The organism is Desulfitobacterium sp. (assembly GCF_982384815.1).
Genome location: NZ_CEVWNY010000015.1, coordinates 1 through 40,461, shown reverse-complemented (window position 1 = coordinate 40,461; position 40,461 = coordinate 1). Strand labels below are relative to the sequence as shown.

General features: G+C 46.8%; 43 protein-coding genes. 41 read left to right on the top strand and 2 right to left on the bottom strand.

Annotated features, from left to right (window positions below; genetic code table 11):
• Together AC1U9U_RS04470 and AC1U9U_RS04465 are read left to right on the top strand one after the other, a co-directional pair.
• The coding region (locus tag AC1U9U_RS04470; protein WP_479959349.1) for a serpin family protein at nt 1-540 on the top strand (540 nt) is incomplete at its 5' end.
• A 105-nt stretch (nt 541-645) separates the two neighbouring features.
• Nucleotides 646-1,653 (top strand): 4Fe-4S binding protein, encoded by a 1,008-nt coding sequence (locus AC1U9U_RS04465; protein ID WP_479959348.1) that lies wholly within the window; start codon nt 646-648, stop codon nt 1,651-1,653.
• 117 nt (nt 1,654-1,770) lie between these two features.
• Here AC1U9U_RS04465 and AC1U9U_RS04460 read toward each other — a convergent pair whose 3' ends face one another.
• Nucleotides 1,771-1,914 carry a hypothetical protein gene (locus AC1U9U_RS04460; protein WP_479959347.1) on the bottom strand — a complete coding sequence of 48 codons (144 nt, stop codon included), beginning with the start codon at nt 1,912-1,914 and terminating at the stop codon, nt 1,771-1,773.
• A gap of 302 nt (nt 1,915-2,216) precedes the next feature.
• Here AC1U9U_RS04460 and AC1U9U_RS04455 point away from each other — a divergent pair, with 302 nt between their 5' ends.
• The 25 genes from AC1U9U_RS04455 (at nt 2,217) to AC1U9U_RS04335 (ending at nt 29,303) form a co-directional block, all read left to right on the top strand.
• Complete coding sequence (locus AC1U9U_RS04455; protein WP_479959346.1) at nt 2,217-3,104, top strand: respiratory nitrate reductase subunit gamma; 888 nt, start codon at nt 2,217-2,219, stop codon at nt 3,102-3,104.
• Nucleotides 3,105-3,269: 165 nt separating this feature from the next.
• On the top strand, nt 3,270-4,883 hold the full coding sequence (gene dsrK, locus AC1U9U_RS04450; protein ID WP_479959345.1) for a sulfate reduction electron transfer complex DsrMKJOP subunit DsrK: 1,614 nt from the start codon (nt 3,270-3,272) through the stop codon (nt 4,881-4,883).
• 54 nt (nt 4,884-4,937) lie between these two features.
• Nucleotides 4,938-6,638, top strand: coding sequence for an FAD-dependent oxidoreductase (locus tag AC1U9U_RS04445; RefSeq protein ID WP_479959344.1), 1,701 nt, complete (start codon nt 4,938-4,940; stop codon nt 6,636-6,638).
• Nucleotides 6,639-6,845: 207 nt separating this feature from the next.
• Nucleotides 6,846-7,034 (top strand): ATP-binding protein, encoded by a 189-nt coding sequence (locus AC1U9U_RS04440; protein ID WP_479959343.1) that lies wholly within the window; start codon nt 6,846-6,848, stop codon nt 7,032-7,034.
• Between the two features lie 36 nt (nt 7,035-7,070).
• Entirely contained in the window at nt 7,071-8,258 is a 1,188-nt protein-coding gene (gene dsrA / locus AC1U9U_RS04435; protein ID WP_479959342.1) for a dissimilatory-type sulfite reductase subunit alpha, read from the top strand.
• A 17-nt stretch (nt 8,259-8,275) separates the two neighbouring features.
• A complete protein-coding gene (gene dsrB, locus AC1U9U_RS04430; RefSeq protein ID WP_479959341.1) occupies nt 8,276-9,334 on the top strand; it encodes a dissimilatory-type sulfite reductase subunit beta in 1,059 nt (352 codons plus the stop codon).
• Nucleotides 9,335-9,382: 48 nt separating this feature from the next.
• Nucleotides 9,383-9,604 (top strand): hypothetical protein, encoded by a 222-nt coding sequence (locus AC1U9U_RS04425; protein WP_479959340.1) that lies wholly within the window; start codon nt 9,383-9,385, stop codon nt 9,602-9,604.
• A 96-nt stretch (nt 9,605-9,700) separates the two neighbouring features.
• The gene (locus tag AC1U9U_RS04420; protein ID WP_479959339.1) at nt 9,701-10,243 is read left to right on the top strand and encodes an RsbRD N-terminal domain-containing protein; all 543 of its coding nucleotides are present in this window, start codon (nt 9,701-9,703) and stop codon (nt 10,241-10,243) included.
• A gap of 1 nt (nt 10,244) precedes the next feature.
• Nucleotides 10,245-11,249: a sulfate reduction electron transfer complex DsrMKJOP subunit DsrM gene (gene dsrM / locus AC1U9U_RS04415; protein WP_479959338.1), complete on the top strand. Its 1,005-nt coding sequence runs from the start codon at nt 10,245-10,247 to the stop codon at nt 11,247-11,249.
• Between the two features lie 9 nt (nt 11,250-11,258).
• Nucleotides 11,259-12,902, top strand: a complete 1,644-nt coding sequence (gene dsrK, locus AC1U9U_RS04410) for a sulfate reduction electron transfer complex DsrMKJOP subunit DsrK (protein WP_479959337.1) — start codon at nt 11,259-11,261, stop codon at nt 12,900-12,902.
• Nucleotides 12,895-13,338 carry a sulfate reduction electron transfer complex DsrMKJOP subunit DsrJ gene (gene dsrJ, locus AC1U9U_RS04405; protein ID WP_479959336.1) on the top strand — a complete coding sequence of 148 codons (444 nt, stop codon included), beginning with the start codon at nt 12,895-12,897 and terminating at the stop codon, nt 13,336-13,338. Before dsrK (AC1U9U_RS04410) ends, dsrJ begins: the two co-directional genes overlap by 8 nt.
• Complete coding sequence (dsrO, locus tag AC1U9U_RS04400) at nt 13,335-14,129, top strand: sulfate reduction electron transfer complex DsrMKJOP subunit DsrO (RefSeq protein WP_479959335.1); 795 nt, start codon at nt 13,335-13,337, stop codon at nt 14,127-14,129. Before dsrJ ends, dsrO begins: the two co-directional genes overlap by 4 nt.
• A complete protein-coding gene (dsrP, locus tag AC1U9U_RS04395) occupies nt 14,122-15,273 on the top strand; it encodes a sulfate reduction electron transfer complex DsrMKJOP subunit DsrP (protein ID WP_479959334.1) in 1,152 nt (383 codons plus the stop codon). The genes dsrO and dsrP overlap by 8 nt, the downstream gene beginning before the upstream one ends.
• Before the next feature lie 100 nt (nt 15,274-15,373).
• Complete coding sequence (locus AC1U9U_RS04390; protein WP_479959333.1) at nt 15,374-15,691, top strand: TusE/DsrC/DsvC family sulfur relay protein; 318 nt, start codon at nt 15,374-15,376, stop codon at nt 15,689-15,691.
• 64 nt (nt 15,692-15,755) lie between these two features.
• Complete coding sequence (locus tag AC1U9U_RS04385; protein ID WP_479959332.1) at nt 15,756-17,210, top strand: cobyrinic acid a,c-diamide synthase CobB; 1,455 nt, start codon at nt 15,756-15,758, stop codon at nt 17,208-17,210.
• 213 nt (nt 17,211-17,423) lie between these two features.
• Complete coding sequence (locus tag AC1U9U_RS04380) at nt 17,424-18,776, top strand: YeiH family protein (RefSeq protein ID WP_479959331.1); 1,353 nt, start codon at nt 17,424-17,426, stop codon at nt 18,774-18,776.
• Nucleotides 18,777-18,939: 163 nt separating this feature from the next.
• Nucleotides 18,940-19,308, top strand: a complete 369-nt coding sequence (locus tag AC1U9U_RS04375; protein ID WP_479959330.1) for a hypothetical protein — start codon at nt 18,940-18,942, stop codon at nt 19,306-19,308.
• A gap of 18 nt (nt 19,309-19,326) precedes the next feature.
• On the top strand, nt 19,327-20,298 hold the full coding sequence (locus AC1U9U_RS04370) for a LysR family transcriptional regulator (RefSeq protein ID WP_479959329.1): 972 nt from the start codon (nt 19,327-19,329) through the stop codon (nt 20,296-20,298).
• A gap of 11 nt (nt 20,299-20,309) precedes the next feature.
• The gene (locus AC1U9U_RS04365) at nt 20,310-21,155 is read left to right on the top strand and encodes a nitrilase-related carbon-nitrogen hydrolase (RefSeq protein ID WP_479959328.1); all 846 of its coding nucleotides are present in this window, start codon (nt 20,310-20,312) and stop codon (nt 21,153-21,155) included.
• A gap of 374 nt (nt 21,156-21,529) precedes the next feature.
• Nucleotides 21,530-21,994, top strand: a complete 465-nt coding sequence (nrdR, locus tag AC1U9U_RS04360) for a transcriptional regulator NrdR (protein ID WP_479959327.1) — start codon at nt 21,530-21,532, stop codon at nt 21,992-21,994.
• A 329-nt stretch (nt 21,995-22,323) separates the two neighbouring features.
• Nucleotides 22,324-24,714, top strand: coding sequence for a vitamin B12-dependent ribonucleotide reductase (locus AC1U9U_RS04355; protein WP_479959326.1), 2,391 nt, complete (start codon nt 22,324-22,326; stop codon nt 24,712-24,714).
• A 257-nt stretch (nt 24,715-24,971) separates the two neighbouring features.
• Nucleotides 24,972-25,652, top strand: a complete 681-nt coding sequence (locus tag AC1U9U_RS04350) for a cobalamin B12-binding domain-containing protein (RefSeq protein WP_479959325.1) — start codon at nt 24,972-24,974, stop codon at nt 25,650-25,652.
• Nucleotides 25,636-26,658 carry a uroporphyrinogen decarboxylase family protein gene (locus AC1U9U_RS04345; RefSeq protein ID WP_479959324.1) on the top strand — a complete coding sequence of 341 codons (1,023 nt, stop codon included), beginning with the start codon at nt 25,636-25,638 and terminating at the stop codon, nt 26,656-26,658. The genes AC1U9U_RS04350 and AC1U9U_RS04345 overlap by 17 nt, the downstream gene beginning before the upstream one ends.
• Nucleotides 26,648-27,934, top strand: a complete 1,287-nt coding sequence (locus tag AC1U9U_RS04340) for an ATP-binding protein (RefSeq protein WP_479959323.1) — start codon at nt 26,648-26,650, stop codon at nt 27,932-27,934. The genes AC1U9U_RS04345 and AC1U9U_RS04340 overlap by 11 nt, the downstream gene beginning before the upstream one ends.
• Entirely contained in the window at nt 27,924-29,303 is a 1,380-nt protein-coding gene (locus tag AC1U9U_RS04335; protein ID WP_479959322.1) for a sigma-54-dependent transcriptional regulator, read from the top strand. The genes AC1U9U_RS04340 and AC1U9U_RS04335 overlap by 11 nt, the downstream gene beginning before the upstream one ends.
• Nucleotides 29,304-29,308: 5 nt before the next feature.
• Here the strand turns inward: AC1U9U_RS04335 and AC1U9U_RS04330 are convergent, their stop codons facing one another.
• Nucleotides 29,309-29,860: a hypothetical protein gene (locus tag AC1U9U_RS04330; protein ID WP_479959321.1), complete on the bottom strand. Its 552-nt coding sequence runs from the start codon at nt 29,858-29,860 to the stop codon at nt 29,309-29,311.
• Between the two features lie 553 nt (nt 29,861-30,413).
• Between AC1U9U_RS04330 and AC1U9U_RS04325 the strand changes: the two genes are divergently transcribed.
• The 14 genes from AC1U9U_RS04325 to AC1U9U_RS04260 all read left to right on the top strand — a co-directional run.
• Nucleotides 30,414-30,962 (top strand): hypothetical protein, encoded by a 549-nt coding sequence (locus AC1U9U_RS04325; protein WP_479959320.1) that lies wholly within the window; start codon nt 30,414-30,416, stop codon nt 30,960-30,962.
• 30 nt (nt 30,963-30,992) lie between these two features.
• Complete coding sequence (locus AC1U9U_RS04320) at nt 30,993-31,919, top strand: 4Fe-4S binding protein (protein ID WP_479959319.1); 927 nt, start codon at nt 30,993-30,995, stop codon at nt 31,917-31,919.
• A gap of 464 nt (nt 31,920-32,383) precedes the next feature.
• Complete coding sequence (locus AC1U9U_RS04315; RefSeq protein WP_479959318.1) at nt 32,384-33,586, top strand: ABC transporter permease; 1,203 nt, start codon at nt 32,384-32,386, stop codon at nt 33,584-33,586.
• A gap of 12 nt (nt 33,587-33,598) precedes the next feature.
• The gene (locus AC1U9U_RS04310; RefSeq protein WP_479959317.1) at nt 33,599-34,279 is read left to right on the top strand and encodes an ABC transporter ATP-binding protein; all 681 of its coding nucleotides are present in this window, start codon (nt 33,599-33,601) and stop codon (nt 34,277-34,279) included.
• Between the two features lie 48 nt (nt 34,280-34,327).
• A complete protein-coding gene (locus AC1U9U_RS04305) occupies nt 34,328-34,768 on the top strand; it encodes a DUF4418 family protein (protein ID WP_479959316.1) in 441 nt (146 codons plus the stop codon).
• Between the two features lie 18 nt (nt 34,769-34,786).
• Nucleotides 34,787-35,098 carry a c-type cytochrome gene (locus AC1U9U_RS04300; protein ID WP_479959315.1) on the top strand — a complete coding sequence of 104 codons (312 nt, stop codon included), beginning with the start codon at nt 34,787-34,789 and terminating at the stop codon, nt 35,096-35,098.
• A 2-nt stretch (nt 35,099-35,100) separates the two neighbouring features.
• A complete protein-coding gene (locus AC1U9U_RS04295) occupies nt 35,101-35,331 on the top strand; it encodes a hypothetical protein (protein WP_479959314.1) in 231 nt (76 codons plus the stop codon).
• Nucleotides 35,318-35,761 (top strand): QcrA and Rieske domain-containing protein, encoded by a 444-nt coding sequence (locus tag AC1U9U_RS04290; protein ID WP_479959313.1) that lies wholly within the window; start codon nt 35,318-35,320, stop codon nt 35,759-35,761. Before AC1U9U_RS04295 ends, AC1U9U_RS04290 begins: the two co-directional genes overlap by 14 nt.
• Nucleotides 35,761-36,399, top strand: coding sequence for a cytochrome b N-terminal domain-containing protein (locus AC1U9U_RS04285; protein ID WP_479959312.1), 639 nt, complete (start codon nt 35,761-35,763; stop codon nt 36,397-36,399). Before AC1U9U_RS04290 ends, AC1U9U_RS04285 begins: the two co-directional genes overlap by 1 nt.
• Nucleotides 36,400-36,414: 15 nt before the next feature.
• Nucleotides 36,415-36,810: a cytochrome b family protein gene (locus AC1U9U_RS04280; protein WP_479959311.1), complete on the top strand. Its 396-nt coding sequence runs from the start codon at nt 36,415-36,417 to the stop codon at nt 36,808-36,810.
• 36 nt (nt 36,811-36,846) lie between these two features.
• A complete protein-coding gene (locus AC1U9U_RS04275; protein ID WP_479959310.1) occupies nt 36,847-37,386 on the top strand; it encodes a cytochrome C in 540 nt (179 codons plus the stop codon).
• A gap of 17 nt (nt 37,387-37,403) precedes the next feature.
• Complete coding sequence (nosZ, locus tag AC1U9U_RS04270) at nt 37,404-39,296, top strand: Sec-dependent nitrous-oxide reductase (protein ID WP_479959309.1); 1,893 nt, start codon at nt 37,404-37,406, stop codon at nt 39,294-39,296.
• 96 nt (nt 39,297-39,392) lie between these two features.
• Nucleotides 39,393-40,019: a hypothetical protein gene (locus AC1U9U_RS04265; RefSeq protein WP_479959308.1), complete on the top strand. Its 627-nt coding sequence runs from the start codon at nt 39,393-39,395 to the stop codon at nt 40,017-40,019.
• On the top strand, nt 39,982-40,461 hold a 480-nt coding region (locus AC1U9U_RS04260), incomplete at its 3' end, for a right-handed parallel beta-helix repeat-containing protein (RefSeq protein WP_479959307.1). The genes AC1U9U_RS04265 and AC1U9U_RS04260, both read left to right, overlap by 38 nt.

Genomic DNA, 40,461 nt, shown 5'->3' with positions numbered 1-40,461 from the left:
GATTATATTCAGGATAAGGGGGCCACTGGAGTAATTTTGCCTTATGTGGATGAACGATTTGCTTTCGTAGGGATATTACCTGAGGAAGGCCAATCTCCCCGGGATTTTATTAGCAAGATTACAGCTCCGGAACTGATTGAGTTAATCAACACTAAAAAGGTGCGGAATGTAGAGCTTTCCCTGCCGAAGTTTGAAAGCAGTTATGAGGATGAACTGCAAAATGAACTGACTGCTTTGGGAATGGGGATAGCTTTTGATCCGAATCAAGCGGATTTTTCCCTTATGAGTAAGGAGCATACCAAGGATCTTTTCATCGGGGAAGTAAAGCATAAGACCTATATCAAAGTGGATGAAAAGGGGACGGAAGCTGCTGCGGTGACAGGGGTAGGAGTGGTGCCAACCAGCGCACCAATAGACTTAGCTCAGCTTGTATTCGATAGGCCCTTTGTCTATGCCATCGTCGATTGGAAGACCAATAGCCCTATATTTATGGGAATCATGGAAGATCCCACAGTGAAGCAAACAGAACTACGGAGCTAAAAAGCACTTTGAGTAGTGATCGCAATCACACTCCTCTGTTGTCCTGAAGAGTATAATGGATAAGTAAAGATATCTATTAGTACTCTAAGAATAAGGATGGACATTATGCTTAAAAAAGACAGAGCTCCCCTCGAGCGGAGAACGGTACAGTTACTATTTGTGTTAATTATCCTTTATATTGGCATTCAATTTATTCGCTTTGTCAATTCCTATGGGGATCCTAATGCAATGACATTGGTCCCTCGGCCGGCTGGTGTGGAGGCTTTTCTGCCTATCAGTGCATTAGTTGCTTTGAAGGCTTGGCTGGTCACCGGCGTATTTGATAAGATTCACCCTGCAGGACTTGTGATCTTCTTATTGGCGATGGGTCTTTCTCTAGTATTCAAGCGGAGCTTCTGCTCATGGATTTGTCCCATTGGCACCTTATCCGAGGGATTAGCCATCCTCGGCAGAAAGGTTTTCGGCAAGAACTTTGTTCTTCCTCGTTGGCTGGATTATCCTTTACGCTCTCTGAAATACATTCTGCTTGGATTTTTCCTTGTCTTTATCTTCATCTTAATGGATGGACCCAGTGCCTACGGTTTTCTCCAGACTCCTTATAATATGATTGCCGATGTTAAGATGCTGGATTTCTTTAAAAACCTTACCATAGCGGGGGCAACTGTTATAGCGGTTCTTGCGCTGCTCTCCGTAGTTATCCAGAACTTCTGGTGTCGCTATCTTTGTCCCTATGGGGCACTGACGAGTCTGCTCAGCATCTTTAGCCCCTGGAAGATCCGTAGAAATGCCGATACCTGCATCTCTTGCCAAAAGTGCACAGCCGCCTGCCCTAATCAACTTAAGGTAGCTGAGGCTAAAAATGTGTGGTCACCGGAATGTTCCGGGTGTTTAAACTGTGTGAAGAGTTGTCCGGTCCAAGGGACTTTGGAGTTTAGCACCCCGCCCGCCGGTGGCAAGCAACTTACCTTCGATCCCCTAAGAGCGGCGATTGCGATCGTCCTGGTATGGTTTATGGTCGTAGCCTTGGCAAAGTTCACAGGACATTGGGAAACCAGTATCCCCACCGAAATGTATAAAGTGCTGATTCCTCAGGCGGGGGGGTTTATTCATTAGGATACATTTAACAATACAGCTAGGAGCTGACCCGGGGAACTTATGTTCATCCGGGTCAGCTCCTTAATTTTGTTCCCTTGTGTCAACACCCCCGTCCCCCTGACACGCCCTTCTTGTTTAGCCCTTGCCCTGCATCACTTGATCCTTAGATAATCCATGACCGTCCCGGGAATCCATGCTGGGGGCTTTATCCGGCTTATGGTTTTGCGAAGGTTTTGTATTCGGGTTAGCCTGCCGATCGGGGAATTTCTTTTCTACCATAGGTATATCATCCTTTCCTTAACTTTTCGGGAATCATAAAGCTGCCGGTGCATAAGGGAAGCAATGTTTTAGCCTTAGACGATGAAAAAGTCTTATGGTTAGTTCCGGATTTTCAACCGACTATGCCTTAGTTTACCCAAGGGTAAAGGATTCATGAGTGAATTTAGGATCTGATTTCCGGGTAATAAGTGATATATTTCTTTTTTTTATCGTGGCGATTAGAAAAGGGAATTTTACAATTGTCCTTAACTTCCTTAAACTAATAGTGAGAAATTGAACAAATAAAAAGGAGGTTGGGGCATTTGATTCTCAGTGTCATAGCTTATTTATCTATCGGACTCTTTATTGGATTATCCGCTTACAAAGCCTATCAATTTGCAAAACTGCCCTTCCATGGGCGCATGGAGCTTTACCCTGTTCCCAAAGAAAAGGGGCATGAACACGGTGGCTCTTATTATGAAGAGGTTGAGTGGTGGAATAAGGAGCGGCAGGTTTCTCATGGGGCGGAGTTAGTGGATATGCTCAAAGAAATGCTCTTTATTAAGAAGCTTTTTGACAACCAAAAACCCTTTTGGTGGTTGTCTTATTCGCTGCATCTAGGGATTTATCTATTAATGGCATGGACGATTTTCCTCGTGGTCGGAGCCCTGACAATTCTTAATGGTGGTGAGGTTAGTGCTGCCGGCGGAGCATGGGGCGGCTTAGTGTATTATGTTACTGCTATCACCGGTTTATTAGGACTGATTCTAGTCGCTTTTGGTTCGGCGATGCTTCTGCTGAAACGTATTTTTGATAATAATCTCAGAAAATACACCACACCCCAGGAATATTTCAACCTTATTTTACTCTATAGTGCAGTGGTTACCGGGATCTTCGTCTGGATTGGCGACCTGGGCTTCTCTACAGCACGGGAAGTGACCGCAAATCTGATCAGCTTCACACCTTTCCAAGCCGGTACTCTTTTTGTAGTCCATTTATTCATTCTATTGATCATGTTTACTTATATTCCTATAAGTAAGATGAGTCACTATGTGGGTAAATATTTTACTTTCCATAAGGTTCTTTGGGAAAATGATCCTAATCTCAAGGGAAGTGAAATCGAGAAAAAGGTCAAAGAAGCAACTGCATATCGTCCCACAAAGTCCTGGTCGGCACCGCATATTACCGGAGCCAATACCGTGAAGAAGTAGGCTACCGATCTATTTAGTCTAGCCTGGAAAAGATCCTTCGCTTATGCTCAGGAAAAATCCCGTACTTGAACGTAGTGAAGTATCTTGACCCAAATCAAAAACAAAAGATTCTTCGGCAATGCCACAGAATGACATGAGTTGGCAGTGGAAATGGAGTGAACGCAAATGATCGATCATAAGAATTTAAGCCCCAAAGATATGGGGCGTTCAGATGAACAGCTGATAAAAATAGATAAATTACTGACTCTTAAGTTTCCCTATAACCAGGAGGGTATGGAACCGGACTTTATGGAAGTTAAGCCGGCCTGGCGGGAGAAGTATTGTGCTTCCTTGGATGGCTATGTGGGAATTGACTCCTTAATCCGGCCCAAAACACAGGAAGAAGAAGATGAGTTTGTCCGCAAGTTTTTGGACGGTTTAGAAAAAATCTTTTCGGATGCCAATAATGGGGTCCTTCAACCCCTGCAGCTCACCTTCGACTATTGCGCTAAATGCAATACCTGCTCTGATGCCTGCCATATCTTCAAGGGTGCAGGGGATAATGAGCTCTACCGTCCTATTTTCCGTTCCGAGGTCCTGCGGAAGATCTATAAAAAGTATTTTACAAGCAGTGGCAAGCTCTTCGGTGGCTTTGTCGGCGCGGATATTGATGTGAATTGGGATACTATCGCCCGCTTAGGAGAGCTGGCCTATCGGTGCAACCTTTGCCGGCGCTGCGCCCAAACCTGCCCCTTAGGACTGGATAACTCCATTCTGGCCAAGGAGATCCGCAAGATCTTCAGTCAGGAGATGGGGATTGCCCCTACACCAATTCACACCAAAGGTACACAGAACCAACTGAAGTCAGGCTCCTCGACCGGTATGACGAAGCCCGTCTTTTTAGATACTTTAGAATTTCTAGAAGAGGATACGGAAGAACGTTATGGGATTAAAATTAAATTTCCCGTGGATAAAAAAGGTGCGGATATTCTATTGCTGCATAATGCGGGAGAGTTTATGGCTTGGCCCCAGAACCCGGTAGCCTTTGCCATTTTGTTTGAGGAGGCAGGCCTGAACTGGACCTTAAGCAGTGAGATGATGGGCTATGACAGTGTGAATTATGGAATCTGGTATGACGATACCCAAGCGAAGAAAATAGCCGCGGAGCAGGTAAAGGCTGCCAAGAGTTTAGGTGTTCGGCGCGTGGTTATGGGTGAATGCGGTCATGCGCATAAAGCTTCGGCAATTGTCTCCGACCGCATGGCCCTTGGGGATGACCGGGTTCCCGTGGAAAGCAACTTACCTCTGCTCTGGGATTTAGTAAAGAGCGGACGGTTGAAGTTTGACCCCAGTAAAAATAATTTCCCGGTTACCCTTCATGATCCCTGCAACATTGTGCGGCAAATGGGGATTGTCCAGCCGCAACGGAACATCTTAAAGGTTATTGCCCCAATGTTTAGGGAGATGACTCCCCATGGTGTGGATAATTATTGTTGCGGCGGCGGCAGCGGCTTTGCCATTATGAACTCTATGAACTTCGGTGAGTTCCGCAATAAGATTAGTGCCCGAACGAAGTTTGATCAGATTCTCGGTGCCTTCCAGGATACTATCGAAGATCTCTCCACCGTCAAATATGTGTGCGCCCCTTGTTCCAACTGTAAAGGTACCTTACGGGGAATCTTTGAGTATTACGATGCCACCCATAGGTATAACATCCACTATGACGGTTTGGTGGAGCTGATGGTCAATGCTTTAGTCAGCATGAAACAACCCTACTTGACCTTTGATGGAGAAGAGTAATGGAAGATTAAATGACGGTGAAGAAATGACGGTGAAAGTAAGGAGAAATGCCTTATGCAGGTAGTAATTATCGGCGGAGTAGCCACCGGTCCCAAAGTTGCTGCACGCTTGAGCAGGGTGTGGCCGGATGCGGAGATCACTGTAATTGAACAGGGAAAGCTTGTTTCCTATGGCTCCTGCGGCTTGCCCCTTTATCTCGGGAATGGTGTTCCCAAGCTTGAGGAGCTGATGAAGACCAACGCCGGTCTTATCCGGGACCCGGAGTTTTTCTGGGACCAGAAACGGGCGAGATTTTTGATCGAAACACAAGTCCTGAAAATTAATCGCGAAGAAAAGACTGTTCTGGTGCGAAACCTAAAAACCCAAGAAGAGGAAGTACTTCCCTATGACCATTTAGTCCTGGCTACGGGAGCCAAACCCTTGGTTCCGCCCTTACCCGGGGTTGGGCTGGGGCAGATCTTTACCCTGCACAGCCCCTATGATGCCCAGGGCTTAAAAGAAGTGCTTCAAGCCAAAAAGCTGAAGAATATCACTATCATTGGCGCGGGCTTAATCGGCGTAGAGGTAGCGGATGCCTTAGCCGGCCTACGGCTTAAGGTCACTCTTTGCGAGGCAAAGGATAGTGTATTGCCCCAGCTCCTCGATCCGGATATGGCGAAACTTGTGGAGAGCCAAATGCGTGCCCGCGGTGTGGATATCCGTTTGTCCTGCCGGGTCAAGGCCTTTGAGGGAGATGGAGAGGGCAATGTTTGCCGGGTTATTACCAATCGGGGAATTCTCGGGACTGAGGCTGTAGTTATTGCGGCAGGTGTGCGACCTACGGTGGAATTGGCTAAGGACGCCGGGTTGGCGATTGGGGTAACAGGTGCCATAAAGGTAGATGGGCATTTAAGAACCAGTGATCCCTTTATCTATGCGGGAGGAGACTGTGCGGAGCAGATGCATGTTCTTACAGGTAAGCCCGTGTATATCCCCTTGGCTTCTACAGCCAATAAACAGGGTAGAGTGATTGCGGACAATATTGCCGGAAAGGCTGTAGAATTTAAAGCGGTCATGGGGACCTCGGTTCTGCAAGCCTTTGACCTAAACATTGGCCGCACCGGTCTTGGCGAGGAGCAAGCAAGAGAATTAGGGTACAACGTAATTACCAGTCTAAGCAGCGGCTTAGATGCTACCCATTATTACCTTATGCATGGCAGTATCACCCTGAAATTGATTGCGGATAAGGATAGCGGGTTATTGTTGGGCGCCCAGGTCTGCGGTAATGGGGAGGGTATTAAGCGCTTGGATGTAGTCGCTACTGCTTTAAAATTCGGCGCCAAAGTCGAGGACTTAATCAGCCTGGATTTAGGGTATGCACCCCCCTTCGCTACGGCCATCGACGTATTGATTCATGCCGCCACGACTCTTGAGAATAAGCGTCGGGGGCTGGTAACGGGCGTTACACCGGCACAGGTTAGCGAACGGCTTGCCAAAGAGAGTAAAATCTGGTTTCTCGATGTCCGTGAACGTGATGAAGTAAAGGCTAACCCCCTGCCCCTGGACCAGGTCATAGTCATTCCCCTGGGAGAGCTGCGTGACCGCTGCTGTAACATCATCCCCCGGTCTGCGCCCTTAGTCATCGTGTGTGAACTGGGTATACGCAGCTATGAGGCCGCTTGTATCCTGCAAAGTGAGGGATTTAAGGTCTCTTATTTGGAAGGCGGCATGTCTATCCTTAAAGCCTATATAAGCGATCCTGCTAATCACCATTAGGAATATGCATACTTTCACAATTTGATTTAGTAATACCAGCGATAATTTATCTGTATTTTACAGAAGCAAGTAATGCTAGGTACAATGTGAATAGGGTTATTGTGTTAGAAGGCACAAGAACAATGCGGTATTACTCCTATTGCTCCATAGGCTCAGGCATTCATGGCTAGCTTTCACGGGAAAACACAAAAGGGGAGGTGACACTAGATGTTCATCATAACCATTGATCCTAATCTATGTTCAGGCTGCGACGCATGTGCAGATTCTTGTCCGGCTCATCTACTGAAATTCAATGGGGAAATAACAGAAGTAGTCGGTGACGAATCGGAGTGCATGGGCTGTGAAAGCTGCGTTACAGTATGCCCAACAGGTGCTGCATCCATTATGGAGATGTAGACAATAACTACAAATTCTTGAATTGGAGGTAAGGTCATGGCTGAGAAGAAGACGCCACAACTGGATGAGTTAGAAAAAGGGAAATGGCCCAGCTTTGTGACGGAAATGAAGAAAGCTGCCGTGAAAAATGAGGCCTCGAAGGAACTCCTTCATCTCTTAGAAAGATCCTATGAGGAAAAGAGAGGGCATTGGAAACACGGTGGTATCGTTGGGGTAAAAGGATATGGCGGCGGCGTAATCGGTCGTTACACCGATTTGCCGGAAGAGTTTCCACACCTGTCATCCTTCCATACGGTACGGGTTAATTCTCCCAGCGGTTGGTTCTATAACACAGAATCCCTTCGCAAAATCTGCGATATCTGGGAAAGACGGGGAAGCGGGCTTATGAACTTCCACGGAGCGACCGGAGATGCAATTTTGCTGGGAACCGTCACTGATCAACTTCAACCGATCTTCGATGAATTAAGCGAAGAAGGGTTTGACTTAGGCGGCTCCGGTTCGGACTTAAGATCCCCCAGCTGCTGTGTGGGACCGGGACGTTGCGAACATGCTTGTTATGATACTTTAGAAGCTTGCTACAACATAACCAATGAATATCAAGATGAGTTACACCGCCCCATGTGGCCTTATAAATTCAAGATTAAGTTCTCCGGTTGTGCTAATGACTGCACCGCTTCCATCGCCCGCTCCGACTGTGCGGTGATTGGAACCTGGCGGGATACTCTTAGCATCGACCAAGAAGCAGTTAAGGAATATGCTGCCAAGGGAATGGACATCCAAGGTATAGTATGTGACCGCTGCCCCACTCAAGCACTAAAATTCAACTCCGAGACCCAAGAACTGAGTGTGATAGCTGAAGAATGCTCGCGCTGCATGCACTGCATCAACAGAATGCCTAAGGCTATTGCCCCCGGAAAAGAAAAAGGAGCTACCATTCTTCTGGGCGGAAAATCTACCATCGTGCAATCTGCCTTCATGGGCTGGGTCATTGTTCCTTTCATGAAAATGGAAGGGGATTTTGAAGAATTTAAAGATCTCATTGGCCGCATCTGGGAATGGTGGGATGAAAACGGTAAAACTCGTGAGAGAATCGGGGAAACCGTCTATCGTCTCGGCATGGGCAAGTTCCTCAGTGAAGTTGGCTTACCTCCGGTGCCCCAGATGATCTATCGTCCTCGTGCTAACCCCTACGTCTTCTGGCCTGAAGAAGAAATAAATAAGTAAACAAGAGGTGGATAATAATGGCTAAGTTAGATCAGGGACCTCCCTATTTTAAGGATATGCTGCCGCCCATCATTCTTGAGAATTACGGGAAATGGCGTTATCACGAAAACCCGAAACCAGGCGTGCTGAAGCATGTTTCCGAATCCGGAGCTGAATTATACAGTATTCGTGTGGGCTCACCCCGCCTAGTAAGTCTTGACTTTATTCGTGATATCTGCGCACTGGCCGATGAATATTGTGACGGATTTCTTCGTTTCACAGCCCGTCATAATGTCGAGTTCTTAGTATCCGATCCTGCTAAGGTTGAGCCCCTTATTGCCGTTCTCGGTGAAAAAGGACTCCCCGTAGGTGGAACAGGTGCTTCGATCAGTAATATCGTGCATACTCAAGGCTGGGTTCACTGCCATACACCGGCTACAGACGCTTCCGGTGTGGTTAAAGCAGTAATGGATGATCTTTATGAATACTTCGTATCCATGAAATTACCGGCTCAACTGAAGATAAGTTTGGCCTGCTGTCTCAATATGTGCGGCGCAGCCCATTGTAGTGACCTGGCTATCGTCGGCGTTCACAGAACACCTCCGCGCATCGACCATGACAAGATCCGCAAAGGAACAGAGATTCCCAGCTTAGTAGCTTGTTGCCCCACCGGCGCCATTCGTCCCAATCCCAAGGAAAAGAGCGTCGTAGTCAACGATGCAAAATGTATGTATTGCGGAAACTGCTATACCATGGCACCCGGTATGGAGATCATCGATCCCAAAAACGACGGAATCGCTATTCTCGTCGGTGGAAAAGTGGCTAATGCCCGGACCAATCCTATGTTCTCCCGGATGGTCATTCCCTTCCTTCCGAACAATCCCCCGCGTTGGCCGGAAGTCACCGAAGCCGTTCGCAATATCGTCGATACCTATGCCGGCCATGCACGCAAAGGTGAAAAAATGGGCGAATGGATCGAGAGAATCGGTTGGGAAAGATTCTTCAGCTTAACCGGTATTGAATTCACCGATAAAGTCATTGATGACTTTATCTTCTCCAGAGAAACCTTCCGCACCTCTGCCGCCTTTAAATATTAAATCAATTGATCTCAGCATGATCTGAGAGAATGTTAGGGGGAAATGGATATGCAAAAAGGAGCTGCCGACCCCGTTATTAAAGAGAAAGTCTTAGCTTTTCTAGATACGGTTGAAAAGGCAAAAAGCAAGGAAATTGCTGCCCAAATCGGTGAGAAAAAGTCCGATGTGGATTTGGCGGTAAAGGAACTTGCTATGGAAGACAAGGTTGAATATCTCTATATCACCACTACCTTCGTCGCCCTTAAAGGAAAAGTCAAACCACCCGATTAATCGAATACTGCTTCCAAGAGGTATTAGTCTCGTTGCAGGAGTGCTGCTCCTGCAACGAGAGGACTCCTTTTAATAACTATCAAGGAGTTGGCATACATGGACAAGGCAGACAAGGCACTTAGCACTCTCCTGATGGAAAAGAAGCCTGTCTTAATCCAAAAGTGGTGTCGCCTGATTATGGACACCTATCCAAAGGATACTTCTAAATTTCTACGGGAACAAAATGATGAGTTTACAAACCCGGTAGGACATACCATTACCCAAAGTGTTGAAAAGATCTATACAGCATTGATTCAAGATAATGAAGATATTGAAGTGGATTTATTTTTAAGGGATATGATCAAAGTAAGAGCGGTTCAGAGCTTTACTCCTTCACAGGCTATAGGTTTCGTTTTCCTCCTAAAAAAGGTAATTCGCGAAGAGCTGGCTGAGGAAGCCTCGATCTCCAAAGCACTACTAGAGTTTGAGACGAAAATAGACCAGTTAGCCCTTGCTTCTTTTGATATATATTCCGAATGTCGCGACAAACTAGCCGATCTAAAAACCATGGAACTAAAGAATATGACCTTCCGGCTTCTCAAGCAAGCTAATTTGGTTACAGAAAATCATGAAAAGGATGCCACAGAAAAGAGGGTGTAACGTGAAAGCCTTATTTTCTTTAATAGCTGTCATTGTCCTCATCCTGATTCCTTTGGTGGGAGTTGGATTGGCCAATTTACAAGTTTTATTCGGTATTATTCTTCCCTATGCAGCGATTGCCTTATTTTTGGCGGGATTCATCTATCGGGTCATGGGCTGGGCGCGGACCCCGGTACCTTTTAGAATTCCAACCACTATTGGTCAGGGGAAATCCTTCTCCTGGATTAAGCAGAATAAAATTGAGAACCCCACCACCGATTTCGGGGTCATCGTCAGAATGGCCTTGGAGGTGCTTTTCTTCCGCTCCCTGTTCCGCAACGCCAAGACCGAGCTTCAAAATGGTGAGAAGGGTCCTAAGCTGGCTTATGGCTCGAACAAATGGCTCTGGCTCTTCGGACTCATGTTTCACTGGTCTTTCCTCATCATCCTGATTCGTCACTTGCGCTTGTTTTTGGAGCCGGTTCCGGTGGCAATCAGTTCCTTAGATCAACTGGATAGCTTCTTCCAAATAGGTTTACCCGCTCTCTATATCACTGATATTTTGATTGTCCTTGCTCTAACCTTTCTCTTTTTGCGGAGAGTCGTGGTTCCTCAAGTGAAGTACATCAGTTTAGCTGCAGATTACTTCCCCCTCTTCATTCTCATGGGTATCGCCGGCACAGGAATGCTGATGCGTTATGTGTACAGAGTAGATATTGCAGCGATCAAGGAATTTGCCATTGGCTTACTGACCTTTACCCCCCATATTCCCAACGGAATCGGTTCCATTTTCTATATTCATCTTTTTCTCGTCAGCTGTTTATTTGTCTACTTCCCCTTAAGCAAGCTGATGCATATGGGTGGAATCTTCATGAATCCTACCCGCAACATGAAGAGCAATAACCGCATGGTAAGACATATCAACCCTTGGGACTATCCCGTTGAGGTCCATACCTACGAGGAGTACGAAGATGATTTCCGGGCGAAAATGATTAAGGCGGGTATACCGGTGGAGAAGAAGGAGTGAGGTTGAACTATGGCAAAATATAAGCTCCCCAAAACCGAGGAACTGTCGAAGATAGATTATACGCCAAGCTCCACAGACTGGTTGGATACCACCGTGCAAACACCCTTTGAACCGGGTACCTTTTGCTGGGGTGCCAAAGGAAAAAATCTTGAGACAGTAGGCTTCCCTAATGCTCGAGACTGGTCTCCTGTCGATGAGGATTGGAAGTTGCCCGAGAATTGGCAGTCTACGGTTATCGAGGGAATTGGCGAGAGATTAACAAAGTATCGTTCTTTCAAGGTTATGATGGATATCTGTGTACGTTGTGGGGCCTGTGCGGATAAATGCCATTTCTACATTGGGTCCGGGGATCCTAAGAACATGCCCGTGCTGCGGGCGGAGCTCTTAAGATCCGTTTATAGAAGGTACTTCACGAAGTCCGGTAAGTTCCTGGGGCGCCTGGCCGGGGCCAGAGATCTTACCCCGGAGGTCATCAAGGAATGGTGGTATTATTTCTACCAATGTACAGAATGCCGCCGCTGCTCTGTCTTCTGTCCCTACGGAATTGACCAGGCAGAGATCACCATTATCGGACGGGAATTACTAAATTTATTAGGCCTTAACATCGATTGGATTGCCGGCCCTGTGGCCAACTGTTATATGAAGGGGAATCACTTAGGCCTGGAACCCCATGCCATCACCGGCAATATTGAAATGATGTGTGACGATATCGAAGACATCACGGGGATTCGGGTGGAACCCACCTTTAACCGCAAAGGTGCGGAGATCCTTTTTGTAACTCCCTCAGGGGACCTGATGGGGGACCCGGGAATCTATACCTGCATGGGCTACCTTATGCTCTTCCATGAACTGGGTTTAGATTACACCTGGAGTACCTATGCCTCAGAAGGAGGAAACTTCGGCTTCTTCACCTCCAATGAGATGGCTAAACGTCTTAACTCTAAAATCTATGCGGAAGCCAAACGGCTGGGGGTTAAGTATATCATCGGCGGTGAATGCGGCCATATGTGGAGGGTCCTTAACCAGTATATGGATACCTGGAATGGTCCGGCGGATTTCCTGGAAGTTCCCGTCTCACCCATAACAGGGACCCGCTTTGAACAGGCAGCCTCTACGAAGATGATTCATATTACCGAGTTTACCGCGGACTTGATTAAACATGGCAAGCTCAAACTCGATCCGACCCGTAATGACCATCTTAAGGTTACTTATCACGACTCCTGTAATACTTCCAGGGGAATGGGTTTACTGGAAGAGCCACGCTATATTATCAAAAATGTTTGTAATAATTTTTACGAAATGCCTGAGAACACTATCCGTGAAAAAACCTTCTGCTGTGGCAGCGGGTCCGGGCTTAACGCTTCGGAAAACATGGAAGAGCGTATGAGAGGCGGTTTCCCCCGGGCCAATGCCGTAAAATATGTCCACGATAAATACGGGGTTAATATGTTGGCCAATATCTGCGCCGTAGACAGGGCAGCTTTCCCGGCTCTCATGGACTACTGGGTCCCGGGCGTAGGGGTCACCGGAGTCCATGAGCTGGTCGCCAATGCCCTGGTCATGGAAGGTGAAAAGGAAAGAACCACGGATCTGCGTGGCAATGATTTACCCAGTCATGATTTACCCGTAAAGGGGGTAACTGCAGATGAGTAAAGGGGGAAAAACAATCGGTGGCCTTTTAATCTTTTTGGCAATCGCCATCATGCCCTTCCTTTATAACATGGGTAAGGCAGATGCCAAACCACAGATTGATACAGATACCCCGGTGATTCGACAATTAGGGGCAACCGAGTGTATTGAAGACACGGAATTCATGAGAGAAAACCATATGAAGCTCTTATTAGAATGGCGGGATGCCGTTGTCCGCCAGGGAAAAACCACTTACACCAATAAAAATGGACAACAGTTTGAAATGAGCCTCCAAGCCACCTGCCTGAACTGTCATAATGATACGCCCGAAACGGTCTACTACACGGCCGAGACTGCCCAAATGGGGGAGAACCAGTTCTGTTACGCCTGCCACGATTATGCGGGGGTGGAGCCTGATTGTTGGGCTTGCCACGCCGGACCAAGGGAGGCAAAGAAATGAGCATCAATCGCAGAGACTTTCTAAAGAAGGCCGGAGTGATTACCGCCTTAGGGTTAGGTGGAGCCATTACCCTGGACGCCTTTGAAATCTTGGAGCCCCTCAAAGCGGCGGATTTTACAAGCGAAAGCAAGTTGGCCGCCCAGCGCTGGGCTATGGTCATCGATATGAGCAAGTTAACCCAGGCCGATATTGATGAAGTGATTAATGCCTGCCACGATCTCCACAATGTCCCGGATATGGGCAATCCCAAGGATGAGATCAAGTGGATCTGGACCGACACCTATGAACATGTCTTCCCCGGTCATGAAAACAATTATCTGGATGAGAAGACAAAGACGATACCGTTCTTCGTTCTCTGTAATCACTGTGATAATCCACCCTGTGTCAGAGTTTGTCCTACCCAAGCCACTTACCGACGTGAAGATGGCATCGTAGGGATGGATATGCACCGCTGCATCGGTTGTCGTTTCTGTATGGCGGCCTGTCCCTATGGGGCACGGAGCTTTAATTACAAAGATCCTAAACCCTATCTTAAGAAGATCAATCCGGAATATCCTCATCGCACCCAAGGGGTTGTGGAGAAGTGCACCTTCTGCATGGACCGCCTGGACCAAGGTCTTGCTCCGGCCTGTGTGGAGAAAGCCAAAGGAGCCATTGTCTACGGCGATCTGGAGGACCCGGGCTCCGAGGTTAGAAAATTATTAAGCACCCATTATTCAATCCGCCGTAAGCCTGAATTAGGCTCACAACCCAGTGTCTATTATCTGATCGGGGGTGAGGAAAATGCTTGAGAAATCCTTATCCGGCAGTAAACGATACTGGCTATGGGTCGGCGCCTTACTGGTAGTTATCTTCGTAGGATTTCTGGCCTATTTAAGACAATACAATGAAGGCTTGGGCGTCACCGGCATGAGCCGGGATGTTAGCTGGGGTCTCTACATTTCCCAGTTCACCTTCTTGGTGGGAGTCGCAGCCTCCGCAGTTATGGTGGCCATCCCTTATTACCTTCACAACTATAAGAAGTTTGGCAAAATTGTCATTCTCGGTGAATTCCTGGCCGTTCCCTCAGTTATTATGTGTATCCTGTTCATCTTTGTGGATGTGGGACGCCCCGACCGAATTCTCAACGTCTTGTTACATCCCACACCTCATTCCGTCATGTTCTGGGATATGTGTGTCTTATGTGGATACCTGCTCCTTAACCTGGTGATTGGTTGGACTGCTTTAGGAGCGGAACGCAAAGGATTTCCGCCCCCGGCGTGGGTGAAGCCCTTGATTTATCTCTCCATTCCCTGGGCGGTCAGCATTCACACCGTAACAGCTTTTCTTTACTCCGGTATGCCCGGACGACATCTCTGGCTCACCGCCATCATGGCGGCCCGCTTCCTCGCCTCAGCCTTTGCCGCGGGACCTGCCTTGCTGATTCTGCTCTGCATGATCGTCCGTAAGGTGAGCACCTTTGATCCAGGCAAAGAGGCCATTCAATCCTTGGCCAAAATCGTCACCTATGCCATGATTGCCAATGTATTCTTCTACATCCTGGAGTTCTTCACCGCTTTCTATAGCAATATCCCCGGTCACATGCATCCCTTGCAATACCTCTTTGTAGGTTTGCATGGACAGGGTCAATTGGTGCCCTTTATGTGGGTAGCCGTCATTCTAGCCTTTGTCGGCATCATCTTACTGGTGGTTCCCAAAACCAGGCGGAATGAAAAAATCTTACCCTTCGCTCTGGTCTCTGTCTTCATAGCGGCTTGGATTGACAAAGGGTTAGGTTTGGTCTTGGGTGGTTTTGTTCCCACACCTTTAGAACATGTTGTGGAATATACCCCAACGGCCAACGAGCTAGCGGTTACCTTTATGGTCTACGCTATCGGTGCCCTGCTTATTACAATCCTTTACAAAGTCGTCATTGGGGTCAGAGAAGAGATATAAAGTAATTCTTAGCTTCAGATGGAGTTACCTAAGAGGAATTCTTAATCCATCAAAAGAGGAATTCTTAATCCATCAAATAATTTACAAGGAGGAATTTACAATGGCAGATTTAGTTGTCAACGGCGTATCCTACGAACTGGACGAAGATGGTTTTCTGGAAGATGCCGCATTATGGAATGAGGATGTAGCTAAAGCTTTAGCTCCTAACGAGGACGTAGAAGAGCTTACCGAAGAACATTGGAAAGTGATTAACTACCTCCGCGACTATTATGATCAATACGGTGTGGCTCCCATGGTTCGTAAACTCCTGAAGGATACCGGCTATGACCAAAAAACCATCTATGATCTGTTCCCAACCGGCCCTGGAAAAGGTGCCTGCAAAATCGCCGGACTTCCCAAACCAACCGGTTGCGTGTAATTCAAGGTTTTAACGCCCGAGTCGCCCAAGGGGCCCCGATAGTGCAAGAAAGGTGTGGAGAGAAATGCAAGTTGATATTTCCCGCGTCGTTATCGGAGCCCCCCAAGGGCGCTGCGGCAAGACTACTTTCACTTTGGGTCTGCTAAGGGCCCTAACCCAACGAGGGATCGAGGTCCAGCCCTATAAGAAGGGCCCGGATTTTATCGACCCCAGCTGGCATACTGCCGCCGCCGGGAGGGTAGCACGGAACTTGGATGCCTTTATGATGAGTAGGGAGGATATATGTAGTTCCGTTGCCAAGCATTCATCCGGCAGTAAGATTAGTGTCATTGAGGGGGCGATGGGTCTTTATGATGGCTTGGACCTCAATGGCAGTACCTCCACGGCGGAAATAGCCAAGATCACTAAATCCCCACTGTTGCTGGTACTGGATGCTACGAGAATTACACGCAGCGCGGCCGCCATAGTTATGGGGTGTCAGCATTTTGATCCGGAAATCCGGATTGCCGGTGTGATTCTTAATAAGGTCGCCCGCCCACGCCATGAGAAGATTGCCCGGGAGGCCATCGAAACCTTTTGCCGGATTCCCGTGGTGGGAGCAATACCCAAGGACTCCCTGATCTCCATACCGGATCGTCACTTAGGTCTGGTTATGAATGGTGAGATGGAGGAGACGGAGAAGTTGCTGGACCGTCTGGGCAAGGTAATTAGTGAAAGTGTAGATTTGTCCAAGGTCTTGGAGATAGCCCAATCCGCCCCGCCCCTTGAAGTCGATCCGCGTACAGAGTGCTTGCGTATAGCTGGGTATAACCCTAAAGCAAAAAGAGCTTATAGTCCACGGATTGGCGTAATCCGGGACGCAGCCTTCAGTTTCTACTACCCGGAGAATTTAGAAAGCCTCGAGTCCATGGGGGCTGAACTGGTTTATTTTAGTGCTCTTACCCAAGGAGCTTTGCCAAGGAATTTGGATGCACTCTATATTGGCGGGGGATTTCCGGAAGTCTTCGCTGAAGCACTGACCCAAAATGTTTCACTAAGGGAAGATATCCGGAAAGCCGGTGAAGATGGGATGCCCATCTACGCGGAGTGCGGTGGTTTGATGTATCTGGGACGCCAAATACTTACCGGCGAAGGTAAGTATGAGATGGTGGGATTACTTCCCTTCGATACCCAAATGGAAAAAAAACCTCAAGGTCATGGTTATACCCTTTTACAAGGTTTAAATAATAACCCTTGGTTTAATCAGTGTGTTGTCCGAGGACATGAGTTCCATAACTCTCGGATTATCAATTTGGACACCACAAGGGTACAATTTGGATTTAAGGTCGAACGCGGTCATGGAATTGATGGAGAGAATGAAGGAATCTGCTATAAAAATGTTTTTGCAGCTTATAATCATATCCATGCTGCGGGATTTCCAAATTGGGCCGAACGCATGCTAACTTTGGCACTCCAGCGGAAGTTAATTGACCTCTCCTCAACCGAGAACAAGTCAGCTAAAGTTTACGGAGCGAGTTAGCTTCCAATGCCCAGAGTTTAGCGTCACCAGACTGATCAGGGGAGGTGGTAGGTTTAACGTTGTTAAATCCCTAAAGTAGGTTGCGCAATTCCGGTTATCCAAGTATTGCAAGGTTGTGGCAATTTTGTGGCAATTATCAATCATAAGTAGGCAGATTTTACTGGTTATTGTGTGAAAAAGCGCAAATAAACGAGAAACAAGGAGGTTAATACTATGAGTACTCAAGCGCCGGTGAATAAACCGACAGCCCCCCAAGGGGGCTGGCGAGGTCTTTTCCAAAAGGAAGATTATTGGGCTGTGTGGCTCGGGTTAGGTTTAACTATTGCAGCGATTATTCTATGGTCAACTGGAAGTACATTCATGAAATGGATTGCTATTAGTATTCCTTCGTATGACAATATCTCCGTGCCCTTAGAATACGTTAGCAGTCATGTTGGCGGAATTGTTGGATTATATCTTGTACTGGCAATAATGTTTGGTTTTGCTTTGAAGATTCTTGGACATAAGATAAAGGATTTTGTGATTGGCTTTACCATCATTTATGCGTTGGTTGTATTTGTCGCAGTTTGGGGTTCTTGGAATACCATGAAGAGCTTAAATCTGGAAGCTCCCATCCTGGCCCTGATTCTTGGTCTCGTAATCGGTAACGTTGTTAAAATGCCGCAATGGATGGATAGTGCACTGCGGACAGAATTCTTTGTTAAGACCGGTATCGTTCTTATGGGTGCCACCCTTCCTTTCACCCTCATTTTGCAAGCAGGCCCCGTTGCCTTTGCCCAGGCAACTGTGATTGCCGTTACTACTTTTCTAACCATTTACTGGGCGGGTACTAGAATTTTTGGTTTGGATAAACGTTTTGCCACCACTCTGGCAGCCGGTGGATCAATCTGTGGTGTATCTGCCTCAATTGCCATCGGTGGTTCCGTCAAAGCTGAAAAGCAACATGTTTCCGTAGCGATTTCCCTGGTTGTAGTTTGGGCTACAGTCATGGTCTTAATCCTGCCTTTTGCTATTAAAGCTCTAGGCATTCCTTCCGGCCCCGCAGGAGCTTGGATTGGAACTTCTGAATTCGCAGATGCCGCCGGTATGGCTGCAGCTGCCTCCATCGATGAGCAAGCCATTAAGACCTTTACCTTAATGAAGGTTGTCGGCCGGGATATGTTCGTTGGTATTTGGTGCTTCATCATGGCTCTCGTCTCTGTTACCTTGTGGGAAAAACGTGAGGGCAACGCTAAGCCTAGTGCCGGAGAAATCTGGTATCGCTTCCCGAAATTCGTTCTTGGCTTTTTTGCAGCCTCCATCATCATCACTTTATTAGTCTCCAACGTTGATGCTGAAACTGCAAAAGTTATTGACAAGCAAGTTATCAGTCCGATTAAAACTATCAGAGGTTGGGCGTTCAACTTGACCTTCATCTGTATCGGTTTAACTACACGCTTTAAGGAGCTTACTTCCGTGGGGTGGAAGCCCTTAGCGGCCTTTACCACCGGTGTTCTCGTCAACGTTCCCCTTGGATACCTGCTATCCGTCGTGGTTCTGGGTAACTACTGGTCCTCCGTTATGTAATAACAATTTAACCTGCGAAGAGCCTTCCATCCGGGGGGCTTTTTGCGGCATCTTTATAATTTTTTGAAAAAGATTTTTAAATGAATGAATTTCTTGTCCAAAATTTCATAAGAATAGATTATAATAGGTATGTACTCGAAATTACAAAAGGGAGATGAACGTAATGCACCCCGACAATGTAACCTGCGTTCAACGAGCACGTTTTTTCTTCTTTTTCTTTGAATTAAAAGAATGGCGGCCCGGTGAAAAACCTCCTCTTCAGAATATCCTTAATGCAAAGGAAGTAACACCTGAGGCAATCCGTAATCTTAATCGATTCTTAACCCATCGCCTTGAACGGATTGCCGCAATGATGGAAATTCTACGGTCAGCCCATGATGACTGGGCCGTCACCGGGTGGAAGGATCATATTCTCATGGAGACGGAATCATTTGATTTTAATGATGCAACAGGACTTTTGGCGGAACACGGCTTTCGTGATAATGAATATATCCTAAAGGTGGATTATACTCGATTGTGGGGAGTTCTTTAGGTTAAAGGAGGTATATTTATGTTTGAGCAACAGTTTATCGTTTTTAAAGAGGTTGCCGACACGAAGAACATCACACTTGCGGCTAAGAGGCTTCATATGAGTCAACCGAGTATTAGTTTGCAGATCCAAAATTTAGAGAGTCAGTATGATGCTCGTTTTTTTAACCGAACCAATAAGGGAGTCAGTCTCACAAGAGCAGGAGAAGTTTTTTACAGTCATGTTTGTGAGATACTGAACATTTTAGATAAAGCCCAACATTCTGTGAGCGAGTTGGATGAAGACCGGCGTGGCGAAATCCATCTGGGTGCCACCCTAACCATCGGCGAATATGTGCTTCCGCACATCCTTGCCTATTTATCCACCCAGGGCTCCGATGTTGATTTTAAAGTAAAGATCGCCAATACGGAAGTGATTGATCAGGATGTACTGGAAGGGAAAATTCATATCGGCCTTATTGAGGGTCCCGAACCCAAGCATAAGGGAGTTGTGTTAGATAAATTCTGGCAAGATGAACTGGTGGTCGTGGTGCCTTATTTCCATCCTTGGGCCACGCGGGATAGTATTGCCTTAGCCGATTTACCTCAGGAACGCTTCGTTACACGGGAAGTAGGCTCAGGAACCCGTAAGGTTATGGAGATGGCCTTAGAGGAAAGAGGTCTTGATCCTGGCAAATTAAATATCTCCATGGAGTTAGGAAGCACCCAAGCCATTAAGCAAGTGGTCTGTGCAGGACTTGGGATCACAATTATCTCTGCCCTGACGGTGCGCCGGGAATGTGACCAAGGACTTCTCAAGGCTTTGCGGATTCAGGATGGGCCGGTTTTTCGACCCTTAAATATTCTGACCCTTGCCCAATCTCCCCAAACAATGCAGGAGCGCTCCTTTATTACTTTCTTGCATAATACGAAGCTTCTTAAGGAAATATTAACTCAGAATTACTGTTCCAAACTGGTTGCCTTTCAGGGTAAACACAAGGCAATTTCCGGATAAGCGAGGTTGGAATGCAAGAGGATAAACGAATCGGATTAGTTCAAATGGAAGCCCGGGTGGGTGAAACACGTTCAAATTTGAACACCATTATAAAGTATGCAGGAGAGGCATCTCAGCGAGGAGTGGAGATTCTTTGTTTTCCCGAAAGTGCACTACATGGATATTCACCAAGGAATGCCCGGGAAATCGGAGACTCCTTAGATAGTCCGGCGCTTAAGAAACTCCAAGAATGTGCAAATGATTACAAGCTTATTATGCTTGTTGGCTTAGTAGAACAGATTGGAAAGGGTCGGAATCCGTATTTATCTCATCTTATTATTTTTCCTGATCAGAAGCCCGCAGTTTACCGAAAAGTCCATCTCGGTCGCAGCGAGAAGGAGTTTTTTAGCCCGGGGTCCGAGTTTCCTGTATTTATGGGAAAGGGAGTACGTTTTGCGGTAGGAATCTGCTGGGATTGGCACTTTCCGGAAATGGCTTCCATTTATTCGTTAAAGGGCGCAGAGGTCCTCTTTGCACCTCATGCTTCCCCTGTAGTCTCCGGGGATCGAAAAGAGATTTGGCTTCGCTACCTTGGAGCGCGAGCCTATGATAATTCCGTTTACTTGGGGGCCTGTAATCTGGTTGGCCCTAACGGCAAGGGTAAGGAATTCAGTGGCGGTGCCTTGGTCCTCGGGCCGAAGGGGGAAATTCTTGGCGAAGCTCTCGCGGAACGGGAAGGGCTTTTGGTGCAGGCCCTATCCGCGGAGAAAATCAACCGCCTGCGCACCGTAGAACGTGAGTCAATGCGCGACAGCTTCTTCCTTGCCGACCGGCGAAAGGAATTATATAAAGAGTTGATAGAATTAGAAATTAAGTAGAAAATAAGCGGGGCAAAAACCCAATGTCATTAAGTTAAGAAAGATGTAATTAAGTTCTTTGTGGAGTAGAGTACGAAAACGTACCCTGCTTTTTTTTGCAGAAAATCAAACAAGACAAAGACAGGCCTGCCAAGGGGCGTGTCAAGGGTGTTAAGGGCAAGGGGTTATTGTCACATTTAGCCTTTGATGTGCCCACGGTGGAAGCCAAGTTTGTTTGTCGAATGATTTTATGGACAAGTCCATAGGAAAGCGTGAGAAAGGGGATAAGGGACCTAAAAAGGGGGCAAAGGGGTAAATAAGGATGTACAGACTTTTGACATCCCATATCTAGTGTTGCTATCATAGATTAGACACTATATGTAGGGGGTGTGGAGTTGCATTGCCCATTTTGTGGGAATAACGAGACTAAGGTCCTGGAATCCCGGCAAGTGGAAGAAGGGACGGCTGTGCGCCGGCGCAGGGAATGTGAGCGTTGCTCGAGACGCTTTACGACCTTTGAAAAATATGAGGACATGCCACTGATTGTTGTTAAGAAAGATGGGCGACGGGAAGAATTTTCCCGCGGAAAACTAAAGGCGGGGATTTTGCGGGCCTGTGAGAAGCGGCCGGTCTCCATAGATCAAATTGAGGATATGGTCTATGAAATTGAGAAAACCTTACGCAATAGCCACGAGCGGGAAGTCCCCAGCAAAGCAATCGGGGAGGCAGTGATGAACTCCATAGTCCATTTGGATGAAGTAGCCTACATACGCTTTGCCTCAGTCTACCGTGAATTCAAGGATGTTCAGCGGTTTTTAGAGGAACTACACGAGTTGGTGGAAAAAAAGGGAAAGATATAACTAAAGTTTAGGCAGTAAAGATACTTCGGCTACCCTCAGTATGACAAAGACCTAAACTACTTGTCATCCTGAGCATTTGCGAAGGATCTTTTTTAAGGCAACTAAGGATATCGCTTGAGAATGAGAAGTGCCTTCGAGGGATAGCCAAATCTTCTATAGAGAAAGGTTTTCTTTATAGTTCCTAAGACTGGGAAAATTGGGTCTGAGGACCTATCCTAAAATTAGCGAATTTCCGCCAAAATATAAGATGAAATACTAAAGGGATTGTTCATAAATGCTTAAGAGACTGCTCTTAAGTGTAAAGTTTTGTGAGAAAGTTGGGGATTTAATTGAGTTTCGAAGAATCAGCACCAAAAACTTGGGCCAAAGCCAATCTTACGCCCAATGCCCGGGTCATCTTAGAGAAGCGCTATTTGAAGCAGGAAAACGGCAAAGTCTGTGAGAGCCCGGAAGATATGCTCTACCGGGTGGCAGCCGTGATTGCCCAAGTGGAAGAGAAATTCGGCAAAGGGAAAAAAGAAGTCAAAGAGCTGACCAAAGCCTTCTACGAGATGATGGCCAAGTTGGAATTCATGCCCAATTCCCCGACTTTGATGAATGCAGGACGTGACCTGGGTCAACTAAGTGCCTGTTTTGTATTGCCTGTAGATGATAGTATGGAAGATATTTTTGATGCGATTAAAAACGCGGCGATTATTCATAAATCCGGTGGAGGAACCGGCTTTAGCTTCTCCCGCCTCCGGCCGAAAAACAGCACTGTCCGTTCCACCGGCGGCGTAGCCTCCGGCCCGGTTTCCTTTATGAAAGTATTTAACGCCGCTACGGAAGCAGTCAAGCAAGGGGGAACCCGCCGCGGAGCGAATATGGGATATCTGCGGGTGGATCATCCGGATATTCTTGAATTCATTACCTGCAAAGAAGATAGTAAGGAGATCACCAATTTCAATATTTCCGTAGGGGTTACGGAAGAGTTTATGCAGGCGGTCAAAGAAAAACGCCATTATAACCTGATCGACCCTCATAATCAGGAAGTGGCCGGACAGCTTTATGCTCCCGATGTATTTGAGAAGATCGTTGATCACGCTTGGCGCAACGGCGAGCCGGGTATCATCTTCCTTGATCGTCTGAACCGGGACAACCCTACCCCCCAACTGGGCGAGATCGAAGCCACCAATCCTTGTGGCGAGCAACCACTTCTTCCTAACGAAGCCTGTAACTTGGGTTCGATTAACCTTAAGCTTATGGTCGCCGAGAAAAACGGCAAAGTAGTCATTGATTGGGAGCGCTTAAGCAGGATAACCCGGACCGCAACACGCTTTTTGGATAATGTTATTGAGGCCAATTCCTATCCGCTCCCCGCTATTGAAGAGATGGTCAAAGGCAATCGTAAGATTGGCTTAGGGGTTATGGGTTTTGCCGATATGCTGATCCTCCTGCAAACTTCCTATGCCTCAGAGGATGCGGTGGAATATGCCGAAAAGATCATGAATTTCATTCAGACGGAAGCCCGCCTGGAATCCCAGCGGCTTGCTGAAGAGAGAGGGAACTTCCCCAATTATCAAGGGTCCATCTATGATGGTGTCCGCCCCTTGCGCAATGCTACCTTAACCACCATTGCCCCCACCGGAACCATCTCCATGATCTGCGGTGCCTCCAGCGGTGTCGAGCCTCTCTTTGCCGTGGCCTATACCAAGACCGTTATGGATGGGACTCCCTTGATCGAGGTCAACCCCATCTTCCAAAGCCTAGCTGAAGAATATGGGTTCAACTCTCCGGAGCTGATGCGCAAGATCGCCGAGAAAGGCACCGTTCTGGGCTTCTCAGAAGTTCCTAATTGGGTTCAGGAGGTCTTTATCACTGCTCAAGAGATCGATCCCGAATGGCACATCCGTATTCAAGCCGCTTTCCAAAAGTACACGGACAATGCCGTCTCCAAGACCATTAATTTTGCTAATGAGGCTACCCGCGAAGATATTGCCAAGGCTTATGAACTGGCCTATGAGCTTAACTGTAAAGGCTTGACCGTCTATCGGGATGGCAGCCGGGAAGAGCAGGTTCTTTCCACCGGAATCACCAAGAAGGCGGAAGAAGCCAAGGGACAAGCGGATAAGGATCCCGAGGAGCCGGTCATTCCTAAAGTGCCCTTCATTCCGGAAGTGAACACCGTCTTACCCCGTCCCCGTCCCACCAGAACCACAGGTGTTACCGAGAAGATCCGCATCGGCTGCGGCAACCTCTATGTCAGTGTTATGGCTGATGAGAAGGGAATCTGCGAGATCTTTACCAACACCGGCCGGGCGGGAGGGTGTTCCTCCCAGTCTGAAGCTACTGCCCGCTTAATCTCCATCGCTCTTCGTTCCGGTATCTCCGTGGACGCCATTATCGAGCAAGTCAAAGGCATCCGTTGCCCGGCATGCATCCGCCGGGAAGGAGTCAATGTTACCTCCTGCCCAGATGCTATTGCGCGCGTTATCAAAGAGCATGTAGAATTAGGCAAGGCTAATGGCAATTTCGGAACTGCCAAGCCCCAAGGGACCGCTTCTGCTCAGGTTACAGCCGAAGAAAAACCCGTCCAAACTAAGAGTGCATCCATCACCGTACCGCAAAAGACCCGCACCACTGTTGCCGAAGGCAATGCCTGTCCCGAGTGCGGCATGGCCATTAACCATGAGAGCGGCTGCGTCGTCTGCACCCACTGCGGATATTCCAAGTGCGGGTGATTAACCCGTAGACATCAAGGCATACCTCTTCATAGGAAGGGGAGCTAAACCGCTTCTAAGAGCTTAATACTATTAAAAAGGAGGTAGCCCAACAATTAGGGCTACCTCCTTCCCGATAACAAACTACTTAGTAAGACTGATGCCTGTTCTAAAATAAAATGATATAGAATGGAAATATCTTCTTGAAAATACCGTGAAGTTATTGTGTAATTATTGTGAACCTTGATTCTTTTATTTCCAAGCAAGGGGGGATGAAGATGCGTGATCTGAATGACTTAGTTGAATATGTCACAAATGGTGACACCAAGGAGTCCGTTCTTATTGCTCACGAATTGGTTATCGGTGGTTACAGCATTAAAGAAGTCATCGAGGAGGGACTTACAAAGGCTCTTTGCTCCTTGGATGAAAAATGTTGCTTAAACCAGTTTAACCTTTTGGAAATTCTCCTAGCCGCCAGGGCAATGAAAGAGGTTGTGGACACGGTAATTTGCCCGGAGATAGCGAAGAAACCGAGTAGCATTGACTTGTATAAGCCAAAGGGCACTTTTGTTATGGGTACAATTCAAGGGGATATCCACGATTTGGGTAAGAATATTGTTGTTACACTTTTAAAAACCATCGGTTATCGCGTAATAGATTTGGGTAAAGATGTTCCCCCGGCCCAATTTGTAGAAACGGCTATTCAGGAAAAAGCAAATTTTATCGGGATTAGCAGTCTCATTTTCTCTACAGCGGCGGCGATTAGGGAGATAAAAAGGCAACTCAATGAAGAGAACCTGAACCGCCAGGATATTATGGTGATCGCCGGTGGTGCGGCGGTAAAACAAGCTACAAGAGAGGATTGCAATGTGGATATGGTTATAAACGATGCCTTTGAGTTAATCAGATTTCTTCAATCCTTAGAGGAGGAGGAGGAAGAAAATGACTGTGTTACATAATTTGACATCAGTTCTCGCGGGCAAAACCGGTAGCCATACCCTATGTATGCCCTTGGTATTTGGTTATGCGGCTACTTCCCAAGGGATAAGTCTAAGAAGATACCTCCGGAGCGGGGAGTATATTGCTCAGTGCCAGTTAAATTGTCAAAGGAAATTCGGTTATGATGCCGTTTTCGTTTATGGAGATAACTGTGTAGAAGCGGAAGCTTTAGGCTCTAAAGTCCGCTTCCCCGAGAATGCTTATCCATATATGGCGGAACATCTTGGTAAGGATAAACGAAGCTTAAAAAAGCTTTCCTTACCTGATCCCAATCAAGACGGTCGAATGCCGGAATTGTTGAAGGCCGCCCGCATCCTCAAAGCAGATTTAGGCAATGATGTGCCGATCATTGGCATTGCCCTTGGGCCCATGAGTATTGCCAGTCAATTAATGGGCCTAGAGAACCTCCTGTATCTGATTATCGACTCACCACAAGATTTCCAAGCTCTGCTGGTGTTTACTTCTCAAGTTTGCTTACAATATACTCTGGCTTTATTAGAAGCCGGTGTTCACATTACTGCTCTCATAGATCCTTGTGCTTCACCCAGTGTCATCCCCGCCGATATCTTCAGTCAATACTTGTTGCCACATTTTCACAGTATTTTTAATAAGCTAAAAAGAGCCGGCTCCCTAGCAGCATGGCTAATAATCACCGGCAACACAACAAGTATTTTGCACTATTATTCTTCGGCCCAGGTAGATCTGGCACTAATCGATTATGAAGTATCCCTGGAGGAAGCTATGAAGGAGGCACCGAGTCTGGTACTTGCCGGCAATATTAAACCCTATAGTTTTGTAAATAAAAAGCCAGGTGAAATATATCTTCAGAGCCGCGAGCTTATTAGTTCCGTTCCCGCCACGGTCAGATTTATCCTAAGCTCCGGCTGTGAACTGCCCTTGGATGCCAAGGCAGAGAATCTGGCGGCACTAATTCGGGCAGCAAGAGGTGATTCTAATGGCTGTTGAACAACTTAAAGAATCCCTTGATGCTGTAATGAAAATTAATAACATTACCGGCTATTTGCCGTTAAATATTGAAAATATGCTGCCGATTATTCAAAAGGAAATGGATAAGATTTTTGCGCCTTTTATCAGCAATATCAACCTTTACGACAATAAGCGGGTAAATTATTGCCAAGCCGATGCCAGTCAATGCAAGGTCTATAGGGACCAGCTTCCGCTGATTTTAGAGCAGGGGCAACCCCATCACTGTTGTCCAGGTCAGGATTGCCGCGATCGAACAGCTTGCTCGAAAACCAAGCGTTCACATATTTGCGTACCTCTCATAGCCGGGGCGGATATGTTTGGTGTAATTACCTTAAAGGGCATCGATAATGATCAGCTCAGCCGTGACTCCTTAGAATTGCTTCTGGCGATTGCCAATCAGGTGGCAGCAACTGTTCAGCGTTCAAAGCTTTATAACAGATTGGCCCAAGAGAAGAAGAACCTGGAAAATGCTAATCGAGAGATTTCCCAGCTTAACTCAGTACTAATCAATAAAATTGCGGAACTGAAAAAAATGCAGGAACAGTTAGTGTTTGCGGAGAAGTTAGCTGCTACCGGCAGGCTGGCAGCTAATCTTTCTCATGAGATCAACAATCCGACGGGGATAATTCTGTCAAGGTTGGAGTGGCTATTCATGGAATTCGAGGAGAGGATACCCGCGGATATGCTCCAAGATCTCCTGGTTATTAAAAAGCATACGGAGCGGATTGCCTTTATTACCCGCAGCTTACTGTCTTTTTCCAGCCCGATCAAGACAGAGGATATTGCTATCGATCCTGGACAATTGATTCAGGATACAGTAAGGTGGATGGAAAGGCAATTCGCTAAAAAAAACATAGACATTCGTTTGGAGCTGAACAGTACTCCGCTGATTAACGGAAGTCCCGAACTGCTGGAACAGGTTTTGGTCAACCTCTTAACTAATGCCAAGGATGCGCTCCCGGATGGCGGAACGATAACCATGCGGACAAATTATATGCCGGGTAACAGCATGGTACAAGTAGATATTCAGGATAATGGGGAAGGGATAGTGGAGGAGCATAAGGATATGATATTCGACCCCTTTTTCAGTACCAAGGGAAAACAGTTGGGTACAGGGCTCGGCCTACCGACGAGTTTAGCGATTATCAAGGAACATGGCGGTTCTATGGAATTCAATAGCGTATACGGAGAAGGCACTTGTTTTAGCATTATTTTACCGGTATCGATAAAGGAGGAAGCAAAGCTTGGACAATAAACGCTGTATTTTTATCATAGATGATGAGCCGGATATGCTGGATACCTACGCCCGCGTAATTACACGCATGGGCCATAAATGCCTTACCTTTGAAGATAGTTTTGTGGCTTTGGAGGAGATATGCAAGATCCAGCCGGACCTTGTGATTACCGATCTTAAAATGCCTGGATGTGACGGATTTGAAGTATTGGCTAAGGTTAAAGACTGCGTTCCCGACGCCATGGTCGTTGTCATAACCGGTTATGCTTCGGTGGATTCGGCAGTAAGGGCCATGCAGGAGGGAGCTTATGATTATCTTCCCAAACCCTTCTCCCTTGACCAACTGCAGCTGACAATCAATAAGGCTCTCAAGCAAATGGCGTTAAAGGAAGAAAACATGCTGCTGCGCACCCAGCTCAAGGAGGTCGTAAAAACTGAGAATATCATCGGTGCCAATGGCGGGCTGCAGCATATCTTTGCTACCATTGGCAAAATGGCCAAAAGCGATGCTTCGACCTTGATTATCGGCGAAAGCGGCACGGGTAAAGAAATGATAGCCCGTGCTATTCATGCCAACAGCAAACGGGCTACCGGACCTTTTATTCCGGTGGATTGTGCTTCTTTACCGGAAAACCTCTTAGAGAGTGAGTTATTTGGTTATGAAAAGGGTGCCTTCACCGGGGCCAATAAGACCAAGCCGGGATTACTGGAATTAGCAGACGGTGGTACATTATTCTTAGATGAAATCGGTGAGATGAAGCCGCTTTTACAAGCTAAGCTCTTAAGGACTTTAGAGGAATATTCCTTTAGGAGAGTAGGGGGCAACCATCAACATAAGGTTGATATGCGGATTGTGGCGGCTACCAATCGTGACTTGGCCATCGCTGTCCAGAATAAAGAATTCCGCGAGGATTTGCTTTATCGGATCAATGTCATAACCTTAAAGCTGCCCTCATTACGGGAACGACAGCAGGATATTCCGTTGCTTGTAAACCACTTTTGCCAAAAGTACGCGAAAAAGATTAATGATGAAATTACCGGTTTTAGCCGTGAGGCCATGCAGAAGATGGTCAATTATACTTGGCCCGGTAATGTCCGGGAATTGCGCAATGTCGTAGAACGAGCGGTTTCGCTTTGTTCGACAAAAATAGTCGAGGTCCGGGATCTGCCGCCGGAGGTTACCCAAGCTACAGGCGGAATTCTTGATGAGCGGGGTTTCCCCTTTTCTTTATCCTTCCATGAAGCTAAGGATGCTTGGGTAAGCAGGTTTGAGATAAAGTATCTAAAGGATCTGTTGGGTAGGCATAATGGGAATATTACGGAAGCGGCTCAAGCGGCCGGTATTGATCGCAAAACAATCCACAGGCTGATCAATAAACATCGGCTCTGAATCTTTTAGGATTTTAGTTTGGTCAAGGAAATATCATGCTCAATAGTTCCCGTTTGTCCATCTTTGTCGGTGGGGGTAGGAATCTTCAGTTTTAGTTCCTTAAGGGTGTCGGGTTCACATTCGTTGACGGAAAAGGTAATAAAACCCTGTTGGACTTGACGGGGAGGATAGGTACCGCCGAGACTTGAGGAAAGTGTCAAATCCGGAGTGCTTGTCTCCCCGGTATCGAAGACGACCTGCCACTCATCCGGATGAAACAAAACCTCTTCCGTGGATGTATTGCCGATTTCAACAGCTAGAGCGATTTTGCCCTTTGCAGCATCTGGTGAAGGATCAGTGTTTTTTACCAAGCTCACATTGAGGATACGTAATTTCATCTTTCCTAGATCGACGATTTGATTTAATTCAAAGGTTTGGCTAAAAGTTTCAACTTCTTTTGCACCGGTAGACGGGGCCGGTTGCTGAGTAGCTTGGCTCCGTGCACACCCTGTTAATGAGCCGGTTAAGGCGATTACTGTAATAATACTTAAAACTATTTTGATTGATTTTTTAAACAAAGCTTTGACCTCCTTTAAGTTACATACTGAGAATTCAATTACTCTACTGAAAATTATTGGCGTAATACAATCCGTTATCCGCGACCTCCTCCCTCCTGTTGGCTTTTTAGTTCATCGGGGTTAATACTACCTAGCTTCCCATATATAGGTTGGTTGCAAAAACCGTACCACAACCTTAGTTAAGGTTAGGGTGCGGTTTTTCTTTGGGTTTTTGTGGGATTTTGGCGAAAATTCAACTGACAAAACGAAATATTCAAAAGCATGGGGGCGTTCATGGGACATGGCGGGACGACAATGCCCCAGTTTTTGCTGTGCTGTTGAATTATTTTGATATAAAAAGGACAAATGTCACCATGTTAGAGGTTAATTTTCAGTGGCATATATTTTGCATTTGTTAGTGAGGGGACGGTCTTTCAAATCAGAGGTGGAGGGGGTGGCATACTCTTGGTCCGGGGAATTGAGAAAGGAGGTTGCAATTTGCTTTGTCATAAGAAATTATGCTCAATCTGAAGTTAACACTTAGGATACGATTGGAATTGAAAGGAGAACGTTAATGCAAAAAGGCCGGAAATTCGTCATGACCATGATCCTATTTACACTCAGTCTGGGCCTGGTTTTAGGTGCGGGTTATTATCGGAGCAGTATAAGCGATGGAGGGTCTTTCAACTTAAACCTTCCGCAGAAAGACACCGGGAAGGTTAAAACGGTTACAGTAAATCTTAACGAGCAAGGTCTTCTGAAGAAGTTATTGCAGCCTAATCTTATTGAAGTAAAGTCTCATGCGATTACCAATAAAAGTAATAAGGATTATAATTTGCAGTTTGAATTAACGGATAATTCCTTACTGGTGAGAATGAATGTTAAGGATGATGCTTGGGATGAAAAAAGCAATACTTTAAATCGTCCCTTAAAACCGGGTCAAAAAGTTAATTTTGATATGTATCTTGATGTTTCTAAGGAATTATCCGACCTCCCAGAGATATATAATGGGACCTTAAATGTCCTAGATTATACCACAAAAGAACAACTTGGATATGTTCCGATAAAAATTGTTAATACGAACGCGGCTTCTGGTGGCAATAAGGATTGTTGTGCACCCTGAATATTGGGATTAAAAAAGGAGGATTGATTAATGTCTGGTTGTCATTATTCAGATAGGGATAGAAAGCAAAGGAAACACTTTTGGCTGCGCCTAAGCACATATATTTTGGGGATTTTCCTTTTCTATGCACCATTTGCTGTATTTGTCCGGGTTGTGAAGTCGATTACAAATAATCCTACAACAAGTGATGTTCATAGTTTATGCATGCGGATGCCGCTTAATTGGCTTTTTGATTCTTCAGACCGGTATCGCATTGTAGCTGATCCTCTTTATCTTAGTTTCGTAGTGGTTATTGTGATAGCCTTCTTCTTTGGACCGCTTTTTTGCGGTTGGTTATGCTCGGCTGGAGCACTTACCGAGTATTTAAGCAAATTAGTACCGGATCGATTCAAAATTGATCTTTCACGAAAAGTAAATCCAACCCCAATTCGCTATGGGTTTTTGGCAGGTTTCCTTCTCACTCCGTTTTTAGGCGGGAGTGTCTGCTGTGCTTTCTGTAACTTTAGTATTTTTCAGAGATTTATCAGCGGGCTGACCGGCGATCTGCAGGCTTTGGCCTATTGGAGCACTACGGTGATTATTACAACAATAATTTGGATTGTCTTTTTTGGTTTGTTTATAAAGGGAGGACGGGGCTGGTGCAGCTTTGGCTGTCCCATAGGAACTATTCAATCCTTGTTCTATGCAATCGGCTCAAAGCTGAAATTTACTTATAAGCTTAAGTACGATAGTTCAAAGTGTAATGGCTGTGGCTCTTGTATTAAAGCATGTCCCATGTGGTCCATTACTAAAACGGATCAAGGGAAAGGGATATCGGTTAGTCCGTATTCGTGTAATGTTTGCCTTGATTGTGTAGTGGTATGTCCTCTGGGAGCTTTAAGTTACGGTAATGGAATTACAGAGTCCCATAAACATATTCAATTAGAGGATAAGACAACTCCAGTTGCTAGTAAATAGGAGGAGGTCAATTTGCTTCATACAATAAGAAATAAATTCTGCAATATCAGTAATCGTGTTAAACAGAATCTATTCGGTGCTGCTATCGGTTTGAGTGCGGCTTTGGTTCCTTTACAACGTAGTGGATGCAGCGGAAATTGCAAGTCATGCCAAAGTTGTGCTGCATCAGCGATAATTATTGCGGGCTTGGTCCTTGTAAAGTTTCGCGGCTGCGTACAAAGAGTTTTTTCTAAAAATAGACACAATTAAGAATAGGTCTGATAGGATTGAACCAATATTCAACAGCACGTGAGGAATTCATGGGACACCGTTGTGGCGATAATGTCCCAATCTTTGCTGTGACTTTGCTATAGAAAGGACGAATACCGCTAAATGCCGCTATTATCCAGGTTTGTTTCAAGTGGCACATATTTTGCATTTAGATTAAGACAGCGGCTTAGATTTCAAATCGGAGGTGGAGGAGGGTGTTTGGCAAACTGATCTGGCGGAATGTGAAAAGGCGGACCTGGCAGAGCGTCCTGACGTTCTTTGTTGTCGCCGCCGGCACCGCCGCTTTGGCTGCGGGCATACTTTTGGTCTGGGGAATTGAGAAAGGAGGGAAAAACACTGTAGACAATTTAGGGGCGGACATCTTGGTTATCCCGGCGGATGCCGACTTCGAGCCGAGTCAGGTCCTCTTCACCGGGGTACCTGCCAATAGCTATATTCAAGCCGGGGTTATGGCGAGGGTAAAGGAAATCCCCGGCGTTGAAGCGGCAACAGCTCAGTTTTTCAGCCAAACCCTTAACCAAAGCTGCTGCAGTCTTCCGGAGGAATATCGGCTGGTGGGCTATGATCCGGAAACGGATTTTATTGTCGATAGGTTATTAGCGGCAGGCGTAGGAAGAGCTTTAAAACCTAATGAGGTGATTGTGGGTGGAAAGGTACCGGCGTTTTTGGGCGACCGGGTGGTGATTTTGGGCAAGGCCTTTGACGTGGCGGGTTACCTAAGGCCAATGGGGGGCAGCATCGATGGAACCATCTTTGTCCCGATTGAAACGGCTCGCAGACTTGCCGGGGCCAGTCCGTACCTGCAAATGTACTGGGAGAAGGAAGGGGACCCCGCCGGCTTAATATCGGCAATTCTGATTAAGACCGCTGATGGGGCCGACCCTGAAGCGATTGCCGGAAGCATTGCCAAGATCGCAGGTGTAAAGGGGGTGACAGCCGGGAGGTTATTCCGCGAATTACAGGAGCAGTTGACAGTAATTAAGGAAATTCTGCGTTTAATGCTTTTGATTATCTGCGGGATAACGATAGCCTCCTTATCCTCCCGCTATTCTTCATTGGTCATGGAAAGGCAGCAGGAATTAGCCATCCTACGCGCCTTGGGTACTGAAAGAAGCGGTATCTTTAGGCTGGTTATGCTGGAAACCGGTTGTTTAGGACTGGCGGGATCGCTGTTCGGTTGCCTGGCGGGCTGCGGAATGGTCTATTATTTGGAGAAAGTCATCAGGAGTCACAGTAATTTTCCATTTCTCTTACCGTCTACAGGTCTGCTGAGCTTGATATTGCTGGGCGTGATTATGGGGGTACTTTTGGTCTGCGCTATAGCCGCTTTCTGGCCGGCCAGGGTATCCGCAGGAATGGATCCAATCGTTGCCTTGACTGAAGGCGAGATGAAGTAAGGAGGGCCTTTCGTGGAAATAACCTTGAAAAACATCACCCATCACTATCAGGATGGGGCGGGGGAGATTGTTACACCTTTACGGAATATTGATTTAACAATTAAAAGTGGCAATGCCCTTGTGATCCACGGCCCTTCCGGCAGCGGCAAAAGCACGTTATTGTACATTCTCGGTTGCTTGCTGCGCCCCACCCAAGGGGAACTGTATCTGGACGGACAATCCCTTTTGGGATATGGGGAAAAGGAATTGGCGGAATTGCGGAGACGGATCATCGGCTTTATGTTCCAGATGTGTTACCTGCTTCCCACCTTGACGGTGATTGAGAATGTGATGCTGCCCCTTTGGATTCTACAGCGAAATGGCAGTAAAAAGGGGGATGATCGAAAAAGGGCTGCTCTTTTATTGGAACAGCTGGGCATAGCAGAACGGGCGGATTTTTTACCCTATCAACTAAGTGGGGGCCAAAGACGTCGGGTTGCTCTTGCCAGGGCGATGGTTAATGACCCGGAAATTATCCTCTTTGACGAGCCGACAGCGGAGCTGGAGGAAGAAAGGCGAACCTTCATCGGGGAGTGGTTAATGGCGCAGGCGGCAAAAAACAAGATTGTCGTAGCAGTTACCCACGATCCTCTATTGGCGAACTATGCCGGGAAAATCTACCGCCTGAAAAACGGGCAGCTGCTGGCGGGTTAAATCAAAAAAATCCTTGAGTTATAAGCAATTTATTTGGAGGTAATAAGTATGGGAAAAAAACTTCATAGAATTACGGGTGGCTTGGGCGCTCTCTTAGGCCTATTGATTGCCCTTACACCGTTCCAATTGGCACCGGTTTGCCAGAGATTATTGGAAACAAATACTGGAAAAATGGTGCATATGCGTTGTCACTATACCGGCCAAGCGGAGGTATTTCTGGGCATCGTCATTATGTTTGTCTCACTGGTCTATCTGCTTAATAAGAGCTTGGTTGCCCAAAAAAGCTTAGGGATAGTCCTGGCTGTTCTCGGGGTGGTCGCGATTATCCTGCCGACAAATTTGGGTATTGGGGTCTGCATGAGTCCTATGGAATGCCACACCACAGCCAAAGTACTTTATCTTTTAGGAGGATTATTGGTAGTTGATGGTCTGGTTCCTATATTCCAAAAAGAAACCCCTGTGTCTACTTCGAAAGGAGTTCAAGCTTGATAGAAAGGAGGGGGTATTTTGCAGCAAAAGTTAAGCAAGGTTTTCGGACTGAATATGATCGTTGTCGGTATGGTAATAGGCTTCTCCCTTGTTGCAACCTATGCGATTCCTACTGTCAAAGAAGCAAGTGCCGCTAACCAGGAAGGATATCTTGCCTTCCAATCGACCTGTACGGCCTGCCATGGCGCCGATAGGGTCCAGAACTTTCAAGGCTCATCCTCCTGGCCGGAAATAATCGACCTTATGAAAAGTTATGGCGCCTTTATCCAGCCGGAAGAGGAAGAGCAGATTCGGCAATATCTGGAGGAAACCTATCCGAAAGGGGGATAAAGTTGGATTTCTTTGAGAAAGAGGGTATCAAAGAAGGCTTTGTAATTCTGACTCTGAGCATCTGGGCTTCCCTGAGCCTTGTCCTAATGCTTGCCAGAAGCTGGACAGCGGAAAATGCCTATTGGGTAGTAATTTTTTCGGGGCTAATTTGTTGGACAGCTGCCTTTTCCGTTTATACCTGGAGGGTTTTGGTGCTTGACGGTAAGGGAGGTGACGTAGATGGAGAACAGTAAAGAGGAAATAACCAGACGTCGATTTTTGGGGATTCTGACCGGCGTGCCCTTGGTTTTAAGTGTAGGGGTACCGGCCGTGGCAGTAGGCAAGATGTTCGACCCCCCTGATGCGTTAAAGCCTGTGCCTCCTAAAATGGCAATTTTTAAAGAAGATGCAGATTTTACGAAGCCTAAAGAAATTGTTTATGATGGTTTTCCTGCCATTATCTTTAAAAAGGGTAATGAGTTTAAAGCTTTTTCCAGAGTTTGTACCCATTTGGGGTGCACGGTAATGTGGAATGAGGCGGAGAAGCAATTCGAATGTCCTTGTCATGGCGGAATCTACGATGAGGAAGGCAATGTTGTCAAGGGTCCCCCGCCTAAAGCCTTAGCACGGTTAAAGGCCTGGGTAGAAGATGGTTATATTATGGTGCAAGAGGGGGTGGTTTAGTGGCAATAGAGTCAAAAGAGGTAGAATTGAAGGAAATGCTGAGGGAGATGGCTGCACACCCTGTCCCCAAGCATGCCCGAAATTTTATTTTTTGCTTTGGTGGTATTGCGTTCCTGTTGTTTTTGGTTCAGGTTTTCACGGGGATTGTCCTGGCGGTTTATTATAAGCCAACGATGGAGGGCGCTTACCAAAGCGTAATGTTCATCAATAATGATGTGTTCATGGGCAAGGCCTTGCGTTCGGTGCATAACATTGCGGCTAATCTCATGATGATCATGGTGGTACTGCATTTTTTACGGGTTATCTTCACCGGCTCCTACAAGCCGCCCCGTCAGTTCAACTGGGTGGTAGGTGTTTTGCTCTTGCTTCTGGTAATCCTCTTTTGTTTTACCGGCTACCTGCTGCCTTTGGATCAGGTTGGCTATTGGGCAGCTATTATCGGGACAAAGATATTAGCTTCAATCCCCTTAGTGGGTGACAAATTGCTCCTTCTTAGTCAGGCTGGGACCAAAATTACCGATTACACCCTGATCAGATTTTTTATCATTCACATCGTTGTACTGCCGGTTATTACCATAGCTTTTTTGGTTGCCCATTTTATTATGATCCGTAAACAGGGAATTTCCGGTCCTTTATAAGAGGGAGGTGTGACCATGGAAACTGGAAAGAGAAAAGTAAGTGACGGTACTGTGCCGTTTTTCCCCAATCATTTGACCACTGAAGTAGCTGTAGCCCTAGGGGTTTTCGGAATTGTCCTGTTTATTGCCGGTGTTTTTCCCAAGGAACTTGGGCCGCCGGCCAACCCGGTAATGACCCCGGCCCATATTCAACCCGATTGGTACTTCCTCTGGCTTTTCGGACTTTTAAAGATTTTGCCCCAGCTTTTAGGGCTAGTGGTGCCGGCTTTGTTAGGAGCCGCCGTTATCTTGCTGCCTTGGTTGGACAAAAGTACCTCACGCAGGCCGGAAGCGAGGGCGCGGGTGATTATCGGCACCGAAGTAACCCTGATCGTCATGGTAGTTTTAACCTATATTGGTATCTATTTTTGAGGTCATCGGCAACTTAAAACGGATGGGGGTGAACAAATGACGGGACACGGGCCAAATAGTAAAGCAGCATCCTTGCTTTCCCTTCTGGGCGTTTGTATGGGAATTGGCTTTTTAATCGGGATAACGGGCAGTGTTATTGCTGCTCCTCACTATGCCTTGCCTGTAGAGCACGAGGTAAAGCTGGTATATGCTGCCGGATTGCAGCCCCAAAAGGCGGCAGGTACGCAAACCGGCGAAGTGGGCACCGGCCAGATTAATAATATCACGGGAGGGGAGTTCTTCCCCAAAAAAGGCTGTACCCAATGTCATGAGGTAAGCTACTACGGGGTGGCCGGCGGGGTGACGGGGCCTGATCTTACCATAGCTTATAAGGATGTGCCGGGTCGTTTCGGCAAGACCCTGGAAGAATTTTTAAGGAAACCGGAAGGAACCATGGCGGAGATGTTTGCCAGGATGGACATTACCGCAGAGGAAAAGGCGAAGATTCTTGATTTGCTTACCGTGGCTGGTGGCGGTGCAGCCGAAAAAGCCGATGAAGCTGAACAAAGTGAGGCTTCAAGCAGTAAAGAAATTTAAAGGAGGTTACATTACAGGTGGATAAAGGATTTTTTAAGAAGGTCGTGCTTTCGCTAGCCGGATTGCTGGTAGGATTAATCATAGCTGTGATGTTGTCAGCTTATCTTAATCCTGTAGCCAAGACAGCAAGCAGCGGAGGATCTAATATCTCGGTCGCCGGTGTACCCGACGATGTTGTTCAAGCGGCCTTAAAGACTTATGTACCACCGGGTCAGCACGACGAATATTATATGTTTGCCTCAGGGGGGCACTCCGGTAATGTATTTGTCTACGGCGTGCCTTCGATGCGTCGCATCAGAACGATTCCTGTCTTTACACCGGAATCAGCTGTAGGTTATGGCTGGACAGCGGAAACTAAGGAAATGCTTGGTGAGTGGAGGTGGGGTGACGTACACCATCCTTGCTTAAGTGAAACGGGGGGGGACTATGACGGACGTTGGCTTTTCGTCAATGATAATGCCAATAGCAGAGCGGCGCGGATCGATCTGGATAGCTTCAGGACCAGCCAAATCATCGATCTTCCCAATATTTATGGGCCACACAGTGCCGTCTTTATGACCCCTAATTCCGAATACTTCATGCTGGGTTCCCGTTTTGCCGGACCGATTCCTTATGGGACCTATTCTCCAATTGAGAATTTGGCGGAGGATTATCACTGTGTTCTGGCGGCGGTGGCCATCGACCCGAACAATGGCGGGATGAGCGTTGGCTGGGAAGTGCTGATGCCGCCGTGGTCTTTTGATTTATCAGATGCCGGTAAGCTCGTCAGTGATGGCTGGGCTTTTCTCACCACCTATAATACGGAAGAAGCTTATGAATTATTGGAGGTCAATGCTTCCCAACGGGAAATGGATTATGTGGTAGCGGTTAACTGGAAGATACTGGAGCAGGCCGCCAAGGATGGCAAATACACGATGGTGGATGGAGCCAAAATGATTGATCCCCATGATGTCCCAGGCTCAATTTACTTGATTCCGGCGATGAAGAGTCCTCATGGTGTCGATGTCACACCGGATGGGAAGTACATCATCGCCAACGGCAAGGTCGCCCCGGTGGCAACCGTATTCAGCTTTGAGAAATTCATGGAATGTGTAAATAATAAGGATTTCCAAGGAGAAGAAAGAGGTTTCCCGATTGTCAACTATGAGAAAGTAAGAGTAAATGAGGTCGAAGTTGGCTTAGGACCTCTTCACACTCAATTCGATGACAAGGGTTATGCCTATACCACTTTATTTATCGATAGTGCCATTGCCAAGTGGAAGCTCGACACTTTCGAAATCGTGGACAAAATTCCTGTTCACTATTGTCCCGGACACTTAAGTGCGGCGGAGGGCGATACCGTCAGTCCGGATGGCAAATACCTGATTTCCCTAAACAAATTAGCCAAAGACAAGTTCTTATCCGTGGGGCCATCACATCCGGAAAGCGCTCAACTGATTGACTTAACAACGGATAAAATGAAAATCCTCATGGACGTTCCCATTGATCCGGAGCCTCACTTTGCCCAGACAATTAAAGCCGATAAGATCAAAACCTGGGAGGTCTTCGATAAGGATCCTAATCGCCCCGGTGCAGTTTATGAAAAGGAGAATGCCCGGGTTGAACGCAACGGGAGCGAGGTTACCGTATATCAGATGGGCTTCCGCAGTCGTTATTATCCGGACCATGTGGAGGTGAATGAAGGGGATCATGTGACTTGGTATTTAACCAATACGGATTTTGATGAAGATATCACCCATGGCTTCGGCATCTGCATGTATGATCTGAACGCTGAGGCCCAACCCGGTGAAACGATAAAATTCGAATTTGTCGCTGATAAGGCAGGAGTCTGGCCATTCTATTGTACCAACTTCTGTTCGGCACTCCATCAGGAAATGCAGGGTTGGTTCATTGTCAAGCCCAAAAATTAAGTTGCTAATCTAAACGGCGGGTGGGTATCCGGGTAATGGATACCCCTCCCCCAAAAATCCCGATAGTAAAGTAATGCATGAAAAGGTGTGACCTATATGAAAAAAACAAACGTCTTACAAGGGCTTTTCCATGGCAATCTTAATAAAATCGGCAGAATCATGTTCGCGGCGGCGGGGGTAATTCTTTTGATTTCCTTTTTTCTACCCTGGTGGCATTTAAATCTCATCGCCCCCCAATATCCCGAAGGCTTGGCGATGATTGTTTACCCGACTAAGCTGGAGGGCAGAATCGATATTATCAATAATATCAACCACTATATTGGAATGAAGTGGATCACAGAGGACGATTTTCCGGAGTTTAAGATTCTCCCTATCTGGGGCGGAATTGTGATTTTATTGGCTTTGATCACGGCCGGGATTAAAAAGAGATGGTTTGCTTGGCTGACTGCGGGAGTAGGTGCTCTTGGTGGTATGGTTGGCGTCTATGACCTATGGCACTGGCTGCGCACCTACGGAACCCAGCTGGATCCCAAGGCAGCGATCAAGATAGCCCCCTTTACCCCCCCGATAATCGGTAGGAACACCTTAGCGAATTTTATCACCTATACCGGATTCGATTCAGGGGGATATTTGCTGGGATTAGGTATAGTTCTAATGCTCTTGGCGGCTTGGAGGTTTAAGGAACATGAAAAGCAAAAGGAAAATGAACTGCCAAAGGAGTAAAATCGGCCTTTTGTTAGGGGTGACCCTTTTGTTAATGATGTTCCCCATGGCTGCCAAGGCCGCAAACCTGACAGTGGAGCCTGATCACGGTACAGAAGCTATTCAGAAAGCCTTAGCCAGGGCAGCACCGGGGGATACCATTGAGGTTCAGGCAGGAACCTATCTGGGGCAGATCGTCATTGATAAAGCTGTGTCCTTAATTGGCCTTGGAATGCCGGTTTTGGATGGGGGAGGCGTGGGGGATGTCCTAAGCATTAAGGCGGATGGGGTAACAGTAAAAGGATTTGAAATTAGGGGCAGCGGTGCAAAGCTGCAAGATTCCGATGCCGGAATTAAACTGTATTCCAGCCATAATATTATTGAGGATAATAAGCTGATTAATAATCTTTTCGGCATTTATCTGCTCAAATCACCTGAGAATCTGATCCGCAATAATGAAATC

What these genes read in the sequence shown, in the direction of transcription:
- AC1U9U_RS04460 (WP_479959347.1), bottom strand. Translation starts at nt 1,914, where the DNA reads ATGGTAGAAAAGAAATTCCCCGATCGGCAGGCTAACCCGAATACAAAA.
- AC1U9U_RS04275 (WP_479959310.1), top strand. Translation starts at nt 36,847, where the DNA reads ATGACGGGACACGGGCCAAATAGTAAAGCAGCATCCTTGCTTTCCCTT.
- AC1U9U_RS04385 (WP_479959332.1), top strand. Translation starts at nt 15,756, where the DNA reads ATGCAAGTTGATATTTCCCGCGTCGTTATCGGAGCCCCCCAAGGGCGC.
- dsrK (WP_479959345.1), top strand. Translation starts at nt 3,270, where the DNA reads ATGATCGATCATAAGAATTTAAGCCCCAAAGATATGGGGCGTTCAGAT.
- AC1U9U_RS04280 (WP_479959311.1), top strand. Translation starts at nt 36,415, where the DNA reads ATGGAAACTGGAAAGAGAAAAGTAAGTGACGGTACTGTGCCGTTTTTC.
- AC1U9U_RS04375 (WP_479959330.1), top strand. Translation starts at nt 18,940, where the DNA reads ATGCACCCCGACAATGTAACCTGCGTTCAACGAGCACGTTTTTTCTTC.
- dsrA (WP_479959342.1), top strand. Translation starts at nt 7,071, where the DNA reads ATGGCTGAGAAGAAGACGCCACAACTGGATGAGTTAGAAAAAGGGAAA.
- AC1U9U_RS04465 (WP_479959348.1), top strand. Translation starts at nt 646, where the DNA reads ATGCTTAAAAAAGACAGAGCTCCCCTCGAGCGGAGAACGGTACAGTTA.
- AC1U9U_RS04345 (WP_479959324.1), top strand. Translation starts at nt 25,636, where the DNA reads ATGACTGTGTTACATAATTTGACATCAGTTCTCGCGGGCAAAACCGGT.
- AC1U9U_RS04340 (WP_479959323.1), top strand. Translation starts at nt 26,648, where the DNA reads ATGGCTGTTGAACAACTTAAAGAATCCCTTGATGCTGTAATGAAAATT.
- dsrB (WP_479959341.1), top strand. Translation starts at nt 8,276, where the DNA reads ATGGCTAAGTTAGATCAGGGACCTCCCTATTTTAAGGATATGCTGCCG.
- dsrK (WP_479959337.1), top strand. Translation starts at nt 11,259, where the DNA reads ATGGCAAAATATAAGCTCCCCAAAACCGAGGAACTGTCGAAGATAGAT.
- dsrJ (WP_479959336.1), top strand. Translation starts at nt 12,895, where the DNA reads ATGAGTAAAGGGGGAAAAACAATCGGTGGCCTTTTAATCTTTTTGGCA.
- AC1U9U_RS04325 (WP_479959320.1), top strand. Translation starts at nt 30,414, where the DNA reads ATGCAAAAAGGCCGGAAATTCGTCATGACCATGATCCTATTTACACTC.
- AC1U9U_RS04425 (WP_479959340.1), top strand. Translation starts at nt 9,383, where the DNA reads ATGCAAAAAGGAGCTGCCGACCCCGTTATTAAAGAGAAAGTCTTAGCT.
- AC1U9U_RS04420 (WP_479959339.1), top strand. Translation starts at nt 9,701, where the DNA reads ATGGACAAGGCAGACAAGGCACTTAGCACTCTCCTGATGGAAAAGAAG.
- dsrP (WP_479959334.1), top strand. Translation starts at nt 14,122, where the DNA reads ATGCTTGAGAAATCCTTATCCGGCAGTAAACGATACTGGCTATGGGTC.
- AC1U9U_RS04370 (WP_479959329.1), top strand. Translation starts at nt 19,327, where the DNA reads ATGTTTGAGCAACAGTTTATCGTTTTTAAAGAGGTTGCCGACACGAAG.
- AC1U9U_RS04350 (WP_479959325.1), top strand. Translation starts at nt 24,972, where the DNA reads ATGCGTGATCTGAATGACTTAGTTGAATATGTCACAAATGGTGACACC.
- AC1U9U_RS04380 (WP_479959331.1), top strand. Translation starts at nt 17,424, where the DNA reads ATGAGTACTCAAGCGCCGGTGAATAAACCGACAGCCCCCCAAGGGGGC.
- AC1U9U_RS04290 (WP_479959313.1), top strand. Translation starts at nt 35,318, where the DNA reads ATGGAGAACAGTAAAGAGGAAATAACCAGACGTCGATTTTTGGGGATT.
- AC1U9U_RS04390 (WP_479959333.1), top strand. Translation starts at nt 15,374, where the DNA reads ATGGCAGATTTAGTTGTCAACGGCGTATCCTACGAACTGGACGAAGAT.
- AC1U9U_RS04365 (WP_479959328.1), top strand. Translation starts at nt 20,310, where the DNA reads ATGCAAGAGGATAAACGAATCGGATTAGTTCAAATGGAAGCCCGGGTG.
- AC1U9U_RS04320 (WP_479959319.1), top strand. Translation starts at nt 30,993, where the DNA reads ATGTCTGGTTGTCATTATTCAGATAGGGATAGAAAGCAAAGGAAACAC.
- AC1U9U_RS04440 (WP_479959343.1), top strand. Translation starts at nt 6,846, where the DNA reads ATGTTCATCATAACCATTGATCCTAATCTATGTTCAGGCTGCGACGCA.
- AC1U9U_RS04265 (WP_479959308.1), top strand. Translation starts at nt 39,393, where the DNA reads ATGAAAAAAACAAACGTCTTACAAGGGCTTTTCCATGGCAATCTTAAT.
- dsrO (WP_479959335.1), top strand. Translation starts at nt 13,335, where the DNA reads ATGAGCATCAATCGCAGAGACTTTCTAAAGAAGGCCGGAGTGATTACC.
- AC1U9U_RS04305 (WP_479959316.1), top strand. Translation starts at nt 34,328, where the DNA reads ATGGGAAAAAAACTTCATAGAATTACGGGTGGCTTGGGCGCTCTCTTA.
- AC1U9U_RS04445 (WP_479959344.1), top strand. Translation starts at nt 4,938, where the DNA reads ATGCAGGTAGTAATTATCGGCGGAGTAGCCACCGGTCCCAAAGTTGCT.